General features: G+C 39.9%; 56 protein-coding genes and 1 pseudogene (2 of these 57 cut by a window edge). 44 read left to right on the top strand and 13 right to left on the bottom strand.

What is annotated here, in order from left to right; all coding sequences use genetic code 11:
- A protein-coding gene (gene corA / locus AAHB12_RS10075) for a magnesium/cobalt transporter CorA (protein WP_342045209.1) crosses the window boundary here: on the bottom strand, positions 1-923 show its 5' portion. It extends 31 nt beyond the left edge of the window; the window shows 923 of its 954 coding nt (coding positions 1-923); its start codon is at positions 921-923; the stop codon falls past the left edge of the window.
- Between the two features lie 444 nt (positions 924-1,367).
- Between corA and AAHB12_RS10070 the strand changes: the two genes are divergently transcribed.
- The 5 genes from AAHB12_RS10070 (at position 1,368) to AAHB12_RS10050 (ending at position 8,263) form a co-directional block, all read left to right on the top strand.
- Complete coding sequence (locus AAHB12_RS10070) at positions 1,368-1,991, top strand: hypothetical protein (RefSeq protein WP_342045208.1); 624 nt, start codon at positions 1,368-1,370, stop codon at positions 1,989-1,991.
- Between the two features lie 151 nt (positions 1,992-2,142).
- Positions 2,143-3,972, top strand: a complete 1,830-nt coding sequence (locus tag AAHB12_RS10065) for a carboxypeptidase-like regulatory domain-containing protein (protein WP_342045207.1) — start codon at positions 2,143-2,145, stop codon at positions 3,970-3,972.
- 385 nt (positions 3,973-4,357) lie between these two features.
- Entirely contained in the window at positions 4,358-5,386 is a 1,029-nt protein-coding gene (locus tag AAHB12_RS10060; RefSeq protein ID WP_342045206.1) for an IS200/IS605 family accessory protein TnpB-related protein, read from the top strand.
- Positions 5,387-6,163: 777 nt separating this feature from the next.
- Complete coding sequence (gene pdxR / locus AAHB12_RS10055; protein ID WP_342045205.1) at positions 6,164-7,597, top strand: MocR-like pyridoxine biosynthesis transcription factor PdxR; 1,434 nt, start codon at positions 6,164-6,166, stop codon at positions 7,595-7,597.
- Between the two features lie 216 nt (positions 7,598-7,813).
- Entirely contained in the window at positions 7,814-8,263 is a 450-nt protein-coding gene (locus tag AAHB12_RS10050; protein ID WP_129726540.1) for a YfmQ family protein, read from the top strand.
- A gap of 113 nt (positions 8,264-8,376) precedes the next feature.
- Here AAHB12_RS10050 and AAHB12_RS10045 read toward each other — a convergent pair whose 3' ends face one another.
- Together AAHB12_RS10045 and AAHB12_RS10040 are read right to left on the bottom strand one after the other, a co-directional pair.
- Entirely contained in the window at positions 8,377-9,567 is a 1,191-nt protein-coding gene (locus AAHB12_RS10045) for an SLC45 family MFS transporter (RefSeq protein WP_342045204.1), read from the bottom strand.
- Between the two features lie 497 nt (positions 9,568-10,064).
- On the bottom strand, positions 10,065-11,936 hold the full coding sequence (locus tag AAHB12_RS10040; protein WP_342045203.1) for a glycoside hydrolase family 15 protein: 1,872 nt from the start codon (positions 11,934-11,936) through the stop codon (positions 10,065-10,067).
- Between the two features lie 237 nt (positions 11,937-12,173).
- Between AAHB12_RS10040 and AAHB12_RS10035 the strand changes: the two genes are divergently transcribed.
- Positions 12,174-13,232 (top strand): LLM class flavin-dependent oxidoreductase, encoded by a 1,059-nt coding sequence (locus AAHB12_RS10035; RefSeq protein WP_342045202.1) that lies wholly within the window; start codon positions 12,174-12,176, stop codon positions 13,230-13,232.
- A 200-nt stretch (positions 13,233-13,432) separates the two neighbouring features.
- Here the strand turns inward: AAHB12_RS10035 and AAHB12_RS10030 are convergent, their stop codons facing one another.
- Entirely contained in the window at positions 13,433-13,642 is a 210-nt protein-coding gene (locus AAHB12_RS10030) for a hypothetical protein (RefSeq protein ID WP_129726536.1), read from the bottom strand.
- A 683-nt stretch (positions 13,643-14,325) separates the two neighbouring features.
- Here AAHB12_RS10030 and AAHB12_RS10025 point away from each other — a divergent pair.
- From AAHB12_RS10025 to AAHB12_RS10010, 4 genes are all read left to right on the top strand, one after another.
- Entirely contained in the window at positions 14,326-14,625 is a 300-nt protein-coding gene (locus tag AAHB12_RS10025; RefSeq protein WP_342045201.1) for a DUF2325 domain-containing protein, read from the top strand.
- 198 nt (positions 14,626-14,823) lie between these two features.
- Positions 14,824-15,858: a fatty acid desaturase gene (locus AAHB12_RS10020; RefSeq protein ID WP_342045200.1), complete on the top strand. Its 1,035-nt coding sequence runs from the start codon at positions 14,824-14,826 to the stop codon at positions 15,856-15,858.
- 301 nt (positions 15,859-16,159) lie between these two features.
- Positions 16,160-17,296, top strand: coding sequence for a sensor histidine kinase (locus tag AAHB12_RS10015; RefSeq protein WP_342045199.1), 1,137 nt, complete (start codon positions 16,160-16,162; stop codon positions 17,294-17,296).
- A complete protein-coding gene (locus AAHB12_RS10010; protein WP_129726532.1) occupies positions 17,293-17,892 on the top strand; it encodes a response regulator transcription factor in 600 nt (199 codons plus the stop codon). Before AAHB12_RS10015 ends, AAHB12_RS10010 begins: the two co-directional genes overlap by 4 nt.
- A gap of 273 nt (positions 17,893-18,165) precedes the next feature.
- Here AAHB12_RS10010 and AAHB12_RS10005 read toward each other — a convergent pair whose 3' ends face one another.
- From AAHB12_RS10005 to AAHB12_RS09995, 3 genes are all read right to left on the bottom strand, one after another.
- Positions 18,166-19,671 carry an MFS transporter gene (locus tag AAHB12_RS10005; protein WP_342045198.1) on the bottom strand — a complete coding sequence of 502 codons (1,506 nt, stop codon included), beginning with the start codon at positions 19,669-19,671 and terminating at the stop codon, positions 18,166-18,168.
- Positions 19,668-20,291, bottom strand: coding sequence for a YqjF family protein (locus AAHB12_RS10000; protein WP_129726531.1), 624 nt, complete (start codon positions 20,289-20,291; stop codon positions 19,668-19,670). Before AAHB12_RS10000 ends, AAHB12_RS10005 begins: the two co-directional genes overlap by 4 nt.
- A 368-nt stretch (positions 20,292-20,659) precedes the next feature.
- Positions 20,660-21,679 carry a LacI family DNA-binding transcriptional regulator gene (locus AAHB12_RS09995; RefSeq protein WP_342045197.1) on the bottom strand — a complete coding sequence of 340 codons (1,020 nt, stop codon included), beginning with the start codon at positions 21,677-21,679 and terminating at the stop codon, positions 20,660-20,662.
- A gap of 554 nt (positions 21,680-22,233) precedes the next feature.
- Between AAHB12_RS09995 and AAHB12_RS09990 the strand changes: the two genes are divergently transcribed.
- From AAHB12_RS09990 to AAHB12_RS09965, 7 genes and pseudogenes are all read left to right on the top strand, one after another.
- Positions 22,234-23,577, top strand: coding sequence for a sugar ABC transporter substrate-binding protein (locus AAHB12_RS09990; RefSeq protein WP_342045196.1), 1,344 nt, complete (start codon positions 22,234-22,236; stop codon positions 23,575-23,577).
- A gap of 146 nt (positions 23,578-23,723) precedes the next feature.
- Positions 23,724-25,028 (top strand): carbohydrate ABC transporter permease, encoded by a 1,305-nt coding sequence (locus AAHB12_RS09985; protein WP_129726701.1) that lies wholly within the window; start codon positions 23,724-23,726, stop codon positions 25,026-25,028.
- Positions 25,028-25,864, top strand: a complete 837-nt coding sequence (locus AAHB12_RS09980; RefSeq protein ID WP_342045195.1) for a sugar ABC transporter permease — start codon at positions 25,028-25,030, stop codon at positions 25,862-25,864. Before AAHB12_RS09985 ends, AAHB12_RS09980 begins: the two co-directional genes overlap by 1 nt.
- Before the next feature lie 223 nt (positions 25,865-26,087).
- Positions 26,088-27,848: an alpha-glycosidase gene (locus tag AAHB12_RS09975; protein WP_342045248.1), complete on the top strand. Its 1,761-nt coding sequence runs from the start codon at positions 26,088-26,090 to the stop codon at positions 27,846-27,848.
- Between the two features lie 76 nt (positions 27,849-27,924).
- Positions 27,925-28,917 (top strand): ROK family glucokinase, encoded by a 993-nt coding sequence (locus tag AAHB12_RS09970; RefSeq protein ID WP_342045247.1) that lies wholly within the window; start codon positions 27,925-27,927, stop codon positions 28,915-28,917.
- A 56-nt stretch (positions 28,918-28,973) separates the two neighbouring features.
- Positions 28,974-29,048: pseudogene (locus AAHB12_RS31730) on the top strand (hypothetical protein); the annotation flags it as partial.
- An 11-nt stretch (positions 29,049-29,059) separates the two neighbouring features.
- Positions 29,060-30,430, top strand: coding sequence for an MATE family efflux transporter (locus AAHB12_RS09965; protein WP_342045194.1), 1,371 nt, complete (start codon positions 29,060-29,062; stop codon positions 30,428-30,430).
- Positions 30,431-30,674: 244 nt separating this feature from the next.
- On the opposite strand, the gene AAHB12_RS09960 is transcribed toward AAHB12_RS09965, so the two are convergent.
- Positions 30,675-31,169: a dihydrofolate reductase gene (locus AAHB12_RS09960; protein WP_342045193.1), complete on the bottom strand. Its 495-nt coding sequence runs from the start codon at positions 31,167-31,169 to the stop codon at positions 30,675-30,677.
- 396 nt (positions 31,170-31,565) lie between these two features.
- On the opposite strand from AAHB12_RS09960, the gene AAHB12_RS09955 reads away from it, so the two are divergent.
- Both AAHB12_RS09955 and AAHB12_RS09950 read left to right on the top strand, forming a co-directional pair.
- Positions 31,566-32,048: a dihydrofolate reductase gene (locus AAHB12_RS09955; RefSeq protein ID WP_129726523.1), complete on the top strand. Its 483-nt coding sequence runs from the start codon at positions 31,566-31,568 to the stop codon at positions 32,046-32,048.
- Positions 32,049-32,412: 364 nt separating this feature from the next.
- Positions 32,413-33,129, top strand: coding sequence for a lysophospholipid acyltransferase family protein (locus AAHB12_RS09950; RefSeq protein WP_342045192.1), 717 nt, complete (start codon positions 32,413-32,415; stop codon positions 33,127-33,129).
- Between the two features lie 122 nt (positions 33,130-33,251).
- Here AAHB12_RS09950 and AAHB12_RS09945 read toward each other — a convergent pair whose 3' ends face one another.
- From AAHB12_RS09945 to trhA, 4 genes are all read right to left on the bottom strand, one after another.
- Entirely contained in the window at positions 33,252-33,737 is a 486-nt protein-coding gene (locus tag AAHB12_RS09945; protein WP_342045191.1) for a heme-degrading domain-containing protein, read from the bottom strand.
- 9 nt (positions 33,738-33,746) lie between these two features.
- A complete protein-coding gene (locus AAHB12_RS09940; RefSeq protein WP_342045190.1) occupies positions 33,747-34,793 on the bottom strand; it encodes an oxidoreductase in 1,047 nt (348 codons plus the stop codon).
- Positions 34,790-35,566 carry a DeoR/GlpR family DNA-binding transcription regulator gene (locus AAHB12_RS09935; RefSeq protein ID WP_342045189.1) on the bottom strand — a complete coding sequence of 259 codons (777 nt, stop codon included), beginning with the start codon at positions 35,564-35,566 and terminating at the stop codon, positions 34,790-34,792. Before AAHB12_RS09935 ends, AAHB12_RS09940 begins: the two co-directional genes overlap by 4 nt.
- A gap of 230 nt (positions 35,567-35,796) precedes the next feature.
- Positions 35,797-36,435 (bottom strand): PAQR family membrane homeostasis protein TrhA, encoded by a 639-nt coding sequence (trhA, locus tag AAHB12_RS09930; protein WP_342045188.1) that lies wholly within the window; start codon positions 36,433-36,435, stop codon positions 35,797-35,799.
- A 184-nt stretch (positions 36,436-36,619) separates the two neighbouring features.
- Between trhA and iadA the strand changes: the two genes are divergently transcribed.
- From iadA to AAHB12_RS09835, 19 genes are all read left to right on the top strand, one after another.
- Positions 36,620-37,795 carry a beta-aspartyl-peptidase gene (gene iadA / locus AAHB12_RS09925; RefSeq protein ID WP_342045187.1) on the top strand — a complete coding sequence of 392 codons (1,176 nt, stop codon included), beginning with the start codon at positions 36,620-36,622 and terminating at the stop codon, positions 37,793-37,795.
- 110 nt (positions 37,796-37,905) lie between these two features.
- On the top strand, positions 37,906-38,085 hold the full coding sequence (locus AAHB12_RS09920) for a twin-arginine translocase TatA/TatE family subunit (protein WP_129726516.1): 180 nt from the start codon (positions 37,906-37,908) through the stop codon (positions 38,083-38,085).
- Between the two features lie 214 nt (positions 38,086-38,299).
- The gene (gene tatC, locus AAHB12_RS09915; RefSeq protein WP_342045186.1) at positions 38,300-39,046 is read left to right on the top strand and encodes a twin-arginine translocase subunit TatC; all 747 of its coding nucleotides are present in this window, start codon (positions 38,300-38,302) and stop codon (positions 39,044-39,046) included.
- A 168-nt stretch (positions 39,047-39,214) separates the two neighbouring features.
- On the top strand, positions 39,215-39,466 hold the full coding sequence (locus tag AAHB12_RS09910; RefSeq protein WP_129726514.1) for a DUF2535 family protein: 252 nt from the start codon (positions 39,215-39,217) through the stop codon (positions 39,464-39,466).
- Between the two features lie 364 nt (positions 39,467-39,830).
- Positions 39,831-40,403 carry an SCO family protein gene (locus tag AAHB12_RS09905; protein WP_342045246.1) on the top strand — a complete coding sequence of 191 codons (573 nt, stop codon included), beginning with the start codon at positions 39,831-39,833 and terminating at the stop codon, positions 40,401-40,403.
- A 411-nt stretch (positions 40,404-40,814) separates the two neighbouring features.
- Positions 40,815-42,068 carry an urea ABC transporter substrate-binding protein gene (gene urtA / locus AAHB12_RS09900; protein ID WP_342045185.1) on the top strand — a complete coding sequence of 418 codons (1,254 nt, stop codon included), beginning with the start codon at positions 40,815-40,817 and terminating at the stop codon, positions 42,066-42,068.
- Between the two features lie 77 nt (positions 42,069-42,145).
- Entirely contained in the window at positions 42,146-43,048 is a 903-nt protein-coding gene (gene urtB / locus AAHB12_RS09895; RefSeq protein WP_129726512.1) for an urea ABC transporter permease subunit UrtB, read from the top strand.
- A 12-nt stretch (positions 43,049-43,060) separates the two neighbouring features.
- Positions 43,061-44,122 (top strand): urea ABC transporter permease subunit UrtC, encoded by a 1,062-nt coding sequence (gene urtC, locus AAHB12_RS09890; protein WP_129726511.1) that lies wholly within the window; start codon positions 43,061-43,063, stop codon positions 44,120-44,122.
- On the top strand, positions 44,097-44,849 hold the full coding sequence (urtD, locus tag AAHB12_RS09885) for an urea ABC transporter ATP-binding protein UrtD (protein WP_129726510.1): 753 nt from the start codon (positions 44,097-44,099) through the stop codon (positions 44,847-44,849). The genes urtC and urtD overlap by 26 nt, the downstream gene beginning before the upstream one ends.
- Positions 44,843-45,541 (top strand): urea ABC transporter ATP-binding subunit UrtE, encoded by a 699-nt coding sequence (gene urtE, locus AAHB12_RS09880; protein WP_129726509.1) that lies wholly within the window; start codon positions 44,843-44,845, stop codon positions 45,539-45,541. Before urtD ends, urtE begins: the two co-directional genes overlap by 7 nt.
- A 24-nt stretch (positions 45,542-45,565) precedes the next feature.
- Positions 45,566-45,868 carry an urease subunit gamma gene (locus AAHB12_RS09875; protein WP_342045184.1) on the top strand — a complete coding sequence of 101 codons (303 nt, stop codon included), beginning with the start codon at positions 45,566-45,568 and terminating at the stop codon, positions 45,866-45,868.
- A gap of 11 nt (positions 45,869-45,879) precedes the next feature.
- Positions 45,880-46,203, top strand: a complete 324-nt coding sequence (locus AAHB12_RS09870) for an urease subunit beta (RefSeq protein WP_342045183.1) — start codon at positions 45,880-45,882, stop codon at positions 46,201-46,203.
- Positions 46,200-47,909 carry an urease subunit alpha gene (gene ureC, locus AAHB12_RS09865; protein WP_342045182.1) on the top strand — a complete coding sequence of 570 codons (1,710 nt, stop codon included), beginning with the start codon at positions 46,200-46,202 and terminating at the stop codon, positions 47,907-47,909. The genes AAHB12_RS09870 and ureC overlap by 4 nt, the downstream gene beginning before the upstream one ends.
- Positions 47,910-47,919: 10 nt before the next feature.
- Positions 47,920-48,366: an urease accessory protein UreE gene (ureE, locus tag AAHB12_RS09860; RefSeq protein WP_342045181.1), complete on the top strand. Its 447-nt coding sequence runs from the start codon at positions 47,920-47,922 to the stop codon at positions 48,364-48,366.
- On the top strand, positions 48,359-49,048 hold the full coding sequence (locus AAHB12_RS09855) for an urease accessory protein UreF (protein WP_342045180.1): 690 nt from the start codon (positions 48,359-48,361) through the stop codon (positions 49,046-49,048). Before ureE ends, AAHB12_RS09855 begins: the two co-directional genes overlap by 8 nt.
- 27 nt (positions 49,049-49,075) lie before the next feature.
- A complete protein-coding gene (ureG, locus tag AAHB12_RS09850) occupies positions 49,076-49,684 on the top strand; it encodes an urease accessory protein UreG (RefSeq protein WP_129726504.1) in 609 nt (202 codons plus the stop codon).
- 2 nt (positions 49,685-49,686) lie between these two features.
- Positions 49,687-50,502 carry an urease accessory protein UreD gene (locus tag AAHB12_RS09845; RefSeq protein WP_342045179.1) on the top strand — a complete coding sequence of 272 codons (816 nt, stop codon included), beginning with the start codon at positions 49,687-49,689 and terminating at the stop codon, positions 50,500-50,502.
- 22 nt (positions 50,503-50,524) lie between these two features.
- Entirely contained in the window at positions 50,525-51,142 is a 618-nt protein-coding gene (locus tag AAHB12_RS09840; protein WP_129726503.1) for a HoxN/HupN/NixA family nickel/cobalt transporter, read from the top strand.
- A gap of 329 nt (positions 51,143-51,471) precedes the next feature.
- Positions 51,472-52,134: a cupin domain-containing protein gene (locus AAHB12_RS09835; RefSeq protein ID WP_342045178.1), complete on the top strand. Its 663-nt coding sequence runs from the start codon at positions 51,472-51,474 to the stop codon at positions 52,132-52,134.
- Between the two features lie 353 nt (positions 52,135-52,487).
- Here AAHB12_RS09835 and AAHB12_RS09830 read toward each other — a convergent pair whose 3' ends face one another.
- Positions 52,488-52,952, bottom strand: a complete 465-nt coding sequence (locus AAHB12_RS09830; RefSeq protein WP_129726502.1) for an Hsp20/alpha crystallin family protein — start codon at positions 52,950-52,952, stop codon at positions 52,488-52,490.
- 196 nt (positions 52,953-53,148) lie between these two features.
- On the opposite strand from AAHB12_RS09830, the gene asnB reads away from it, so the two are divergent.
- The 6 genes from asnB to AAHB12_RS09800 all read left to right on the top strand — a co-directional run.
- Positions 53,149-55,050: an asparagine synthase (glutamine-hydrolyzing) gene (asnB, locus tag AAHB12_RS09825; RefSeq protein WP_129726501.1), complete on the top strand. Its 1,902-nt coding sequence runs from the start codon at positions 53,149-53,151 to the stop codon at positions 55,048-55,050.
- 215 nt (positions 55,051-55,265) lie between these two features.
- Positions 55,266-55,736: a GNAT family N-acetyltransferase gene (locus AAHB12_RS09820; protein WP_129726500.1), complete on the top strand. Its 471-nt coding sequence runs from the start codon at positions 55,266-55,268 to the stop codon at positions 55,734-55,736.
- Between the two features lie 13 nt (positions 55,737-55,749).
- Positions 55,750-56,241: a GNAT family N-acetyltransferase gene (locus AAHB12_RS09815; protein ID WP_342045177.1), complete on the top strand. Its 492-nt coding sequence runs from the start codon at positions 55,750-55,752 to the stop codon at positions 56,239-56,241.
- Between the two features lie 15 nt (positions 56,242-56,256).
- Positions 56,257-56,574 carry a hypothetical protein gene (locus tag AAHB12_RS09810; RefSeq protein ID WP_129726499.1) on the top strand — a complete coding sequence of 106 codons (318 nt, stop codon included), beginning with the start codon at positions 56,257-56,259 and terminating at the stop codon, positions 56,572-56,574.
- A 433-nt stretch (positions 56,575-57,007) separates the two neighbouring features.
- Complete coding sequence (locus AAHB12_RS09805) at positions 57,008-57,271, top strand: LemA domain protein (protein ID WP_129726498.1); 264 nt, start codon at positions 57,008-57,010, stop codon at positions 57,269-57,271.
- A gap of 146 nt (positions 57,272-57,417) precedes the next feature.
- Positions 57,418-57,671, top strand: partial view of an AAA family ATPase gene (locus tag AAHB12_RS09800; protein WP_342045176.1) — the beginning only. It continues 1,552 nt past the right edge of the window; 254 of the gene's 1,806 nt are visible here — the first part of the coding sequence; the start codon lies at positions 57,418-57,420; its stop codon lies off the right edge, out of view.

The raw sequence follows: 57,671 nt of genomic DNA, 5'->3' as shown, positions 1-57,671 counted from the left end.
CATAACACCATTCCAATCCCCATTATGCCCATAATACCTAATACAACAAAATAGCCGTACTTCCAAGTTAACTCTGGTATATTCTCAAAATTCATGCCATAGATTCCTGCAATGAACGTCAGCGGCATAAAAATTGTTGTGATTACTGTTAATGTCTTCATAATGCTGTTCATGTAATAAGAATTCAAAGAAAGGTAATTATCTCGAATTTCTGAGGTGATGGCTCTGTTCGTCTCAATCAATTGCCCCAACTTTATTAGGTGATCGTGAATATCTCGGAAATACGCTCTTCTATTTTGCTCAATCGGAATACGATCTGACTCAAGTATACGATATAACAGCTCACGCATCGGAGTAATTGTATGATGAAGATGCAATAAGTCTCCCCTTATAATAAAAGTTTCATTAATCAAGGAAGACATAGCACCCCTTCGTCCATGTCTTTCCAGCCCTTGAATCTGCTCTTCAATTCTATAAACAACAGGAAAATACATATCTACCAGTTTGTCCATAATTTTATGTGCTGCGTCTAATGGTCCTTTTTTCTTTATATCTTTTAAGTGTCGAAAGTATTCCCAGGCAGATTCGATTTCGTTTAATTCATGAAAATGGAAAGAAACAACAAAATTCTTTCCTATAAATAAATCTACTTCGCTTGCTTCCAAAGTACTATGATTAATTGCGTGAACTACTAAAAAACTGTAATCATCATAATACTCCAGCTTTGCTCGCTGTAAATGATGAAGACAATCCTCAATAGCTAATGGGTGGAATTGAAAATATGAATCTAATAATTGCGCTTCTTCCTCCGTTGGCATGTTAAAATCTACCCAGTACCATTTGATATCATTTCTTTTAAGAATATCTAACCCTAAATCGTTTAAAATTTGATGAGTATGCGTAATAGCTAATACACGAATCAAGTGCTTGTACCTCCAAATCTCTGTTTCAAAATTCTCTGAGGCAAATATAGCAACCAATCTGACAAAAAGCAAATTGAGAAATGGAACACTTATCACGGCATGGGGGCTAGAATTCTACTGCTTCAGCTGTGGGAGTGTCAAACAAATAGAATGGGGAAGATATTTTTTCACTTTAAGAAAGTATAAATCTCTAGCTGGAAGATAATTCGACGTAGTGAGGAATTCTAAGAGCAAAGTATAAGTGCAACTACGTCTCTGTTTTCGCCTAACGGATCGCCAATCAGCAAGTTTTCTTTAGTTTCAAAAAATCTAGGTCATAGTATGTTTAAATCTTAAATTATAAATTTTTCATAAAAAAATGTCGAAAATTTACTGAGTACATCTTGTCCCAATTAAAGTACAATTAATACAGGTTTAGGTTTCCATAATTTGGAGGTGTGTTAGGTGAGAAGATTTAGAGTGTTACTATTAACAATTTTATTCATACTAACTATGGCTCTGCCAGCGATGGCACAAGGTACTCAAAGTAATTCTCCTGTAGAAAAGACTTCTATAGATGTTGCAACGTTTTACGGTGGAAAAGGGTCTACCAGTACATATGCTAATCTTACTACTGACTATGAAAATCAAGACCAATATATTTTGTATGTAGAAAAAAACAATAATTTAACGGATGAGTATTATTATGGCCGAGTTATAATTCCAAAATCTGATGTAGTTTTTAACACAACAAAAGGAACGGTAATGGTCAGTAAAACAGTAGCTGTAAATACAGTTGAATGGGTATATGATGAAGAAAGTGATTCTTATAAACCTATTGAAAAATATGTAGGTGATGAAGCTATCAATCTTACTTGGTCATTTAATCCTAAAGATTATTTGGATTATAAATATATTGATAAAAAGATAGAGATAGGGCCCAATGAATATCTTCAAATTGGCAGAACTACTACTAAGGAGTACAATCATGTTACAGCTTCAGGTAAAATAGGTGATACGGAAATTAAAGATTTTGATGGCACCGGTGCTAATGTTTCAACAGGAACTTCCTTTGCAGTAATTAAATAACTATATAATTTGTTTTTGTTATTTTAATCAATAAACCTAAACCCCAATTGTATAAGTAACTAAAAGGTTGGTTGTTTTTTACACCGACCTTTTAGTTATTATCTTGCCATTTCAATACAATCTTTTTATTTGAAAGGAAATGAGGATTTAGATGAGGAGATTGAGAGGTTTTGTGTTATTAGTTATTGTGATGATTTTGTTTGGAAGTTCGATTGGAACTACTGCTGCTCAATTTGATCCAGCTAAGAGCAATAAGGCTAATTTACAGACAGAAAAAGAAAGTTTCCAAAAGGAAATGGTGGCAGGTGCTATAAAAGAAGGAGATATTCCTTTGAAAAATGCAATTCTCCTTATTCAAGCCAAGAACAAAGACTCAAACGTATATGAGGTTGTAACGAATTCGAGCGGGAAGTTTAAAGCCGAATTATCAGATGGCAGCTACACAATCAAAGCGTTTAAACAGAATCAGGATGACCCGTGGTACGTTACGAATCAATCTTTTTTGGTGGAAAATGGAACTGTAAAGGGCCAGAGAGAAAACCAGATTAATATAGCAAACAAAACAAAGCTGAAAGAGCACTTGAAGACATCAGAAATCAATGTTCAAGGTGTTTTGCAAGAGGGGAAAAAGGGAATCAAAGGTGAATTACTTCTTGTAAAAAGCAGCGAGAATGGGAACGAACTATTTGCTATTACTTCAAAAAACAACGGGACATTCTCTGCATCCCTCCCTGATGGGAACTACAACCTTTGGAGCATCACAATCGAAGGTGGAGTTTATCCATATAATTTAGCATTTTCAGTTGAAGGCAATGATGTTTATATAAACGGGGAAAAACAATCCTCTATTACTATTTCCCTGCCTGAAAACCAATATACCGGAATGGTTCATGACAGCGCGGCACCGGTCGCAGATGCCTTAGTGTTATTGGAAAAAATGGTCGGCAACGATGAATATGAGTTCGTTCAATCTGTGGTTTCAAACAAAAAAGGAGAAATACAGCTCAGGGAATTACCGGATGGAAAATACTCATTAAGTGTCTCCTACAATGATTTTGACCCTTCACGGCTAATTGAATTTGAAATAGTATCAGGAAAAGTACTTATAGCGGGAAAGAGTGTTTCCATATTTGATATTAAAGTTCCTGATATTACTTTAACTGGCATACTCATGGATGATGGGAAACCTGTCGGCAACGGTGGTCTTCTCATTAAAGAGTATAGTAATGAAGGATATCCGATACAGGAATTCTATGTATCTATTGATAAAAAAGGAAAGTTTGAATACCGACTAAAGGATGGGTCCTACAAAGTGGTTTCGATTGATGAGCCAGGACGAGGCACGGTAACAGATACATCGTTTCTAATTCGTAATGGGAGATTAGTTCAGGATGGTGAAGAAAAGGATTCATTGTTTATGAGTCTTCCGGCAATAACCTTTAGTGGAAAGTTAATAGAAAATGGCAATGTACTTCAAGGTATGGTAAAAGTAGAAAGTGTTATCCAAGGAGAAGAAGCGAGCTCGTATTACGCCCAGACAAATGATCAGGGAATTTATTCTCTTCGCTTGCCTGATGGGCAATACAGGGTTTCTTATGTATATTTATCCTCTGAAGGTTTTTCTATCTCGCTTGCATTTGAAATGAGGGAAGGAAAGCTTTATGTTGACGGTGAACAAAAGAATCTTTTTGAGCTGCTAGTGACTCCAGTCACCTTACATGGTATTGTCCTTGATGGTGAGACTCCCGTAACAGGTGGGGATATTATCATTAGCTTTGAAAATGGCGAAGGTCATTTTGGCGGTTGGATACGCCCCGATGGGACCTTTTATACCCGTTTACAGGACGGAAATTATGTCGTGAATGGAATCTATCTTGAAGATGGAACATACGCGTCCATCAATAAAGGCTTCACCATCAGTGGTGGCAAGCTTTACGTAGATGGTAGTCTAATCGAAAGGCTCGAAATTTCTCTTCCTTAATTACATGAAAAGGCGGTTTATTCGAAAATGGTACTCTGATTCACGGAGGATTATAGATCATAGAAATTGTTCATTAGCATTTTAATTATTACTGCTGGCTAAGTTAGGCATAAAGTTGAACGGGAAAAATAATATGATAAGAGGGAGGGGGCGTAGCATCATTGCTATGGCCCCATTTTTTTATTATATTGGATGATTAGTTGGTTATTTTATCATTTTCCGACAGAAGACCCCCACTTCAAGCACGCGATGGGCGTAGCCCAGTGGTAAGTGGGGGATGAATGTCGGCTAGGCGATTCGCCTAGCATATTTGAATAGGAAAATCCCACTAGACAAACGTATGTTCCTTTGATAATATATAATTACCAAAATGAACCAGAAGGGAATGAAGAAGTGTTATTTTTCCAATCGAATCTATAAACACACGATCCCTCACGATTTGAATCAGGAACTCTTTCATTCTCTCCGTCTCTATAATAGAGCCATGCGCACGGCTTATAGAAGTATTACGGGACAAGCGCTTATACTTCCCTATGTGTATTTTCCTTATGGACAAGCTCAGGTGCAAGAATCTATCGCCACGCAGCTTTCCTGTCAGAACAAAAAGAAGTATGGCAAGCCAATCAGTTGGTCCATCGAAGACCATGGTACGTACTACATCATCAAATGTATCGTAGAAGAGCCAGAACATCCTCCTATCAATTATTCAAAAGCAGACGGTGTCATTGGTGTAGATTTCAACTACAATCATATTGCTTTCTCCCATGTGAATGGACAAGGACAATTACTTTCCTCCTCTTGTCTCTATTTCTCCTTAGAAGGAAAACGAAGCGGACAAATTACAAAAATCCTAGAAGCAGAAGCGATTCGTTTGGTGAATATCGCGGTTCAAAGAAATAAACCGATTGTGTTAGAAGTATTAGATACAACTCTATCAAAGTCTGCCGGCCGTTACCGCAACCGGAAGCAAAACCGAAGGATGAGCCTATTTGCCTATAAAAAGATGCAGGATAGCATTCACAGCCGAGCTGCTAAAATGGGAGTCGCTGTGTTTGAAGTGAATCCTGCCTTCACCAGCCAGATTGGGAAGATGAAGTATATGAAACAGATGCATATTTCCATTCATCAAGCAGCTTCTTATGTCATTGGCAGACGCGGCATGAACCTGAAGGAACAGGTGCCAAAGGTGCTGCAAGCTTATACAGAATATAAGGATGGGAAGCATCACTGGAAACAGTGGAGTGTGTTGACAAAAGCATTCAAAGTGCTTCGTCCGTACGTATTCTATCATGTATCGGGCCAATCTTATCCATTATTCAACAAAGAGATTTGTAACTATGGGCTGACACAAGCAGAACGTGATGTTTTGCAGAAGTATGTACCAAAAGTTTGGTTAGAAGAAAGGGAAGCCTGACTTCGTTTGGAATGGCATCATCTGTTCTTGCATCACCATCATTTTGCCGCAAAAGCCAGAAGGATTGAGCTCCAGAATGGTGGGTGCATTGGTGCAAGAACAGCGCAACACGTATAGGGTGAAAAAAGAGAAGCAGCTATCACTACTTGTGTGAGACAAGGTCACCTCGTTGGCTTTGTCACGTACAAGGAAGTGTGAGCTCTCCCTATTTGTCCTATGAGAAGCCTGTTGAACGGCTCTGTATTTCGCTTCCTAGGAAGAAAATACAGAATCCCCCACCTCAAGGAGCATTAGCGAGTAGGTGGGGGTAGTTCAATGTGTAGATTTATAACTTAGGTGTAATGTCCCACCCGAATATAGAAGCCAGTTACGCGTTTTAATTTTGAATTGGATGGTCAAAATACATCTGTATTGGCTGGTTTGTTTTTTTCTTCATTCTTTATTATAGAAAGAGAGGTGATACTAAATTATTCGATAGCGATCATATTTATCACCAAAAGTTGAACAAGTATAGACCTCTGGTATTCGCCGTTTTTTTATTAAGTGGATGGTTTAAAAAGTTTAGAATTGGATGGTTACTTTTCTGGAATGATTGTTAACATAGGAAGGAAAGAGCGTTTTAGTGAGAATTTTCTCTATATGTATCTTTAAGCTGCAAAAGTTAATCGGATTCAATAATCATAGTGCTATGTATAAGATGTGACAAGGTTTTACCTGTACCATCCACTTTTACTATAATAGGGTCAGCAAAGAAACGATAGCAAGGATGAAAAGGATATGGAATGGAAACCGAATCGTGAAGATAAGAAGCCTATCTATAAACAAATTGCAGACTATATTGAACACGGGATTTCTTTAGGTGAATTCCCGCCAGACAGCGTTTTACCCTCTGAACGTACTTTAGCGAAGGAGCTACAAGTAAACCGAAGCACCGTAGTAGCTGCATACGAAGAGCTGCAGGCGCTTGGGGTCATAGAGCGCAAGAAAGGAAGCGGAACACGCGTAAGTACAGATATATGGGGGATCGCACATAAACGTATCCCGAACTGGGGGCGATATATGGAGGACGGCTCTTTTCTTCCTAATTTACCTTTGGTGCAGCGAATACGTACAGAAACGCAAAAGAACGATTTAATCAATTTAGCCAGCGGTGAATTATCACCGAGTTTGTTTCCAACTAGTCAGTTTCGTACTATTTTATCTGAAGTCCCCTTTGAGGGACAATTAGGATATGATCACCCACAAGGGAATGAGCTGTTGCGAAAAACTATTTCCGCACATGTTAAAGAGTATAAAAATATAGAGATTGATCCTGCTTCTATTTTGATTACGTCAGGTGCCCAGCAAGCTTTGCACTTGATTGTTCAATGCTTGCTTAAGCCAGGAGATGCTGTTGCCATCGAGGATCCATCCTATTGTTTTTCCTTGCCAATATTCCAGTCCGCGGGGTTACGAACCTTTCTTTTACCTGTAGATCAGCATGGTATCAATCCAGATGATCTTGTATCCTTGCACAAAAAGCATCGCATTCGAATGCTTTTCCTAAATCCAGATTACCAAAATCCTACAGGAACGGTCCTTTCATTGGAACGCCGGAGGAGAGTGCTAGAACTATCATCAGAATTTGGCATTCCAATTATTGAAGATGATCCGTACAGTCTAACTTCCTTTAAAGAGGAGGTAAATCCTACTTTAAAGTCGATGGACACGAATGGCAATGTTCTCTATATTAGCTCTTTATCCAAAATTGTAGCATCCGGCCTGCGAATTGGCTGGGTGATTGGGCCCCCGCAAGTGATTCAGCGTTTAGCAGATGCAAAACAGCAGGTTGATTTTGGCCATAGTGTGTTCCCGCAATGGGTAGCACATGAGTTTTTAGGTTCGGAATATTTCAGCACACATATTAGTATGCTCCGAAAACAGCTGAAACAACGAAGAGACGAGATAACTTCAAGTATTAAAGATCTTTTAGATAGTCAAGTTGAATACTTCGCTCCAGAAGGAGGAATTCATCTATGGTGTAAATTGAAGAGTTCTGTGAATGAATACTCTTTATTAGAAGAGTCCATGAAAAATGGGGTAGCTTTTGTGCCGGGAAGTGTATTTGGTTCAAGGAAAGGATATGTGCGTTTTACTTTTGGAAGAGGAGAAACAACCTTGATTCATGAGGGGATTTTGCGATTTGCGGCTGCTTTAAAAAGTATTCAGTAAGTATTTCTGCAGTGTGTTGATGAAATGAGCTTAAGTGAAGCAAGCCTTGTCTGTAAAGGTTCCTGTTTCAACCAACGCATCTGTTAATTAAAGTGCAAATTTTCACAAAAAGTGAGGCGGCGATAAAACAATCTCGTTTTCAAAAAAACTATCCGCCCGATAACGTTATAAGTTATATAATAATGTTGATTTAGAACATAACGGAGATGATGAAATATGACATGGGCTGTTTTGGTTCCGATCATTCTGATGGGGATCCTTAAAATAGTAGTGAGTTCTCTTCCAAACAATACTGTGGGATGGCTGATCGGCAAATTTGAACTGCATTCAAAATTGAACGAGGAGAATGTCTGTGTAACGGTTGCTGGAAAAACCTTAGAAGGTGAAGACAAAGCTCAAGTGATTCATGATTTTAACGAAGCTACATTTGTAGAACGATACCCCGTATTTCCAGGATACGAGCAAGCGTATTTACATCCAGAAAACGGGGGGAATCCTTTAGTTATCGATACGAAAGGACGTAAAAAGACTGTTAGGTTATTTGTGTACATTTACGACGGTCATGTTAATGTGGTCAAACAGTACAAGAAGAAGGTAGTCGCGTATAAGCTGCTTTCTGATAGTCTTCAAAAAACGTCCTCTGTTAGTAATAGGGATCTAGCCTAAAAGGAAAAAGGATTCCTCTGCTTAGCAACACGATAGAAGCAAAGCAGTCCATGTGGCGAGTTTTTAGCCGCATGGACTTTTAATATGGAGAAAACCCAGATGTGCTAGGGCACTTAATCATCCAATTTTTGATTCGAAACAGAACTAGTCTCAGTATCCTTAACCTTAATCATACAAGCTAATGCAAGGAGCATGCTTCCTGCGGCAGCAAAGAATAACATTTTAAAACCCCAGAAATCAATTAAAAGCCCTAAGGTCGGCGGGGAAATAATAGCAGCTATTGAAGAAACTAAATAATATAAACCAGTTCGTGTTCCATAGCTGTGCTCACCTCCGGTAGCAATAATGAAAGGATATGCATTGATATTGATACATGCCCAAAATATCCCGCCAATTAATAAAAGGGTTCTTAAAACAAGGACCGATTCTGCCCAATTTAATAGAATGAAAATGAAAATTAAGCCGACGATTCCGATTAGTATTATATTTTTTTTACCATATTTTGCGCCTAGTAGACCACTGGGTATCGAGGATAGGACAAAGCTTAACGAAAAGAAAGCTAATGAAAATGCGGAAGCACTTTTTGAAAAGCCAAGTGCATTGACTGCATATAAAGTAAATAAAGCCTCCATTCCCTGGACAGCAATAAACCAAAAAAAGATAGCAGATAATAGCAAAACAGTTGGTGGATTTAATTCCATCTTATAGTCTATTTTCGCTGTAGGCGTCACTGTATAAGGAATTGCATCGCGATTTTCGTTAATATTGTTAAAGATAATCCATAAAGCTATTAAGAAAATGACGGAGACTGCTAAAAATGGTAGAAATGCTTTAATATCATATAAGAGAGAGCCTATACTAAGCGCGATTATTGCACCACAGCCTCCCATGAAATTAATGATGCCATTCGCTTTTGTACGTTTTGAGTGAGGAGTAATATCTGGCATCAAAGCAATGGTTGGGGAACGGAAAATGGCCATGGACAAGTTCATGCATACCATAAAAATGACCAACGTCACTAAACTTGTGTGAAAGGGGATCAGAGCAAAAAATAAAGCAGCGCTCGGAATACCGATCAGTAAATAAGGCATCCTTCGACCGTAGCGTGTATTTGTACGGTCACTGCGATTTCCGATATAAGGCTGTAAAAACAAGGCAATATAATTATCAATCGTCATTAGAAATCCAATTAAAGCTGTGCTTGCAAGATAATCATTAAGAAAGAATGGAACAAATCCGTTATACAATGCCCATCCTAAACTGATGCTAAAAAAGCCAAATCCTAATAGCCATGTCTTTTTCATTGCCGTTCTCCTTTAGATTAACTAATATTCAAGAAATCGCTTAGGACATTCTATGAAAATACCGAACGTATCAGTGAGAATTAGCATTTTCATGTTGATGCATTTTCTTTACACTTTAAGACAGGATAAATTTTCAGCTAGAAGCGAATTCGACGTAGTCGGAAATTTTAGGAACAGGGTGTAAATACAACTACGGCTCTGTCTTCGCCTACTAGCTTGCCAATCAAAGAATTTTCTTTAAAATGAGAAGCACAAGATAGTACAATTTATTATTATATTATGCGGTTTAGCACTTCCTTTTGTTTCTTTTTTCTTGATTTATAAATCTTAAAAATTTTATATTTTTATATTTTGAAGTAGCTTAAATATAAAGAGATTGTTCCTTCGATACAGGAAATGTTCAACTTAGACAAGAGGAATAGTGAATAATGCAGACTAAATGAAATGGAAAGAACAGATACCATCTTAGAAGAGGGTCTCTGTTCTTTATCTCACTCCTAAATGTTTCTATGAAAGAAACCTTGTGAGAAAAGCAAAGAACGTATCACGCCTGATTGAGAATAGCTTGGCATTCCAATCCCTCTTGCACGGCCTCTGCTATATAATAATTCTGGTAAAAGACCACAAAATGCACTATTCTGGTAGTTATGGTTAAAATATTTCCATGCCTGAGTGACATCCCCTTTCACTAAAAGAGCCTCAGCTAACCAAAAAGTCGGTCCTGTCCATGGCTTTAAATCGCCTTCTTCTGTTATTAAACTCTCGTGTCGCCAAATCCCTCCAATAAAGGGATCTTCCAGTCTTTTTTGAATCGCTTTTACGGTTTGTTCTAACCATTCTTGCGGAAATATTGGGAATTCTGAGAAGAACAAGGAAACCGATGCATCCAATAAAGTACTTTCCATGGAACGGCTTACAATTCCATTATCGACATTGTGTTTAGCGATAGCCTGGAGCAGTTCGTATGATCCTTCTCTGAATCGCCGCGCTCTCTCGGTTTTCTGGATAGCTTCAGCCATTTCTGCAGCCTTAATTAGTCCGAATGCCGAAATAGCAGATGTCCAGGTCATGTGCTCAAAGGATTCTCCTAAATGAGGTCCGAAGGTTTCCCAAATTCCTGCGTCTGGAAGGATGAGCCCAGTGAAGTCACGATTTCTTAAGATCCAATCGGCAGAATGACTAATAATTGGCCACAGATCGTGTAAAATGGCGTTATTTTTTGCTAAAGACCATACCTGCCAAATTCCGTATAAAATGAGTCCAGTTGTATCATTTTCAAATGCATGCTCGTTCGGTAGGCGTGTTACAACATTGTATGCAAAATAGTAGTTGCCGTCAGGACGTTCCATTAGATAGCTAAGTGTTGCATACAAAGCCTTCACGGCATCCTTTATATGGCCAGCTAGCGCTAGTGTAGACACGATCCATAAGCTATCACGAATCCATACATTTCCTTGATATGGTTTAAAGCCAATAAGAATCGGAGTACCATCTTTTTGTAGACTCATCTTTAATAAGGTATTGCTAACTCTCCAGTAATACTCAAGTTCAGGCGGGAGTGAGCCGATATTTATAGTTCTGCGATGCCAAATTTCCCATTCCTGTAGTGTATGTTGTTCACTCTGTTCGATCGTTACTAATGTGTCGTGCAGAGCCTTAAGTGCCTCATCTTTGGTAGCGCCAGCCACAAACACTTGGTAAACGGGTTTGCTATAGTGTTCATTAGGAATGGTTTGGGGAATGGAGAAAATTAGCGGCGTAGGAAGCAAACTATGTTCGAAAGTAGAGATTTGGCCTCCTGTCACAGCTTTGGCAACATCTCCTGTTATCCCTATAGAACTAGGAGAGACGGATACTGCTAACCATTGATTCTCAGAAATGCGTGAAATAAAAATATTGTCTATTCTTTGTACGATGTTTTGGAGGTGCACTACTGGGAAAATAGATACTATTGTAGGGTTGTTGCGGAGTGTTTTTACTTGAATAGAACGGATGAGAGCATTTCTATGAGGAGGAGTCCAGGTTTTTGTTTTGACAACGGTGTTGCCTTTATGAGAAACAACTTCATAGACGCCGGAACCATTAATATACTGAGTGGTATTTATTGATACAATTTCACCCACTTGCCCAAATTTCTCTTGTACAATGCCGTATGGATCATACCAGACTTTTTCATTTTGATCTTTTGCTAGTACATAGGATCCATGTGTATCTAACAAAGCACTTGAAAGATCGAAGTTCGGGAAAAACAGCTGGCTTATTTTATCGACAGGACGGCAATCTGCACTATATTGCTGAAGCCAAGCTAATACATTGCCGTTAGAGATAGGGGCATGGTTATCTTGATTTTTGCCAATAAAGTAATGCATGAATTCACTCTCCCTCTAGTTAGTATGGTTACAACTTTTACAATCGTTATAAAGATAATTATGATAATTAAAAACAAAAATATATATTGTCCATAATAAGTGAGCTAGCGAGATTATTGGCATGTTCTAGCGAATGGGATACACTTGGTGTAGTAAAAGTTTTGTCTATAGCTAATCAAGGAATGGAGTTTTTTGATAACTATGAAATAAATCAAAGGTAAGAAAGAGGGTTTTTTAGTGGAAATAGGTGTAAGTACATTTGTAGAGACAACACCGGATGTGAAAACTGGTGAGGTAATTAGCCATGCGCAACGGATACGTGAGGTCGTTGAGGAAATTGTACTAGCAGATCAAGTAGGATTGGATGTTTTCGGCGTGGGCGAACATCATCGCGAAGATTTTGCGGCGTCTTCTCCCGCCGTTCTCCTGGCCGCAGCTGCATCACAGACAACACGGATACGATTGACAAGTGCTGTTACTGTACTTTCTTCGGCTGATCCAGTGCGAGTGTTCCAGGATTTTGCCACACTTGATGCAATCTCAAACGGTCGTGCAGAGATTATGGCGGGGCGAGGTTCCTTTATTGAATCCTTCCCGCTGTTTGGATATGAATTAAAGGACTATGATGAACTGTTTGAGGAAAAGCTGGAGTTATTGCTAAAAATACGGGAGTCCGAGAAAGTCACTTGGAAAGGCGGACATCGTCCGGCAATTCAAAACTTAGGTGTGTATCCGCGCCCGGTTCAGAAGCCTTTGCCTGTATGGATTGGCAGTGGCGGCAATTCTGAATCTGTAATCCGTGCAGGACTTCTTGGATTGCCTTTGGTGTTAGCGATTATTGGCGGCAGTCCGCTACAATTTGAACCGTTGGTGCAGTTATATAAAAAGGCTGCCAGCCACGCTGGCCATGATGTATCAAAGCTGTCGGTTGCATCGCATTCGCACGGTTTTATAGCTGAAGAAACTCAGGCAGCTGCTGATAAATTTTTCCCTTCTACCCAGCAAGTCATGAACAAATTAGGTCGAGAACGAGGGTGGGGGCATTATGATCGATCAGCTTTCGATGCCGCTCGCAGCTTTGGGGGAGCATTATACGTAGGCGATCCCAAAACGGTTGCTGAGAAAATCATCCATCTTCGAAAATATGTCGGTATTACACGTTTTATGCTGCACGTACCGGTTGGCACGATGCCTCATGAGGACGTGATGAAAGCTATTGAACTGTTAGGAACAAAGGTGGCGCCAATAGTGCGAGAAGAAATAGCTAAATGGGAAGCGGATGGCGAAGAGAAATAAATAAGCCTGTGTCCTTTTAACAACAACGTAAAAACTTCTTACATAAATAAGGGTTAGGCTTTCGGAGATGTAATAGCATGAATGCTATAATTCCTCGAAGTATTGATTAAATCACGCTTGAGTAAAAAGCTTGGTAAAAAGATAGAGGTTATCCCAAGAGAGTGACGCAGTACACTGCCCATTGGGACAACCTCTTTTGATTATAATGTTTTCATATGTGAACGTATTCCTGTCCCTTCTCTTTTCGAAATACTTAGGAAAGCTTGTACTACATTAGGGTCAAATTGATTGAGTGTCTCGCTTTCTCCCGCAGACGTTTTTGGCCTGCTGCATAATTCAGCATGGATTCCTCTTTCTCTCAACCGATTCACTATACGTTTTAATGAGCTTACATTTTCTATCATCTTCATCGGCCACTCCTTTTCAAGGAAGTTCTCCATTTTATATTTTTTGTTTTTCTCTTCCAGCTACATGCCCACATTGTGTTTACAAATGTTATTAACTATAGATTACCTTTCTTAAATGAAAGTTTGGTGAAAGAAACACCGGTGTTACTCGTAATGAACAAGAAGAAGCTGGTTATGATGAAAGGTATACAAAGGTTTGTTAGTTTAGAAGTAATCTATCTAGAGAGACGATTGCTGGTGAGGCATGGATGACTCCTCATGGTATTTGGGAACCAAGCTCGAAAGTCAGCAGAGTTCTGTAACTTCTCCTAACAGGATAGTAACGAATAGTCTAATCTCGAAAAAAAAAAATCAAAATGTATTGACGGTGAGAATTATTATCAGTTATAGTTTATTACAACAGTTACTGATAATCATTTTCATCTGTAAAATGGTTGATACAGTTATTTGTTGTTTGCTGCTGTTCTATACGTAACAATAAAAGTGATCCTATATAAACGAATAAATAAGGAAAAGATAAAGAAGGTATATATTGTTTGCGAATAGGCATGTTTGCTTGTAAGGGAATAGATATAATGTAGTCATCGGAAATTGATGTTTATGGGTTATGTTCTTGCAGTAGCATAGGGGATTAGAGTGTGAACTTCCCTAGAATTTAAAATGCGAAATAGAAAAGAGGAAAAAAGATGTCCAGTTCATTGCTCATCGTAGGTGCAGACGATTTAGGAATCATCCTAAAAAAACTATCGTCTGTTGGCTTTCATGAAGTCTTTCATATTAATGGCCGTAAAGAAAAAACAGTAAAAGCAGGGATACCGAAAAATATTGATATGATTTTAGTCTTAACAGATTTTGTTAATCATAATTTATCAACAGTTATAAAACAAAAAGCAAAAAGTCAATCTATTCCTATTTTCTTTGCAAAGAGATCGTGGCCTTCAATTTATCAGACCTTAATTAAAGGAAGAATAACAATAAATAATTAAAATTTTTTATTTATAAATGATAATGATAATCATTTATAAAATAGGAGGTGAACTGACTGTTGAATAAAGATCATACATAGTTCTTTTTTTATGCTTATACATGACATTTATCATGTTTTGTCCATGACACGTATGTCTACAAGACCGGATTTCCTTCCTCTATAATTTAAGATAATAAAAAGAGAAGGGACATAAAAGATGACGATACAAAAACAGAAACATTTAAGGAAACAAGTAGCTCCTTATGAAAAATCTGATACATGGCATAGTGTAAGACAACTTGTTAACACTTTAGTGCCTTTTTTTATATTATGGTTTTTGGCTTATCAAAGCTTATCGATTTCATATATACTTACGCTAGCTTTGTCAGTGGTTGCGGCTGGCTTTCTCGTACGAGTGTTCATTATTTTTCATGACTGCTGTCATCACTCTTTCTTTAAAAATCGGACTGCTAATGAAGTCATTGGAAACATAACAGGTGTTTTAACTTTATTTCCATATAAGCAATGGCAGCACAATCATTCTATTCATCACGCAACGAGCGGTAATTTGGATAAACGAGGAGTAGGGGATATATGGACGTTAACAGTTGAGGAGTATGTGTCAGCACCATTTCGGACTCGGGTGGCTTATCGGCTGTACCGCAATCCGTTGGTCATGTTTGGATTAGGACCGATTTATGAGTTTCTGATTTCGAATCGTTTTAATCGAAAAGGTGCTAGATGGAAGGAACGGATGAACACCTATGCTATAAACGTAGCAATTGTTGTTTTAGTAGCTGTGCTTTGCCTTGCATTGGGGTGGAAGTCTTTCCTTTTAGTACAAGGGCCAATTTTTTGGATGTCAGGCTCCATGGGAATTTGGCTGTTTTATGTACAGCATACATTTGAGGATTCGTACTTTGAAGAGGATACGGAATGGGAATACGTAAAAGCAGCGGTGGAAGGAAGTTCTTTCTATAAGCTTCCGAAGCTCCTGCAATGGCTTACAGGAAATATTGGCTTTCACCATGTTCATCATCTAAGTCCGAGAGTCCCGAACTATAAGCTTGAGAATGCGCACAATAATACGCAGCCGTTACAAAATGTGCCGACGATAACTTTAGCTACAAGCTTACAGTCATTACAATTCCGCTTATGGGACGAACAGAGCAAAAAGTTTGTAGGCTTTAGAGACATCAAGGTTCCGTCAAGATCAAAGAGTGTTTTGGTTCAGCCTAAACCTAAGGTATAGAAAAATATATAGCATCCACTAAACACACTACCTAGAGAAGAGGCCATAACCGGGCCTCTTGTTTTATACTTTAAGAAAGTATAAATTTCTAGCTGGATGCCAATTCGACGTAGCGAGAAATTTTAGGAATAAAGTATAAGGGTAACTAGGCCTCTGTCTTTGACCAAGAGCAGGGCTCGCCAATCGGCGAGCTTTCTTTATTGGGGAAGTGGCAGAGGACATATATGGATAAAAAGTGGTAAAATAAATTAGGAAGGCAGATTTACGTAAAATATGTAAAATCAAAAAAGAGGTTTCAGTCATGATTAAAAAGTATTTAACATTCCAGAAGAATAACGGAATTTCTCCTTATATTTGGACGATTCTTTGTATTTTACCGTTTTACTTTATTTTTCAAGCCTCCTCCATGTTCAAAATAATTGTAGGGATTTTCCTTACAATTTTATTTTTTATCTTTTACCGAATTGCCTTTGTTTCTAGAGGGTGGCCCGTTTACTTGTGGACGCTCATTCTGATTGGGATCTCGATTACATCAACGAACCTTTTCAGTTATGTGTATTTTGCCTTTTTCCTAGCCTACTTCATAGGCAATATAGCAGATCGGGTCGCATTTCTTACATTGTACTTTATTCATCTAATTAGTACCTCTGTTTCAATAAATTACAGCATTGTAAAGCAGGATGAGCTTTTCTTAACGCAATTGCCATTCGTAATTATCATTTGGATCAGTGTCATCCTTCTTCCATTCAACATTTACAACAAGAAAGAGAGAGGGCAGCTGGAAGAAAAGCTAGAGGATGCAAACAAGAAGATAGCTGAGCTTGTCAAATTGGAGGAGCGGCAGCGGATTGCCCGCGACCTGCATGATATACTAGGGCAAAAGCTTTCTCTCATCGGTCTGAAGAGTGATTTGGCGAGCAAGTTAATTTCTACAGATCCTCATCAAGCGCATCATGAATTAAAAGATGTTCAACAGACGGCAAGAACTGCGTTAAGTGAAGTAAGAAAGCTCGTATCTTCCATGCGGGGTATTAGATTGAAGGAGGAGATTTTTCGTGTGCGACAAATTATGGAGGCGGCACAAATCGATTTTGTATTTGATCAGAAAACCCCTCTAACCAATGTTTCCCTGCTAACGGAGAATATTCTAAGCATGTGTTTGAAAGAGGCTGTAACGAATGTGGTAAAGCATAGCGAGGCCACTTCCTGTTGCATTTCCATTGAACAATCGTGGAAGGAAATTGTGATTACTGTACAGGATGACGGAACCTTTAAGGATGTGGAAGATTCCCCAACTAAGGGGCACGGATTGCTAGGAATGAAGGAGCGTTTAGAATTCATAAACGGCGATTTGAAAATGAGAACAGAGGAAGGGACAACTTTAATCATAAGAGTTCCGAATGACGTCAAGCAGACAGATAAGGAGAAGCTTAAATGATTACAATTGTGATTGCAGAAGACCAGAAGATGTTGTTAGGGGCCTTTGGTTCGCTACTAAATTTAGAGATGGATATGACAGTAGTGGGACAAGCCTCTAATGGAGAGGAAGCCGTAGCTTTGGTACGGGAATTTCGGCCAGATGTTTGTATTATGGATATAGAAATGCCTGGAAAGAGCGGGCTTGATGCTGCTGAAGAGATTAAGGGGCTAGGTTGTAAGGTTATTATTTTAACAACCTTCGCCCGTTCTGGTTATTTTCAACGTGCGTTAAAGGCTGGGGTAAGCGGCTATTTATTGAAGGATAGCCCCAGTGAAGAGCTGGCAAGCTCGATACGTGATGTAATGGCAGGAAAAAGAATTTATGCGCCTGAACTTATGGACAGTGTTTATGGTGAGGAAAACCCTCTTACCGATCGGGAAAGGGAAGTATTAGGGCTCGTAGCTGATGGGAAAAACACAAAAGAGATTGCTGATGAGCTTAGTATAAAAACAGGAACGGTTCGAAATTATATTTCTCAAATATTGGATAAATTAGAAGTCAAAAATCGTATAGAAGCAATTGTCCAATCAAGGGAAAAGGGTTGGTTTAAGTAGTGGGTAACGGAGATGTTATTTTAGATGGCAAAAGAGCCAGTATCATTCTAGATACTGGCTCTTTGCTTGTTTTACAGTAGAAAGTATAACTTTCTAGCTGAGAGACCGGTCGATGTAGCGAGAAATTTTAGGAATAAAGCGCAATTACCCCTCTGTCTTCGCCTGCCGGCTTGTCAATCGGCGAGTTTTCTTTACGCTGTAAGAAGGTATAAATTTCCAGAAGAAAGGTCATTCGACGTAGTCGGAAATTTTAGGAATACAGTATAAGTGCAACTACCCCTCTGTCTTCGCCTGCCGGCTTGCCAATCGGCGAGTTTTCTTTATAACGTGGTATGGTTTGTTGAACATAAAAACTATACCAACACAGCTCGTTAGTAGAATTCCCGTAATCAAAAATTGTACCGGTATTGCTACTGTTAGCAAACCTAAGCCTGAAGAACCTACAATAACACCGATGGAGAAAAAGGCGTAAAAGTAACCATATGCTTTTCCTCTTGTTTTAGGAGTAGTTGCTTGTATAAGCAACAAATTAATTGCGGGGAATAAAAAGGCAAACCCAACACCATATAAGGCTAAACAGGCATATAGAAGGGCTGCCGTATTGGCCTGCCCGATTAATATTTGACTTACTCCCATGCTGCCTAAACCAATCGAAAAACTAATAAAGGGCGATATACGATCAAATAATTTATTAGTCGGTAAAAGAAATAAAGCCACTGCCACAATTCCAAACATACTCAGCAAGGTCCCGCTCAACCGTGAACTGTAGCCCAACGCTTCTACATGCAAAGGCAAAAGATACGCTAATGATCCCTGGGAAAACATTAAAAGGAAGGCACCTGCAAAGGATTGAATAACTCCCCGATTAAAAATAAACTTATCACTCTGTAATTCTTTTGTTGAAGCCTGTGCCTGTTGTTTCTTGAAGAGAAGAATGGTTATCAAAAATAATAAAAATCCGAAGATAGCAACAGTCATAAATACAAAAGGTACTGATGTTTTACTTGCCATAATGCCACTATAGGCAGGACCTACGATTGCGGCAATGCCGACAAAGGAACCTGTGAAGGCGTTTTGGCTTCCATGTCGATCGTTCTTTGTTTGGTTGGCTAAATAGGTAAAAGCCGCTGGTACAATTAATCCCCCAAAAAAACCGTGAATACATCGAACGATGAATAACCCTTCGACACTTGTAATAGCATTGTATAAATTTAGAGAAATGCTAGTTGTAAGCAAACTGATACATAAGACAATAAAAGCTCCGTATCTATCTGTTAATACACCGGATAAAATATTTCCAAATATATTTGTAAAGGAATACACCCCAACAATAAAGCCTGCAAGCATTGTAGTTGCACCTATAGAAGTAGCAAATGTACTCATCACAGGTAACTGTGTGAATAAATCAATAAATGTAAAAAAGATAATGATATAAATCAACCATATCTTAGGGATCGGTTTAATAGTAAATGTATTTTGCTGTTTTTTTAAGAATACATCATAAATAAAATTACCAAATGGGATAAATGCGACAAGCACGGCAAAGAAAGACCATTTTACATGCCACTGAATCCGGACTTGAGTATAGATAATTGCCAGCGCATACAAAATAAAAATACACCCATGAACGGAGCCTGCCACAGTTACCGCATAAGGATAATTCGCTATGTACTTTAACGGCATGGCTATTCCTAATAACACCAATAATGATACTCCATCAGCTATTCCGGTCCACCTTAACCAGTGAATAGGCGATGTTAGTAGACGTATCGCTTTCAATATACAAACACTCCTTTGGATAATATCCTTACCTCTGTTTGATTACCATAGAGAAGATGGTCCGCTTCAAGAGGAAAGGAAAATCCTTTTGATGAACCCAATGTATTAGATTGAATTGAGGCATTAACATGTTGTAGTTTCCATGATTCATGCATAATATCACAATATGATTGATCGGTAAATAAACTATAGCGTTCTGTCAAAAAATATTCTAAGCTTCCGCTCTTTGCATGGAACCATTCTCCAAATGGGGTATATTCAACCTGATATTTATGATCTTTTCGCATGCTGTGAAAAGAAACAGTTGCATCAAATTGAGCTTGAATATTTGAATAGGTATAGGGGAGAGAATAAAATCTTTTGGCAAAAAACACAGCCAAATGATTTGCAGCGTCACAGCTTAAAAAGTACACGCCAGACTTTCCTTTGTGAGACACGTATGTACGCACATTGACCTGAGGGTAGCGAATAATGCCGAAGCTCATATCAAATGAAACAATGCCAATCCAGGCACTTCCTTCACATGTTTCAATCTCCAGCGGGGCCGGAACCCAAGGACGTAAGGATTCCACCGGTACTCGGTAATGACAAAATAAAAGATTGCTCCATCGTTGTTTCATGTAGTTTCCTTCTTTCCTTTAATGTCGAAGAGATAGACGATTTACGATCGTATTAAGCTTTTGTAAGCTGGAGTTTACCCTGCCTGATTCGCTTTATCCTTATAAATATGAGAAGGATAGCCTTTTACACTTTAAAAAAGTATATATTTCTGGCTGGAAGTTAATTCGATGTAGAAGGAAATTTTAGGAGCAAAGGGTAAGTGCAACTACGCCTCTGTCCCGCCAATCGGCGAGTTTTCTGTATTTACAGCAAATTTGAATAGTCAATAGATAAAACCAAGAGCAGTTCCTGTCACTTACAAAAGTGTTAGGAACTGCTCTTAGTTTTCACAATTAACTCACTTTTATCATCTTAGGCTGCATAAAACCTATGGAGTTGCATGCGGTTTTGTTATAGCTGAGGTGCTGTTACGTATCACTAAATGGTGAGTCACATTAGAATGATGGGGAATTACCGTTTCCCCTTTAATCATTTTAATTAGGTTACGCGTTGCTGTCATTGCAATCTCTGTCGCAGAGTACGAAACCGTCGAGAGTGTAGGCCGTACTATGGCTGACATGAAACTCCCATCAAAGCCGAAAACGGAAACATCTTCAGGAACGCGTAGTCCTTGGTCCATTAAATAATTCATCGCTCCAATTGCGATCCAGTCCGTTGCGCAGAATACAGCAGTGGGCATTAGACCGCTTTCAGCAATTGTACGCATGGCCTCCATACCGTCTTCTGTGGAAATTCCGCTCTCAACGACCCAATCCTCATGAATCGGAATACCCGCATCATTCAATGCCTGCTGATAGCCCTGAAAGCGGTATTTCCCGATATCCGGACCAGGACCGTGAATGATTGCAATTTCACGGTGTCCATTTTGAATGAGATATTTTACCGCTTCATAAGAAGCAGTTACATTATCTATATGAACGGAAGGGACAGAGGAAATAGATGAAATCTGCCCAACTAAGACGCAGGGAATGTTATATTGCTCAATCATCTCAACATGTTTTTCCTCAAAGGCAGAACCGATAAAGATAATGCCATGCACCGCCACTTTACCGAATAAATTCAAATAATGCAGTTCGTTTTCGGCACCCCCATCAGTTGAGCCGATCATAATATCATACCCATATAGCTTAGCTACATTATTGATACCTTCTAGGAAATCATTGAGAACAGTATGGGTGGATTGAGGTGTAATAACGCCAATAAGGCGAGATTCATGCCTTTTTGGCTCAGGACCAAATGTGTTAGGACGATAATTGGTTTGTTTGATAACTTCTAAAACCCGTTTCTTGACATCTTCTTTGACTGGTTTGCTGTTATTGAGGACTCTGGAGACAGTGGCAATGGAAACGCCTGCCATTTCGGCAATGTCTTTAATTGTTATTTTCAAGTGAATCACCACAATCTTTTATAATATATGCGAATCGGGAAAATATTTTCCTTCAGTGTTTATATAGTAAGACTCTAAAATCAGCTGCCTTCTCCTGATATGTACGCAACAAGAGGGGGACTAATTAAGTTTTTAGTAATAAAGAAACGTTTATAGTTTTATTTGTAGATACAGAGTAGAGCTAGTGTAGCGAATTGCAACATTTTTTAGGAAAACTCATCTTATAAATCATAACACAAATAGAAAGAATAGTTCAAATATACATTGACTAAGGAAAAACAATCCTATATAATCGGCTTCATAGGAAACGTTTTCCTAAAGAGGGCGAATTTTTAAGTTTTTTAGTTAATTTTTGATATTTTTTCATGGGATTTATGTCTATTTTTCCTATCTGGGAAAATATTTTCCTTAATGATGTTTTTGAAAGCGTTGTTATAAAGTGTCGATTATTTTCTTGTAGGATTTTGCTAGAGTGGTAGGGGGTATCTTCGGCTTGCTGTCATTTGATAGTGTCCGATGACTATAAAACTAATTTTAATAAAGGGGAATGGAAAATGGTATTTAAGCAACAAGAAAAGTATCATTCAATCGCTGGGGAAAAGTATGACATGATGAAGCAAGTAAAACGAAAATTAGGGTTGGCTGCACTGACTTCCATCCTTACGTTTTCGTTGGCTGCTTGTGGCGGAAAATCCGCTTCTAACGAAACGAAAGCATCTGAACAACCATCAGGAACAGCGGCAACGGATGAATTAAAAGCAGAGCCGGGTGCAGAGCTTCTTCTTTGGGATTCTAAAGATCCTTTTGTAGAATATGCGTCGAAGGAGTTTGAAAAGAAATACAATGTGAAGGTAAAGTTTGAGAAGGTGGAATCAACTGATACTGTAAAACGTCTCTCAACAGACGGTCCAGCGGGTACTGGCGCTGATGTGGTTGTGTTCCCACATGATCATCTGGGAACTGCGGTAAAATCCGGAGTTATTCTACCAAATGACTATTTTGAAGAAGAAACAAAGAAAACAATTGTTGAACCTGCGGTACAAGCCTCGACTTATGAAGGTGTTCTGTATGGTTATCCACGTAACATTGAAACGTATGCATTGTATGTAAATAAGGATTTGGTGAAAGACGCGAAACTTGATACTTGGGAAGATATCATTGCATTTTCGAAGAAATTTAATGATGTCCCTAATAACAAATTTGGCTTTTTGTACGAAGCAAACAATCCGTACTTTAACTATGCGTTTATGGCAGGATACGGCGGCTATGTGTTTGGGAAAAATGGTACCGACAAAAACGACATTGGTATCAATAATGAAGGCGCTGTCAAAGGGATGGAGTTTTACCGTTCGCTAAAAGAGATTATACCAGTTAACCCAAAGGATATTACAGCTGATGTGAAAACTGGCTTATGGCAAGAAGGCAAGGTAGCAATCAATCTTGATGGAATTTGGAATGCTGGAAACTTTGCGAAATTGCCATTTGAAGTTGAAGTAATTCCACTTCCGAAAATGCCTGGTGGAGCAGAACCCGTTGCATTCTCAGGTGTGAAATCTTACTATGTGAGCTCCTACTCGAAATATCCAAATGCTGCTAGATTATTCGCTCACTTCTTGACAACGAAGGAAATGATGTTGAAAAACTACGAGTTGAACGGTGTTCTTCCTGCCGCGAAAGATCTTGAAAATGAGGAAGCGATCAAAAACGATAAGATTATCGCAGGATTCATGCAGCAAGTAGCAAAGACGCAACCAATGCCAAGTATTCCAGAGACACAGTTCTTCTGGCAAAGTGTAACACCAGCGATTGAGCAAATTTGGAACGGTGCTGATGTGAAGGCGACATTGGACAAGGCTGCTGGAGAGATGAAAACAAATATTGCCACTGGTAACAAATAGACGGGATAGTAGCGTGTATTGAAGGATATAAAATTCGCTCACCCGATGCGGCGTACTAGGTGAGCGAATCTATTAAGAAGGAGTTGATTAGAATGCAGCAGCAATACAAGGCAGTAATAGATAAGCAACAATATAGTTTGGACGGAATGAGGCAGCATCGTAAGACAGCAACGCTCTTATCTATCCTCGCTATGGGAATGGGCCAACTGTATAACAAACAGTATGTAAAAGGAATTTTAATGTTGATGCTTCATCTTTCAGGTATTTATTTCATTGCTACTAAATTACCGCATGCGATTTGGGGTGTATACACACTTGGAGAGACAAAAACTGAACTGAAAAAGGTAGGAAAGTTGTACCAGCAAGTAATGGGTGACCATTCTATTTTCTTGCTCGTTGAAGGTTTAATTGTTCTTTTTATCGTGATCGTATTGGCCTGCATTTACGTAGCAAATGTGAAAGACGCGTATCGGATTGGACAACTGCGCGAAGAAGGGCAAGTGCCAAACACGTTTAAGCAGACCGTGAAATATATCGCAGATTATCGTTTTCCACATTTTGTGATATCGCTTCCAATGCTAGGTATTTTATTCTTCACAGTATTACCTATTATATTTATGATTTTGCTTGCATTCACAAACTTTACTCGAGAAAATATGCCGCCAGCTAACCTGGTTGATTGGCACGGTTTTCAAACGTTTAAGGATATGTTTCAGATTAAAGCTTGGAGCGGTACATTTTACGGGGTAGCATTATGGACATTTGTGTGGGCGGTCTTTGCAACGTTTACCTGTTTCTTTGGCGGATTCGCTGTTGCGCTTATCGTACAACAGAAGGATATCCGATTTAAAGCATTCTGGCGCACACTTTTCATTCTTCCCTATGCAATCCCGGCGTTTGTATCAACTTTGATTCTGCGCAATATGTTTAATGGACAATTTGGCCCAATTAACCAGTATTTAGCAATGATGGGGATTTCCAAAATCCCTTGGCTGACAGATCCAATGTGGGCCAAATTCACAATTATTCTAGTTAACTTCTGGTTAGGCTTCCCAGTTTCTATGTTGATGATTATCGGTATTTTGTCTACGATACCGAAGGATATGTATGAGGCAGCCGATATTGATGGAGCGACTGCTTTCCAAAAGATGCGATGGATTACCTTCCCCGCTGTAATGCAGTCCATGGCACCGCTCTTAATTATGCAGTTTGTTGGAAATATCAATAATTTCAATATTATCTACCTATTAACTAACGGAGAACCGTCTAATGCAGAGTATAAGTTTGCAGGGCATACAGATATTTTAATTACTTGGTTATACAAGTTGTCCCTAGACCAAGGGCAATATAACTTTGCTTCGGTAATCGGAATCTTCATCTTTATTATTCTCGCAGTATTTGCAATTTGGAACTTACGCCGTACGAAAGCATTTAAAGAGGAGGAAGCATAATGAGTCGGAAAAAAACAAAGAACTCTATCCGTTTGGTACTCAGTTATACCGTGCTTGTAGTAATTGCTATTCTTTGTTGTTATCCAGCGTTATGGGTGGTGATGTCTTCCCTTCGCCCGGGAGGTGCTCTTTATAGTGAAACATTGATTCCGAAGACTTTGACATTTGTTCATTATGCAGAATTATTTTCAAAATATCCGTTCGGTCAGTGGTATATGAATACATTAAAGATTGCAGTGATCAGTACAATCATTGGTACGACTCTTGTCATGCTGACGGGCTATGTGTTCTCGAAGTTCCGATTCTCGGGACGTAAAAACTTGATGAGCGGTTTGCTTGTGCTTGGCTTATTCCCTGGCTTTATGAGTATGATTGCCGTGTATATTTTGTTAAATCAAATGAACCTGTTAAATACACATTTTGCCATCATTTTAGTATCGGCAGCAGGAGCTCCGCTTGGCTTCCTATACGTAAAAAGCTACTTTGATACAGTTCCGACTAGCTTGGTTGAAGCGGCAAGAATTGACGGTGCATCCAATTTGAGTATTTTGTTTCGAATCATTTTGCCAATGTCAACACCGCTAATTGTATTTACGTCGTTAACGATTTTTACCGGAGTATTTACAGATTTTATTTTCGCAAAGCTAGTACTGCGATCTCCTGAGAAGCTCACTCTTGCGGTCGGTTTGTTCGACATGATTAACAACAAGTTTGCGACTGAGTTTACTGTGTTTGCAGCAGGTTGTGTCATGATTGCTCTCCCGATTACAATTTTGTTTATGATCATGCAGCGTTACTTAGTAGAAGGTTTAACAGCTGGTGCTGAAAAGGGATAAGAAGGTTAATTGACAGATTCATAGATAACCAAAGCAAAGAAGAAGGAAATCAAGCCGTCCCGCACCCTGTTGCGGGGCGGTTTGATGTGAGGTATGTGAAAAAAACAGAAGAAGGAGTCGGGTATATTGAAAAAAACATGGAAAGATTGACTGAAGAATATCTGAATGTGAGAAGAAAATCGGATAGTAAGTCATTTCACTTATCAAAGGAGGAGTAATTTTGATTACTCGTGAAGCGATATATCACCGTCCAAAAAACAACTTTGCATATGCTTATGATACAAAAACATTGCACGTTCGTCTGCGTACAAAGAAAAATGATATAGAGAACGTAACTCTCATTCATGGTGATCCGTATATCTGGAAGGAAGGTGTTTGGCAATACGAAACAAGCACGATGAATAAAATAGCAACTACAGAGTTGTTCGATTATTGGTTTGTTGCGATTCAACCGGATTTTCGCCGTTTGCGTTACGGCTTTGAAGTAAAAAGCAACGAAGAAATAATTGTTTATACAGAAAAAGGATTCTTTGATGAAATTATTACTAAGGATAATGCTCCTTATTTTTGCTTCCCGTATTTAAATGCAGAAGATGTATTCAATCCACCTGCTTGGGTGCGCGACACAGTGTGGTATCAAATTTTCCCAGAGCGCTTCGGCAGCGGTGACCCTTCCATCAATCCTAAAAGTGCATTGCCATGGGGTAGCGAGGAGCCGACACCGACAAACTTCTTCGGCGGTGACTTTGAAGGCGTCATTCAAAACATTGATTATCTTGTGCAATTAGGCATCACAGGCATCTACTTCACACCGATTTTCAAAGCAACGACAAACCATAAGTACGACACGGTGGACTATATGGAAATCGACCCGCAATTCGGCGACAAGGAAACATTTAAACGTCTTGTACAAGTTTGTCATGAAAATGGAATAAAGGTGATGCTGGACGCCGTATTCAACCATAGCGGTTTCTATTTTGCACAATTTCAGGACGTATTAGAAAGAGGTGAATCATCTAAATACAAAGACTGGTTCTACATTTGGGACTTTCCAGTACAAACAGAACCTGTACCTAACTACGATACATTCGCATTTACTCATATGATGCCTAAACTAAATACCTCTCATCCAGAAGTGCGGGAATATTTATTAGAGGTAGGCCGCTACTGGGTACGAGAGTTTGACATTGACGGCTGGCGCTTAGACGTAGCAAACGAAGTAGGGCATGATTTCTGGCGTGCATTCCGTAAAGAAGTGAAGGCTATTAAGTCAGATGTGTATATTCTCGGTGAAATTTGGCACGATTCCATGCCGTGGCTGCAAGGTGATCAATTCGATGCAGTGATGAACTACCCGTATTCAAACGCAGCTATTCAATTCTTTGCTCAAGATACAATTCAAGCAGAAGAATTCGCAAACAAGACAACGGAGGCACTTCTTATGTATCCAGAAAACGCAACAGAAGTAGCCTTCAATTTATTAGGGAGTCATGATACACCACGTATTTTAACGGTGTGCAAGGATAATAAGGAAAAGGTAAAGCAACTATTTACTTTCCTGTTTTCGTCTCCGGGCACACCTTGTATTTACTATGGAGATGAAATTAGTATGTCAGGGGAAATGGACCCCGGCTGCCGTAAGTGTATGATTTGGGATGAGGAAGAGCAAGACAAAGATATGTTTCATTTTGTTGCTCAATTAATTCGTTTACGCAAAGAAAACTCCGCATTCAGCAACTACGGTACATTTCAATTTGTTACGGCAAGCAATGAAACGAACCATGTCATGTATACAAAAACATTTGAAGAGCAGACAGTGCTATTTGTATTCAATAACTCTGATAAAGAAATTACAGTGGATGTACCGTTTAACTTAAAAGGCAAAAAGATTACGAACTTACTGACAGGTGAAGAGGTTTCATATGGAGTGGAACATGTGGATTTAGTCCTTGCAGCTCATGGATTTGTCGTATTGGAATTTTAATGCCGATAGAGTAGGAATGTAAATTAGCAAGTATTGAAGATACTTGCAAATTTATGGTGGGAGAAGGAGGATGATGATGGGCGACAGATGGTTAGTAGGTGTTGATGTAGGCGGTACCTCGATTAAAATGGCGTTTATCAACTTGATGGGTGATATTATCTACAGTTGGGAAATAGGCACGGATAAAAGAAAAAGAGGTCGCTATATTCCCGTAGATATTGCAAGATCAATTGATAAAAAGTTGAATGAATTAAATCAAACAAAAAGCAAGTTGATTGGTATTGGTATCGGAGCGCCGGGCCCTGTTAACGAACAAGATGGTTCTATTGAGATTGCAATTAACTTGGGGTGGGAGAACTTCCCGTTACAAAACATCCTTGAGCGGGAAACGTCTTTACCTGTTGTGGTAGACAATGATGCAAATATTGCAGCAATCGGGGAAATGTGGAAAGGTGCCGGCAAAGGCGCAAAAAACTTAATATGTGTAACACTAGGAACTGGTGTTGGTGGCGGGATTATCGTCAACGGTGAGATTGTGCGCGGTGCAAATGGAGCAGGTGGTGAAATCGGCCATATTACATCTGTTCCTAAAGACGGCTCACCTTGTAATTGCGGAAAAACGGGATGCTTAGAAACAGTAGCATCAGCAACCGGAATTACCCGTCTAGCATTAGAGGAACTAGCTTCTGCTAATAGGATTAGTAAATTAAGAGATCACTATGATACACATCAAACAGTAACATCTAAATTAGTTTTTGATGCAGTAAAAGAAGGAGATGAAATAGCGAAACAAGTCATTGATCAAGTTACGTTTTATTTAGGAGTAGCTATAGCAAATTTAGCGAATGGCTTGAATCCTGAAAAAATTGTAATTGGCGGTGGTGTTTCGAAAGCTGGTCACGCGTTACTGACACCTTTGAAAGAACAGTTTTCTCAATTCGCTTTTCCAAGGGTAGCCCAGGGAGCGGAGTTAGTTATCGCAACATTAGGCAATGATGCGGGTGTAGTTGGTGGTGCCTGGCTAGCGAAGGAAAAACTAATGAACGAGTTACAAGTATTGAACTTATAAGCAAAGAACATTGTCATATCAGCGGGAACGTTCCTAGAAATAAGTGGAGGTATGTTATGCGTAAAACAAAAATTGTATGTACGATTGGTCCAGCAAGTGAAAGTATTGAGAAATTAATCCAATTAAGGGAAAGGTTTAAATCATGGGACAATCGAAAGATGAAAAAAAATTGACTTTATTCGCTCTTACTTGGCCAATTTTCATCGAACTCCTTTTGCACATGGTAATGGGGAATGCAGATACACTCATGCTAAGCCAATATAATGATAACGCCGTAGCGGCTGTTGGTGTGTCAAATCAGATTCTCCAGCTTGTCATTGTTATGTTTGGCTTTGTTGCGACGGGAACAGCTATTATCGTCGCGCAACATTTAGGGGGAAAGCAAAATAAAACAGCAGCTGAAATTGTTGTGGTCTCAATTGGGGTTAATTTTATCTTTAGTGTGATCCTAAGTGGAGCTTTATTGCTATTTGGCGAATTGTTCTTAAAAGCAATGAAGCTTCCAGCTGAATTGATGGATAATGCTTTAGTATACTTGCAGATTGTTGGCGGTTTTTCTTTTATGCAGGCTTTGTCGATGACGATTGGAGCAAGCCTAAAAAGCTATAGTTTTACCAAGGATGCCATGTATGTAACAATTGGTATTAACGTATTGCATATAATCGGAAACTATCTATTGATATTCGGCATCATGGGATTTCCTGAATTGGGTGTGAAAGGTGCTGCAATTTCTACCGTTGTGAGTCGTTTAGTAGGTCTCATCATCATTTTTATATTATTAATAAAGCGAATTCCTCAAGGGCTTCCATTCAAACAAATACGTACATTGACTAAGGAACATACATCAAAACTACTTAAAATTGGTGTTCCTACGGCCGGAGAGCATATTGCTTACAACACATCACAAATGATGCTTACTGTTTTTGTTACAACTTTAGGTACAACAGCAATTACAATAAAAGTGTATACTCAAAATTTAATGATGTTTCTGCTTTTGTTTGGAGTTGCAATCGGACAAGGTACGCAAATTTTAATCAGTTATCTTGTCGGTGCAGGTAAACAGGAGAAAGCATATGCTCGCTGTTTAAAAAGCTTACGAAGTGCCATGGTTGTCTCGACCGTCATGGCCATCATATTTTCTGTGTTTTCAAGAGAATTGCTTGGCATTTTTACTGAAAATCCAGAAATCATTAGTTTAGGGAGCACTCTAATTTTATTAACCATTATTTTAGAACCGGGACGCTCATTCAATCTCGTTGTGATTAATGCGCTGCGTGCTGCAGGAGATGTTAAATTCCCTGTTTATATGGGAATTCTTTCGATGTGGGGGGTGGCAGTACCAACCGCTTATCTATTAACAATTCATTTCAATATGGGGCTTATCGGAATTTGGATTGCTTTCATTGTAGACGAGTGGTTACGAGGGATCCTCATGCTGTGGAGATGGCGTTCAAGGGTATGGGTAAATATGAGGTTTATAGGTTCTAGTTCTAGTGCGAAGGTAACTCATTGAGTTACCTATTTAACAACAGGAAACGATGGAAGACACTTTAGTGAACACTACATCGTTTTTCTTTTTGTAATTTAACAATTCAAATGCCCGGTTGAGTAAAGTTAGAAGCTAATAAGAGGAAATATGTAAACTGTTTTTGTAGAAAAGAGAGATATATACCTATTTGTTAATTTTTATATATGTACGGTTGAGCGATTGTTTAGTGCTGAGATATAAAAAACAGCTAAAGAATCGTCTTTAGCTGTTAACTCAATGAATTTCTATGAAGTACATAAAAGGTATGTTGGTAGATATTTCTTTCATCTACCTGTCCTTCCTTTTCAGAAACGGTCGTCCACTCTGCTTTGTTGAAAGAGGGGAAATACGTATCTCCGTCAAATGTATGGTGAATTTGTGTTATGTACATTTTATGAACGTAAGGAAGAAACAGTTGATAAATTTCTGTTCCACCAAATATAAAAATCTCCCTAGGATCATCTTTGAATTCTGAAATTACTTCTTCCAAAGAGTGGTTTACTTGGCAACCATCTATCTGTAAATTCTTATCTCTCGTTAATACTACGTTTAAACGGTTAGGTAAAGGCTTTCCGATAGATTCAAAGTTTTTTCTGCCTAGAATAATAACATTATTAGTTGTTAATTCCTTAACTCGTTTTAAATCGTTAGGCAAATGCCAAGGTAAATTATTGTCTTTTCCTATAACTCCATTTTGATCCATTGCAACAATTAATGAAAACATATGTCATGGCCCCTTTCTAGATTATAAGCTGTACTTGTTGTAGTGGGATTTGTTGATTGTATTTTTATCCAATGATTCTTAGAAAATCTATTGAATATACGTTGAAGATGCTCCCTGTATCTTATCACATGCTACTAAAATGGTATACGTATTAATAAGGGAATGTTAATCGTTCGGAGGCTTGGATTTGGGGGAATAGGGCCAGTAAATAGAATGACTTAATTTAATTAAATTGTACTGTCTGGAGAATAATATTAGATGGTGTTAATATGTGTAACAAGAAACATGAGTTGATTTTATTGGAAAGAGTAAAAGTGCTCTTTATGGTTAGAAATGTTAATTCTTTGATTCTGCTTTACATACTTTAAAACTTATATTTAAGGGAGGAAATTTAGTATGCTTTCCGGTCTTGTCGCAATGGACAAAAATAGATTAATCGGTAAAGATAATGATTTACCTTGGCGGCTTCCTGCAGATTTGGCGTATTTTAAAAAGGTAACAATGGGGCATCCAATTATCATGGGGCGAAAGACATTTGAAGCGATAGGAAAGCCGCTTCCAGGAAGAAGAAACATCATCGTGACAAGAAATGAGCAATATAAGCAGCCAGGCTGTGAGGTGTTGTCTTCTATTGAGGACATCTATAAAGTGGGCGATGGTATTGAAGAAGTATTTGTCATTGGGGGGGCAGAAATTTTCAAAGAGGTGCTGCCGATGATGGACCGGCTATATGTTACATATATTGATGAGGAATTTGAAGGAGACACCTATTTTCCAAATATAAATGATAATGAGTGGAGAATTATTTCGGAGGAACCAGGAATAACAGATGAAAAAAATCCTTATCACTACCGCTTTGTTGTGTATGAAAGGCAATAATGGCTGGGAGCAATGTGATTTGGTGGAGGTCTGCTCATAAGGTGGACCTCTATCTATGCAGAAGTGCTCTAGTTTCCGTGAAAAAGACTAAGCAAAAACCTGCAGGAAAGACATTTTTTTCTTTACACTTTAAGAAAGTATAAATTTCTAGCTGGAAGACAATTCGACGTAGTGAGAAATTTTAGGAATACAGTATAAGTAGGGCTACGCCTCTGTCCTCGCCCAAAGGCAGGGCTCGCCAATCGGCGAGTTTTCTTTAAACCGTTTTTACCTTCTCTCTTCTCTCATTTTCTGTTTCTCTTCTTCTTTTTCTTCTGCTCGTCCTGTATAATGGATACGAATGTATTTTAGATGGGGGTCTTTTATGATTCGTACTATTTTTTCTGCTGTATATATTTTCATTCTTGTTCTTCGGACCGCGCCAAGATTACTTCCCATGCAAAAGCTGGCAGAAACGATTCCGCCTGAAGAAAAGGATCGGCTTGTACATAAAACGCCTGACTGGTTTGGTAAGCGGATGGTGCGTGTCACTGGTTCTAAAGTGGAAGTAAAAGGCTTAGAGCATATACCGCAAGACCGAGCTGTTCTTGTGGTTGCCAATCATCAAAGCAACTTTGATATCCCTGTATTAATGGGATATTTAACCAAGCCAATCGGCTTTATTTCGAAGGTAGAAATGAAGAAGATTCCGATTGCAGCACACTGGATGGAACTCATGAATAGTGTATTTATGGATCGAAGCGATCGACGTCAATCACTGCAGGCAATTAAAGATGGTATCGAGACTTTAAAAGCAGGTCATTCACTTGTTGTGTTTCCAGAGGGTACTCGCAGCAAAAGTGGTGAAATGGGAGAGTTTAAAACAGGCAGTTTTCATCTTGCAACAAAGTCTGGTGTTCCGATTTTACCAGTTACGATTGAGGGAACGCATAATATTTTAGAGGGAAATGGGAATAGAATTCGTCCTTCTCGTGTTACACTTACGATTTCTGAGCCGATTTATGAGGAAGAGTACCGCGATATGGATTTAAAAGAACTTGCTCGTTATACACAAAATATTATTCAATCTAAATTATCGTAAAAAAAGCGGGCCTTGAGAGCTACACATCATCCTGAAAAGTTATGCTTTCTTACAGTGTAAAAAACGAAGCTGTCTCCAAAAGATTACGTGTAGCAATCTTTTGGAGACAGCTTTCTCTTTTTTTACTTATTTTCTTGCTCAAGTAACATTCGGATTCCAGTCACAATCAATTGGTGATCTTCCTCCTGAGATAGCCCAGACACTGTGATTGTACCAATCACCCCGACATGTTTAATCGTCAGTGGAAAGGATCCGCCATGAACAGCATATTCCTCTGGATTAACAGAATACGTTTCAAAGTATGAGCGATTTTTAGACTCATTATAAAGCCTCATGAAATAGGAGCTATGATAATGCCTTTCGACAACTCTAGATTTTCGTTTGATCCAATGCTCTTGATCAGGGCTTGTTCCGTTCATCGCATGATAAAAAAGCTGTTGTCCTCCTCTTGTAATAGCAACTGCGATACTCTTTCCTTCTTTTTTAGCTAATTCGATAATGAATAACCCTAACTGTAAAGCTGTATCATTAGTAAATGTCGTGAACTGCAATTCTTTTTCTTGAGCTTGGATCAGTGCTAATTTGTTTTCGATTGAATGAATCTCCATTTTTTCTCCTTACTTGTCAATGAAGACAGCTTGTTTTTCGGCGCTGCTCTTAAGTGCGGCATGAATCATTTGAATGGTTTGTAAACCTTCCTCTGCACGAACTGGGCAAGGCTGTCCGTAACGAATATGTTCAAATACTTGTTTATAATAGGATGTGTAGGAACCAGGCAGCGTTTTCACTTTGGTTACGACCTCTTGCTCATCCTCGTGGAGTATTAATGTACCATAACATTCAGGATTGTCCTCGCCCCAATCATCAGCTGTTGGAATTTTCCCCGCTTTTAATGCATCTTCTTGTCCGTCAATTCCGTATTTAATAAAGCTGCCTTTGCTGCCATGTAATGTAAACTTTGGTCCTTGGCCTGCGACAATTGAACCGCAGTGTAAAATAACCCGTAGTTTGCCATAACCCATAATGATGTGGAAGTAATCATCTGTTTTTGCGCCGTCCCTTTGTGCAACTACGTCAGCTAGTACAAATTGCGGTTTGCCAAATAGGTGCAGCGCTTGATCAATTAAGTGGGAACCTAAGTCATACAGTATCCCAGCCCCTTTGACTGCTTGCTCTCTCCAGCGATCTTGTACGTGAGGGCGGAAGCGATCAAAGTGAGCCTCGTACGTATTAACCTTTCCGAGCGTATCCTCTGCAATTAAACGTTTAATGGTTAAGAAGTCATTATCCCATCGTCGGTTCTGATATACACTTAACATAAGCTGCTGTTCGTTTGCTAATTGAATCAGCTCTTCCGCTTCTTCGGGATCTATGACCATTGGTTTTTCAATGACAACATGTTTCCCAGCTAGTAAGCTTTGTTTCGCCATTTCATAATGAAGCGTATTTGGTGTTGTAATGATAACTAGTTCGATAGTCTCGTCTTTTAGCACATCTTCTATCGTTTCAACGACCTGTACGGCTCCTAAAGTTTGCGCAACCTTTTGAGGATTCCGGGACATAACTTTGACGATCTCATATTCCGTTAATGCTTGCAGAAGAGGGGCATGAAAGGTCTCTCCAGAGAAGCCGTATCCGATTAAGCCGACTCTCATTGTATTCATTGGTAATCACTCCTCATGTTTTTGTTTGTTACAATTAATTCGATATTATAATTGTGCAGCTGCTGCTCTATTTCTGGAGGAGGAACTCGATCCGTTATGATAATATCAATCTCTTCTAGTCCGCATACCTTATGCAGAAACGTTTTTTGAAATTTTGTAGATTCAGTAAGCACTATTACCCGTTGGGACGCCCGGATCATGCCTTTTTTTACATAGGCTTCGCTTTCGTCAGGGGCGGTGAGACCGCCTGTTCCGAGGCCGCATGCTCCAATAAATAATGTATGAGCTTGATATTTTGCCAGCTCTTCAACGGTGTGCAAACCAATAAAATTCCGATGATAGGGATTGAATTTTCCTCCGACCATATAAACGGTAATGTCGGGACGATCGCTTAAGCTTGTAACAATATCGATTGAATTAGTAATAGCTGTTATATCCTTGCCTCTCATATAACGGGCAGCAAGCTCTACAGTGGTGGAGGTATCGAAGAGGATAGTATCTCCATCATGAATCAATGAACAAGCTGTTTGGGCAATATGTTCTTTTTCTTGAGAGATATTTCTCTCCTGATAACGAGGTACGTGAGAATGTTTTGAGGAGAGAATAGCACCTCTTTTTACTCTTACAATATCCCCATCCTCCTCAAGTTTCACTAAGTCCCTTCTTGCGGTATCACGCGAGACCTGAAATTTCTCCATAATGTCCTCAAGGCTAATTTCATTATGGGTATGAAGCAATTCTTTAATCTGTTCGATGCGTTTTTTCTGGGACATGTATTCACCTCTATTTTCCAATAGATAACATTGTATTAAAGGTAAGCTTTTTTTAAGTAATAATCAAGTAAAAAACTTATATTTTATAATATTTTAAGTTTTTTGCTTGGTTTTGAATTGGAAGAGACTTGAGGAAGAAGACGAAGTCAACATGAAAAACCCACAGAGAATATCTTCGTTGCTCTGTGGGTTCACTTTATAATAAAAGAGTTTTTAGACAGAAGTATTTTTTATAACAAGTACAACAAAACAGAAAAAAAGTGCATCGTCGTGCCAGCAATAACAAATACGTGCCAAATGGCATGATGAAATTTAAAGCCGCGCCAAACATAAAATATGGCGCCTACCGTATATAAAATGCCTCCAATCACAAGCAGAACCACTCCGTTATGCGGAACACCCTGCACGAGGGGCTTCCAGGCAAAGACAATAAGCCATCCCATTATTACATATAGTAAAGTGGAAATGTGAAGGAATTTCTTTACAAAAAAAGATTTGAAAACCGTTCCAGCAACAGCAAGTCCCCAGACAATCCCGAATAATGTCCAGCCGAGCCATCCCTTTACTGCGATGAATAAAAATGGTGTGTATGTGCCAGCAATGAAAAAATAAATGGAGGAGTGGTCAAGTATTTCGAATACATCCTTCGCTTTTCCATGTGGAAGAGCATGGACGAGTGTAGACGATAAGTATAAAATAACCATGGTGCTTCCGAATAAGGTGAAGCTTACAACATGCCAGGCTGTACCGTGCAAGGCGGAGAATACAATGAGCAAGACGAGGGCTGCGATGCTTAGCAGCGCCCCAATTCCATGGGTAATTGAATTTGCAATTTCCTCTCCTTTAGAAAATGTGTGTGTAGTTGCCATCTGTATCCTTCCTTTCGAACGCGAGGCTGGGAATGAGTAGATGTAGTGTTTTTTTGCCTCGTTCTTGAAAAAACATTAATTCTACCATATCATATATCAAGCAAATGGAAAACTGCCATACGTCCGATTTCAAAATCATTTGTTTTCCGTGAGACATATTGCTGCAGAAGGAAGAGTGGTCATTGTGTTAACATTGCTTCAAAACGGCGAAGTATACGCTCCACATTATATAGGAAGAAAAGATATTTTGCTTGTCGGTAGCAAAATTGGGTATATACAGGATAGGATTGAAGTTCCCGCTAACTTTGTGGATGTGCGGGTAATAGATGCTTCAGATACATATATTGTTCCTGGATTTATTGATCCGCATGTTCATATTATCGGCGGCGGAGGTGAAGGCGGTTTTAAGACGCGCACACCGGAGCTGCAGTTAACGGATGCAACGACTTCGGGTGTTACAACGATAGTTGGGTTGCTCGGTACAGACGGAACAACAAGACGGATGGAAAGCTTGCTGGCAAAGGCACGTGCACTTGAGGAGGAAGGCATTACTTGCTATATTCATACCGGCTCGTATCACCTGCCCGTGCAAACGCTAACGAATCGTATTCAGGATGATATTATTTTAATTGATAAAATTATTGGGATTGGGGAGATTGCAATTTCAGATCATCGTTCTTCACAACCTACATTTGAAGAGCTGGCAAAGGTAGCGGCAGCAGCGAGAAATGGCGGCATTTTATCAGGTAAGGCCGGCGTAGTGGAGGTTCATGTTGGGGATGGCATGGCGCAGCTGCGGTTGCTCGAAGAGATTGTCGATCAAACAGATATTCCAATCCGGCAGTTTCATCCAACTCATATAAATCGTAATGCTGAGTTATTTGAAGCGGGAATTCACTATGCAAAGAAAGGCGGTTATGTGGATTTTACAACGAGTACCATTCCGCGGTTTTTGGAGGAAGGGGAAGTGAAATGCTCGCGTGGTCTGCGAATGATGTTAGAGAGAGGTGTGCCGATTGGCTGCATTACATTTTCTTCGGACGGACAAGCAAGCTTGCCTGCGTTTAGTAGTGATGGAGAATTTCTTGGGCTGCAGGTGGGAAGTGTCTCTTCCCTTTTCCAAGAAGTGCGTGATGCAGTGTTACAGGAAGGGGTTTCCCTTGAAACAGCATTGCAGGTTATTACTTCTAACACATCCCATGTGTTAAGGCTACCGGATAAAGGGTATGTAAAGGAAGGAAAGGATGCTGACATTGTGCTGCTCGACAAACACACGCTGCAAATTGACTCCGTCTTTGCGAGGGGGAGATTGATGGTAGAGGGAGGTACTCCTGTTGTGAAAGGAACGTTTGAACGCTAATGGTAAATTTAGCACATATTTGTGTCAAAGCAATGCTTGTCATTGACGGTTCTCCCTTTTTTTGTCACAATATAAGTAGCAGTAGCATGCCATGCTAAGGGGGATAAAATATGCCGAATATTGGATTTCCAGGATTGATTTTAATTTTACTTATTGCTCTTGTTGTATTTGGTCCGAAAAAGCTTCCGGAGATTGGGCGCGCATTCGGTGAAACGTTAAAGGAGTTTAAGAAATCGACAAAGGATTTGCGTGATGATGTGCTAGATGGGGACAGCAAAGACAAAAAATAAAAGCTATATAAAAGATGTAAGGTGACAATTCTCTTGCATCTTTTTTACACGGTAGGAAAGTATAAATTTCCAGCTAGAAGTGAATTCGGCGTAGTCGGAAATTTTAGGAATACAGTATAAGCAGGGCTACGCCTCTGTTTTCGCCCAAAAGCAGGGCTCGCCAGTCGGCGAGTTTTCTTTATATGAGCCAGGGAATGGGAAATGTGGTGAAAGAATGAACGATCAAGAGATGAGCGTGGTAGACCATTTAAGTGAACTGCGCAAGCGTATTATCATTACAATGATATTCTTTTTTATCTTTTTAACGGTCGGCTTTATGTATACAAAGGAGATTTATACGTTCATTGTCAAGGATTTGCCGATGAAGCTTACCGTGCTCGGACCTAGTGATATTTTATGGATTTATTTTATCATTGCCAGCGTTTTCTCTATTGTATGTACAATTCCTTTTGCAGCTTTGCAACTTTGGCTGTTCGTGAAGCCTGCATTATCTCCGAATGAGCGGCGGGCGACGCTTTTATATGTGCCCGCATTATTTTTATTATTTGCAGGTGGACTTTGCTTTGGGTATTTTGTTATTTTACCGTTTGTGCTGCAGTTCTTGGTGAATCTTGGAAAAGAAATGTTTCAATCAATGTTTACAACAGAAAAGTATTTTGAATTTGTTTTAAATATGACACTGCCGTTTGCGGTTCTGTTCGAATTGCCGGTTATTGCCATGTTTTTAACAAGCATTGGTTTATTAAATCCGATTGCCCTTCAAAAGGTGAGGAAGTATGCTTATTTTGTTTTAATAGTGATTGCGGTTAGTATTACACCGCCGGATTTTGTTTCAGATTTCTCTGTAGCGATCCCGTTGTTATTTATTTATGAAATCAGTATCTCTGTCTCTAAGTTTGTATACAAACGCAGGTTAAAGCGAGAGATGGAACACCCGGGAGAAAGTGTCTCATATGAGTAGGCACTTTTTTCCTTTTTTGGTTATAATATTTATGAAAGCGTATACAATAAAAAGAAAGAAGTTGCATAAAAATTTAAAGAAAATTCATGATTTTCCTGAAATTTAGACAAACTTTTTAGATCTATTCATTTATACTAAAAATAAATTCCAAAAGAAGGATTGATATTTGTGATAACAAAAAGCTTTTATTTCACTCATTCGTCTGGAAATTGCATCAAGATTGTTGATATCCCCGTGCTAGAAGTCCAACATCCTTTAACATTCCAAATGCAGTCACGTCTTCAATTATTGGTCTCCAAAATTCAAAAGCATAGTAGTCCGAGATTTTCTTACTCATTCCGGGAATATTTACGTAATTGTCTCCCTTGGACTGATTACTCCAAAGTATATGAGATTAATTCGCTCGAAAAAAATGCATAGCAGCAAGTGTAAAAAGAGCGGGGGCAGCATCCGCTTTTTTTCGCACCATTGCAGAGATAGAAAATTGGGCTACTGAAGGAAATAAGATATAGTAAGTGTTAGTAAAGCAGCGCAGCTGATGCAAAGGCGTGTTTGTACATAATTCATGATAAAACCTCCTAAACGTCTTTATATATAGAATGTTCAGGAGGTTTTATCTGTTATACATAATAGTAGCTTTTTTCTTATATTTTACTTGAGGCAATTACATAAGTTTGTCTGTTTCGTGAATAAAATGGGTGATACCGTTTTTCTTTTCACGTCCTTTTGTTACAATAAAAAGGATGGTATGGAAAGGGGCTTATGTATGATAAAAATAACTCACATGAGATTTGCAGCCATAATATTTCTTTGTTTGATGATACTGGCTGGCTGTAGTACAGGATCGAAAATCCCTAAGGCGTTAAATTGGGATATTGCAGATTTTCAATACATAAATCAAAATGGGGAGTCCTATGGTTTAAAAGATTTAAAAGGGAAGGTATGGGTTGCTGATTTTATGTTTACGAATTGTACGACGGTCTGTCCACCGATGACTGCCAATATGGCGCGTCTGCAAAAAATGGCGAAGGAAGAAAAGTTGGACGTGCAATTTGTTTCTTTTAGCGTTGATCCGACTGTAGACAAACCTGATGTTTTGAAGACATACATACAAAAATATACAACAGATACAAACAATTGGGCACTTTTGACAGGTTATTCACAAGAAGAGATCGAACAGTTTGCAAAGGAAAGTTTTCAAACGCTTGTCGATAAGCCAGATTCAACAGATCAAGTTGTACATGGCACGTCTTTTTATTTGGTTGATCAAAATGGAAAGGTTATGAAGAAATATAGCGGTGTATCGAATACCCCGTATGAGGATATCATTCGGGATATAAAAAGATTGTTACGATAAGTTATCGTATGCGTTAAGTAGAAATTTATAATGTATGTAAGAAAATATAACAAAAAGATTGACTGAAGAGGCCTTTTTTATAGAAGGGCCTCTCTTTTTTTAGCGAAGAAGCGAAAAAAGACGAATGTTTAGCAAAGTGAAACTTATAATGTTATCGCTTTCAATCAGAAATAGCAGAAAATTTACCAAAATATAGTTGTACTTACCAAAAAAATATGTATAATGAAAATATCGAAAATGTTACATAATCTAACATTTTATGTTAGATTTTATTACAGGAGGTGTTTGTGAAAAAAGAAAGACTTTCTCATTGCCGTGAGAAAGTCTTTCCAGAACCAGCATAAATTGTCGAGTTCTATGCTTGGTTCTGATTATATCATATGTAATTAGAATCTGATAAGGGGTGTTTGTATGGGATTTGGGAAGTTGTTTCAAAAAGGATGGTCAAAGAAAATAGTTGTTGCAGCAGCAACAGCAGCAACTTTCGCGCTGAGCGGATGTGCTGCATCTACAGCAGTTGATCAAGAAGAGAAAAAAGAAACGAGTACAGGAGATACAGTAAAAGTTGGTGTGCTTCATTCATTGAGTGGAACAATGGCGCTTAGTGAGGTATCCTTGCGCGATGCAGAGCTTATGGCTATTAAAGAAATTAATGACGCAGGCGGTGTACTTGGTAAAAAGATTGAGCCTGTTGTTGAAGATGGAGCTTCTGACTGGCCGACATTTGCTGAAAAGGCGAAGAAGTTGTTGCAAAAGGATCAAGTAGCCACCATTTTTGGGGGATGGACATCTGCGAGCCGTAAGGCGATGCTGCCGGTAGTAGAACAAAACAAAGGTTTGCTTTGGTATCCCGTGCAATATGAAGGTATGGAATCTTCCCCGAATATTTTCTATACAGGTGCAACAACAAATCAACAAATTGTACCAGCTGTATCGTGGCTTTTGCAGAATAAAGGAAAGAAGTTTTTCTTAATTGGCTCTGATTACGTATTTCCGCGCACTGCCAATAAAATTATTAAAGCGCAGTTAAAGGCAGAGGGAGGAACGTTATTAGGGGAAGAATATACGCCGCTAGGTCATACAGATTACGGCACACTAATTAGTAAAATTAAAGAAGCAAAGCCGGATGTTATTTTTAATACATTAAATGGTGATAGCAACGTTGCTTTCTTTAAACAATTAAAGGATGCAGGACTTACATCTAAAGATGTAACGGTAATGTCGGTAAGTATTGCGGAAGAAGAAATCCGTGGAATTGGTCCGGAGGTTTTGGAAGGTCATTTAGCTGTGTGGAACTATTTTCAAGCAACAGACACACCGGAAAACCAAAAGTTTGTAGACTCATATAAGAAGGCATACGGTCAAGAGCGTGTGACGGATGATCCGATTGAAGCTGCTTACTTTGCTGTATATTTATGGGCAGAAGCAGTGAAAAAAGCAGGGTCATTTGATGTGGAAAAGGTAAAGGCTGCTGCTGATGGTATTGAATTCAAAGCACCAGGCGGAACGGTTAAAATTGATGGCGCAACGCAGCATACTTGGAAAACTGTTCGTATCGGGGAAATTCAAAAAGATGGCCAATTTAAGGAGATTTGGAATTCTGGAAAGGCAATCCAGCCTGATCCATATTTAAAAGGCTATACGTGGGGCAAGAATTTGAACTAACCGAACAAGAGAATAAGGGAAAGGTAGTTTACGATTCCCTTATTCTTCTTTTTATGAACAGAAAAGGAGTGAATTATATGTCTGTTGTTATTACACAGCTTTTTAACGGGGTCAGTCTAGGTTCCATCATGTTGCTTATCGCTCTTGGTTTAGCGATTACCTTTGGATTGATGAATGTCATTAATATGGCACACGGTGAGCTTATTATGGTTGGCGCCTATATGACGTATGTCGTACAGCAAGTATTCACGAAGTACTTACCAATGGATTTATTTGATTACTATTACATAGTAGCTGTTCCTCTCGCTTTTTGTGTCTCGGCGCTTCTTGGAGTGATAATAGAGAAAACGCTGATTCGATATTTGTATAATCGCCCTCTAGACAGTCTACTAGCAACATGGGGTGTCAGTTTAATTTTACAGCAAGCGGCACGTTCTATTTTCGGGGCGCCTAACGTAGCTGTTACAGCCCCTTCGTGGTTAGATGGAGGTTTAGTGATTGCGGGGCTTGTTTTTCCATACAAGCGTTTATTTATCTTGTTTTTAGTGCTTGTTTGTATGACTGTCTTATACTTCTATTTGGATAAAACCGCTGCAGGAAGAAGAATGAAAGCTGTTACAATGAACCGGAGCATGGCATCTTGTCTTGGGGTTTCAACGAAAAAGGTAGATGCCTATGCATTCGCTCTCGGTTCTGGACTTGCGGGGATTGCGGGTTGTGCCCTCACCGTTCTAGGACCAATTGGATCTACAATTGGAACCTACTACATTGTGGACGCTTTTATGGTTGTAATTTTAGGCGGCATTGGCAAACTTGTTGGGACAATACTTGGGGCATTTGGAGTTGGAATGGTCGAAACGATTGTAGAGTATTCGACTGATGCATCTATGGCAAAAGTAATTGTTTTTGTACTTATCATTGCATTCTTACAATTTAGGCCGTCCGGACTCGTTAGTGTCCGTACCCGCTCACTGGATTAAGGAGGGAAACAAATGAAACATAAGTGGGGATATAGCTTGTTTTTTCTTATCTTATTATTGGGCCCCTTCTATTTAACAGAATTCAGGCTTGCGTTATTAGGGAAGTTCCTTTGCTTTGCAATGATTGCGCTTAGTATATGTCTGATTTGGGGGTATACAGGTATTCTCAGTCTTGGACATGGTGTGTATTTTGGACTGGGTGCTTACTGTATGGCTATGTATTTAAAATTAGAGGCTGTGAACGGGAAGCTCCCAGATTTTATGGAATGGAGCGGCTTGTCTGAACTGCCGTTATTTTGGAAGCCTTTTTCTAATCCGGTATTTGCAATTACAGCCGCTGTATTCATTCCAGCTTTGTTAGCTGCTTTTTTAGGATATCTAACATTTAAAAATAGAATCAAAGGTGTATATTTTTCTCTTATCAGTCAGGCGGTTGTGGTTGTAGCGGTAACTTTGTTTATTGCAAAACAGGACTTGACTGGTGGAACGAATGGTCTAACAAACTTCTCCACTGCATTTGGTTTTTCACTTTCCTCACCACTTGTACAAATTGCCTTGTACATCCTTACCGTCTTCGTACTAGCGTTAGCATTTTGGGTGTATTCGTTTATGACAAACAGCCGTTTTGGCCGTGTATTAATGGCAATCCGTGATGGGGAGAACCGAGTTCGTTTTCTTGGCTTTAATCCAACTGCTTACAAGGTATTTGTCTATAGCGCTTCAGCAGCGTTGGCTGGATTGGCTGGTGTTTTGTTTGTTCTGCAGGTTGGTCTTATCTCACCCGCGATGATGGGTATCATTCCTTCTATTGAAATGGTTCTCTGGGTAGCAGTCGGTGGCAGACATTCATTAATTGGAGCAATCATCGGAGCGATTATAACCAATAGCGCTAAAAGCTTTTTCAGTGAGACCTATCCAGATATTTGGCTAATTTTTCTCGGTCTTTTGTTTATCATCGTTGTTGTGTTTTTGCCAGAAGGAGTTGTGGGAGCATTTCAGTCGCTTAAGCAGCGTTTTATGAAGACAAAAGCAAAAGGAGGACAAAAGGATGCAGCCGATTCTATCGTGTCGTAATATTCTCGTGGATTTTTCTGGGTTCAAGGCCATTCAAGGAGTCGATTTAGAGGTTCAACCACAGGAGGTTCGTTTTTTAATTGGTCCGAATGGAGCAGGAAAAACAACAATGCTTGATGTGATTTGCGGAAAAACGAAGGTGAGATCTGGTGAGGTTTTGTTTCAGCAGACAAAGAAAATCACAAAATTACAGGAGCATGAAATTGTAAATCTCGGCATTACAAGGAAATTTCAGGCACCGTCTATTTTTTCAAAGCTTACAGTGTTTGAAAATTTAGAACTGTCTGTTAAACAGAGAAGAAATTTATGGTCAGTGCTTCGGGCGAAGTTGTCTGGTGAGGAGAAGGACAAGATTGTTTCCTTGCTTGAAAAAATTGGCCTGAAGGAACAGATGAGTGAAGCAGCCGGATCACTTGCGCACGGTCAAAAGCAATGGTTAGAGATTGGTATGCAACTTATGCAAGAGCCTCAGATTTTGCTTCTCGATGAACCGATTGCTGGTATGAGTGAGTCAGAGCGTTATAAAACAGGTGAGCTTATTCATGAAATTGCTGATACATGTTCTGTTCTTATCGTGGAGCATGATATGGAATTTGTGAAAAATTTTTCTAAAAAGGTAACGGTTATGCACGAAGGAAAGGTACTATGTGAAGGATCGATGGAGGAAATTCAACAAAATGAGCAAGTGGCTGAAGTGTATTTAGGAAGGAGGGGAAAAGCTTGCTGAAAGTAGCTTCGTTACAATCCGGATACGATGAGAGTATGGTGTTAGAGAATATTGATATGGAAGTACTCCCAGGATCTGTTGTTGCTGTTCTAGGCAGAAACGGTGTTGGAAAATCAACACTTATGAAAAGTATCATAGGATTGCTCCCGTTAGCTGCAGGTTCTATTATTTGGGAGAACAATCCTATTGAAAAGCTGCCTCCTGAGGAGCGGACGAAGAGAGGTATGGCTTATGTTCCACAGGGAAGAGAGATTTTTCCGACGCTTACAGTGGAAGAAAATCTGCTACTTGGACTTGAATCTCTTCCGAAACAGGAACGAAAAGGGATACCAGAGCACTTGTTTGAGATGTTTCCTGTTTTAAAGGAAATGCTCCACCGAAAAGGAGGGGATTTGAGTGGGGGCCAGCAGCAACAGCTTGCAATTGCCCGTGCATTGGCGGGCCAGCCAAGATTACTGCTTTTGGATGAACCGATGGAAGGTATTCAGCCCTCCATTGTCCAATTAATTCAACAGGTCATATCACAAATTGCCGCTTCGAAAACAGTAGGAATTGTGCTAGTAGAGCATAGTCTGGATGTAGCGTTCGAATGTGCGGATTATTACTATGTTGTTGACCATGGTAAGATTGTTGCGCATGGGGATATCGCTTCCGCACAGATGGATGAAGTGAAAAAGTATTTAGTCGTATAACGGGGAAGGGAAAGGGTGATTCACATGAAGCTGACAGCTCGTGAACAAGAGAAATTGTTAATTGTTGTAGCAGCAGATTTGGCAAGGCGTCGCCAGGCAAGAGGATTAAAACTCAATTACCCGGAAGCTGTCGCGATACTTACATACGAAATTTTAGAGGGAGCACGTGACGGGCAGTCGGTCACCGATCTTATGCGTTATGGCACAACCATTTTAACGAGAGATGATGTAATGGAAGGAATTCCTGAAATGATTTCAGATATTCAGGTAGAGGCGACATTTCCAGACGGGACGAAGCTTGTTACTGTTCATAGTCCAATTCGCTAGGAGGGGTTATTGTGATACCAGGAGAATACAGATTACAAGCAGAGCCGATAGTTTGTAATGCTGGCAAGAAGGGACAAACGGTGTCTGTGCTCAACCGGGGAGACCGTCCGGTGCAGGTCGGTTCACATTTTCACTTTTATGAGGTCAATGCAGCACTTTCCTTTGAGCGGGAAAAGGCGTATGGCATGCACTTAAACATTCCGGCAGGGACAGCTGTTCGCTTTGAGCCGGGGGATGCGAAGGAAGTAGAACTCGTTCCGTTTTCGGGCTCCCGCCATGTATATGGTTTAAATAACGGTGTGAACGGAGCGTTAGATAAGGGGGGAGAAGGATGAGCTTTCGTATGTCACGACAGCAATATGCGGATATGTTTGGTCCGACTACTGGGGACTGTATTCGTCTTGCGGATACGGAGTTGTTTATTGAGATTGAAAAGGATTATACCGTATATGGGGATGAAGTGAAGTTCGGAGGCGGAAAGGTGATCCGTGATGGAATGGGTCAGCATCCGCTTGCGGGGCGTGAAGCTGCCATGGATCTTGTACTTACAAATGCTGTTATTCTCGACTATACGGGCATTTATAAGGCGGATATTGGGATAAAGGATGGGAAAATCGCTTCTATCGGAAAGGCGGGCAATCCGTTATTGATGGATCATGTAGATATGATGATTGGGGCTTCCACTGAAATTATTGCTGCTGAAGGAATGATTGTAACTGCAGGTGGCATTGATGCTCATATTCATTTTATCTGTCCACAGCAAATTGATACTGCGCTTTCCTCTGGGATTACAACAATGATTGGCGGTGGAACGGGACCGGCCACGGGTACAAAAGCAACAACATGTACTCCAGGTGCATGGAATATATTTCGGATGCTTGAGGCGGCAGACGCATTTCCGATGAACATCGGCTTTTTAGGGAAAGGAAACGCCTCAGCTGAGGAGCCGCTTATTGAGCAAATCGAAGCGGGTGCGATCGGCTTAAAGCTCCATGAGGACTGGGGTACAACAGCGGCGGCAATTGATACCAGCTTGCGCGTGGCGGACAAGTATGATATTCAAGTGGCAATTCATACCGATACGCTCAATGAAGGCGGCTTTTTAGAAGACACTATTGCTGCAATTAATGGGCGTGTTATTCATACATACCATACGGAAGGAGCAGGAGGAGGCCATGCGCCTGATATTATGAAAGCTGCGAGCTTCCCGAATGTGCTGCCTTCCTCCACAAACCCGACTCGCCCGTATACCAAAAATACACTAGATGAACACTTAGACATGCTTATGGTCTGTCACCATCTGGATCCTGCTATCCCCGAGGATATTGCTTTTGCTGATTCACGCATTCGTAAGGAAACGATTGCTGCCGAAGATATTATGCACGATTTAGGCGTGTTTAGTATGATTAGCTCTGATTCGCAGGCAATGGGCCGCGTTGGGGAAGTAGTATCCCGTACGTGGCAAACAGCGGATAAAATGAAAAAGCAACGCGGGAAGTTAGCAGGGGATACCGGAAATGGAGATAATTTTCGGGCAAAGCGCTATGTTGCCAAATATACGATTAACCCAGCGTTAGTGCATGGAATTTCAGAGTATGTTGGCTCGGTGGAGGTTGGAAAGCTTGCTGATTTAGTGCTATGGGAGCCTGCTTTTTTTGGAGTGAAGCCTGAGCTAGTAGTAAAGGGAGGAATGATTGCCAGCAGCTTAATGGGAGATCCAAATGCTTCTATCCCAACGCCGCAGCCTGTTTTGTATCGGCCGATGTTTGCAGCCTTTGGCCAAGCACTGCATAAAACAGCAATTACATTCGTGTCGCAGGCAGCAATGCAAAGCGGCATCCCGGAAAAGCTTGGCTTGAAAAAAATGGTGCAACCTGTGCGCGGTGTGCGGACGCTGCAGAAGAAGGATATGATTCACAACGGTGAAATGCCTCATATTGAGGTAGATCCGCAAACATATGAAGTGAAGGTAGATGGAGAGTTAATTACATGCGAGCCTGCGGAGGTTGTGCCGATGGCTCAGCGATATTTCTTATTTTGAGGTGAGATGTATGATTATTGAACGCATTGTTGGAAACATCGAGACGGCGGAGAAGCTTGCTCCGCATAAGGAAAGGGTATACATGGAGAGCAGTGATCTTGTGAAACGGATTCAGCGTGTTACAACGGATCATGGAAAAGAGATTGGGATTCGCTTGAAGGATGCGAAGGATTTACAGGATGGCGACATTTTATATCAAGATGAAAAGAATATGATTGTTATTAGCGTACTCGCAGATGACTTGCTGGTCATCTCACCAACCTCGCTGCAGCAAATGGGAGAAATTGCGCACCAGCTGGGCAATCGTCATCTTCCGGCGCAGTTCGAGGGAGGAGAAATGCTGGTGCAGTATGATTATCTTGTAGAGGACTTACTACAGCAGCTTTCGATTCCACATCGCCGGGAAGAGCGAAAGGTGAGACAGGCGTTCCGTCACATTGGGCATAAGCATGATTAATAAACTGTTGTCCCTGCTGCAGCTGTGCGACTCGAATTTTCCGTCAGGTGCCTTTTCACACTCCTTTGGATTAGAGACGTACATATATGAACAAGGGATTCACAATACCATAACGTTTCAGGCTGCTCTTCATACATATATGGACATACAGGTGACGTATACAGATGGATTGGCATGTCATCTTGCTTATGAGTATGTAAAAGAGGGGAATATAGAAAAGCTATGGGAACTTGATGCCATGCTGTCCGCACTCGCGCTTGCGAGGGAGACGAGAGAAGGCAACCGTAGGATTGGAGAGCGGCTAGTAAAGCTTTGTAGTGTACTATATTCCGAGTTTGTTCTTCTTGCTGAATATGGGCAGCGTATAAGAAAGAAGGAAGCATACGGTCACCCTGCAATTGCATTTGCACTTGTTGCATACGGTTTGGAAATTAACCAGAGAGAGACAATAGCGGCATACATATACTCAGTTGTGCAATCGCTGATTCAAAATGCCGTTCGAGCTGTTCCCCTTGGTCAAACGGATGGACAAAAGCTGCTATTGTTTGTGCAGCCCCTTATCCAGCAGGCTGTGCAGAAAATTGAAAAAGCCGATGCAGAAGAACTAGGCATGACGTCACCAGGACTTGAGATTGCCCAAATGAGGCATGAGCATTTACCTGTCAGATTGTTCATGTCATAACGATAGATAAGAAGGGATGAATGAGAGATGGAACCAGTACGAATTGGTGTAGGCGGACCTGTGGGTGCCGGTAAGACAATGCTTGTGGAAAAGCTGACAAGAGCGATGCATAAGGAACACAGTATGGCCGTTGTTACAAACGACATTTATACGAAGGAGGATGCGCTGTTTTTAATGAAAAATGGCATTCTGCCAGAGGACCGCATTATCGGCGTTGAAACGGGAGGCTGCCCGCATACCGCGATTCGCGAGGATGCATCTATGAATTTTGCGGCAATTGATGAATTAAAGGAACAGCACGCTGATTTAGAGATTATTTTTGTAGAAAGCGGCGGCGATAATTTAGCTGCAACATTTAGCCCAGAGCTTGTTGATTTTTCTATTTATATTATTGATGTTGCGCAAGGGGAGAAAATTCCTCGAAAAGGTGGACAAGGAATGATTAAATCCGATTTATTTATTATTAATAAAATCGACCTTGCTCCTTATGTCGGCGCTAGCTTAGAGGTAATGGAACGCGACACGAAAGCGGCACGTGGAAATAAGCCATTTTTCTTTACGAATCTAAAGGACGAAACAGGATTGAATGAGGTGGTCGAGTGGATTAAAAAACAAGCGTTGCTTATAGGGCTGTAGGTATGGAACACACTGGTTCTCTCTGCATAGAGGCGATGCAAAAGGATGGACAAACTATCATTTCTGATTGTTGGTTTGAAGGGGCATTTAAAGTGACGCGACCTGTATACCTTGAATCCTCTCATCCTACGATTTACTGCATTCATGTAGGGGGAGGGTATGTAAATGGTGATTCCTATGAAACCAGCATTTCCTTAAAGAAGGATGCAAGGCTGACGGTCACAACGCAAGCCTCGACCAAGGTATATCGAACACCAGATAAACCAGTCCGTCAGTATACTTCTATCTTATTGAAGCAAGGAAGTATACTCGAATTTTTGCCTGACCCTCTTATTGCGTATGAGAAATCCCGCTTTGTCCAGGAAACGACAGTGCATATGGAAAGAGGGGCAACTTTTTTATATAGCGACATTATCACGCCAGGCTGGTCCAAAACAGGGGAACACTTTCAATATGATTGGGTTCGTTCTAAGCTGAAAATCTATGAGGATGAAAAGCTTCAAGTATATGATCATCTTTTTTTACAGCCTAAAGGTCACGATATGTCTTCCTTTATGCAAATGGAGGGGTATACGCATTTTGGAGCATGGCTTCTCGTTTCCCCGTTTGTTACCGAACAATGGATAAAAGAGCTAAGTAATATATTAGAAACTTGCAGTAGTGAAGCAAGAATTGGCTGGTCTGCTTTAAAAACAAATGGCATTGTTGTTCGTGTGCTTGCTTATCATACACAAACAATTGAACGTATATTTCAAGCGTGTACGGATTTAGTGAGAAGGCAATGGCAGCAAGTACCGCTCGATTTAAGAAAGTATTAGGGAAACACAGGGGGATTTGTGTATGAGTGGCAGTTTTTTATCTATATTGGCACTAGGATTTATATTAGGAATCAAGCATGCAACTGAGCCAGACCATATTATTGCTGTTTCAACCATCGCAAGCCGGACAAAGAAACTATCACGTTCCTCTATGACAGGAATATTTTGGGGTCTTGGTCATAGTGCAACTCTTTTAGTAGTCGGTATGATTGTGATAGGTTTAAAGCAGCAAATTTCTGAGCAAACGGCGGCTTTTCTAGAGTTTTTCGTTGGTATTATGCTTGTATACCTTGGTGTGAATGGGGTTCGTCTAAGTAGAAAACAAAAGGTGCATGAACACGGAGGCACAAAACATTTTCATGCGAAGTCGTTTGCAATCGGTTCAATTCACGGCTTAGCTGGAAGTGCAGCGATGGTGTTGCTTACTTTAACAAGAGTAAATACAACAATGGAGGCGTTCCAGTTTATTTTAATCTTTGGAGTCGGAACAATCGCCGGCATGCTTTTATTTACGACAGCGCTTGGCCTACCATTTATATGGGCAGCTTCCCGTCATTCTTTGCAGTCCTCCGTTGCGGTGATGGCATCCGCGCTTAGCTTGCTGTATGGCTTATATTACATGTATAGTATTGCATTTTAGAGGAGGAAGCCTTGATATATCGAGATTTTTAAGGTGTATTCCGCATTTTTAATGCCGTGAATTTTAAATTAGCTATTTTCTGAGAGGTTTCTCATGAGTTCACTGAACTTTTGGGAAGCCTCTTTTTGCACTTTAAGAATGCATAAATTTCTAGCCGGAAATCAACTTGACGTAGTGAGAAATTTTAGAAATAAAGTTTAACAACTGTCCCTACACAACTGCCCATATATCTACATATAATGAATGTGTTCAATAACATATCATGTAGTACAGTATCTAAAGTCGGAAAATATTTCTAGAATGATAGTGTGAAAGGGGGAAAGTAAAGAATGGTTAACTCTGGATATATTTCTAATAACACCAACATAAAAAAAAGTACGGGAACCCCAAATCTTTTTTTTGACTCCAGAAATAGTGTACTTTTCAAGAGAAATGATGAAAATATTGCTTATGAAGTAACCTCAACACAGTTGCCCGCTATGGTAGGTGGAGCTTTTGTTGACATCTTTCTAACCAAGGGATTTATAAGAGAGCCACACTGGCATCCAAACGCATGGGAGCTAGATGTCGTCGTTTCAGGAGAAGCGATCACTTCCATCCTTGACCCGGATACTAAGCAGCTGCATCATTATCGAGCAAAGGCAGGTCAAGTGGTCTTCATACCAATGGGCTGGTGGCATTGGATTACACCTGTCTCAGATGAAGCGCACCTCCATCTCTTCTTTAATAATGATCAACCAGAAAATGCAGATGGTTCTGATATGTTGCGTTTCACACCTCCAGAAGTGTTCGAAAATGCCTATAATATAAATGCGAAACAATTAGCAGAGGTACTGGCTCCGATAAATGATTCTGTAGTAATAGGGCCTCCAAACTCAACTGTAGGTCGACAATTAAACACAAAATACAGCGATCAATACAATGGACATAGTTCGATAACCGTAAAAATTGGAGAAAACATACTTACCTTAGACAATGGCATAGAAAGCTGATACGGAAAGCTAAATCTTTTTTAATGAAAGGATACGTTTAGGGAGAGATACACAAGGACTCGAGAGTTGGGTCCTTTTCCTTTTATGAGCGCCCAGCTAAGCTGTAGTCTGCATTCCCTGGAACTCCGTGCTATACTCATTCCGTATGAACATGGTATATATAGAGAAATAGAAACTACGTAGGAGAAATCTCATGATACTGCCAAGAAATTAATCAACTTTCTAGAGCGGAGTTTCTGGTAACAAAAGTAAGAGCAGCCTCACAATGCGGGGCTGCCTTTGCTTTGTTGATGACCTGGATACACCATCATAGTCCTACATATTCGGTTCTTTCCTAAATGTTTAGTACTCATTTAGTCAATGGACAAAATGTCGTTTGTGTATGCTGCTCGCGGTGCACGGATTTCTAAAACACCATTTTGATAAGACACTTTTGTATTTTTCTTGTTGATAGGGTAAGGCAGCTTGATGAGACGAGTAGCTTCTGTGAGGGAGCGTTCGCGGCGGTAATAGCTATCGGTATCGTTTTGCTCCTCTTCTAGCACATCGTCCTTTACGGAAATACGTAAATAATCACCTTGTACTTCTATAACAATTTGATTTTTGTTTATGCCTGGCAGTTCGGCTTGAATGACAAGGGAATCACCTGATTCATACAAATCAACAGGAAATGTCACTAGCCGATTTCCTTTTTGAAGCAAATGATTCATTTCTGCGATGATATTGCGTAAAGGTGTCTGCTCAAAAAAGTTATCAATTTGTTTTAAGTAATTTTTGATTTGAGAACGGTTGAGCTCATTTTTATTATTTTCGCTCATTATCATTACCTCCTTAAAATGACTCTGCGATATCATATGATGCATTTGCCTAAAGGTGATGGATCTCTTGGTAATGAAAGCGATTTTATTATACTTTTTCTCGCAGTCTTGTCATTCTTATGCTAGTATTAATAAGGTCAATATGGCAGTACAGAAAAAAAAACAATGGAAATTGAAAGAAAGAAGGGTAAGAGCTATGTGCGGTTTTGTAGGGTGTTTGTACGAAAAACCTAAAGCACTTTCCAACGAAGAAATTACGCAGTTTGAAAATATGAATACGATAATTTATCACCGCGGTCCGGATGATGAAGGATATTTTCGCGATGAATATGTGCAATTTGGCTTTCGGCGTTTAAGCATTATTGATTTAGAAGCGAGTCATCAGCCGCTAACATATGAGAATGAGCGATATGTCATTATTTTTAATGGAGAAATCTACAATTATTTAGAGCTGCGAGAGATGCTTCTTGAAAAAGGTGCGACATTTGCTACACACGGTGATACAGAGGTTATCATTGCGCTGTATGCAACGATGAAGGAGAAGTGTGTTGAGTATCTGCGAGGGATGTATGCATTCATGATTTGGGATCGTGAAGAGCAGGTACTCTTCGGTGCGCGTGACCATTTTGGTATCAAGCCTCTTCATTTTGCTGAGGATGGGGATGCAGTATATTTTGCTTCGGAGAAAAAGAGCATTTTACACGCGCTTCGTGATAAGGGTGTAAATCCAACGTCACTGCAGCATTATTTCACGTATCAATATGGTCCTGAGCCAGAAACGCTCACTGTGGATATTCGTAAAGTTGAGCCGGGTCATTATTTTGTAAAAAAACCGGGACAACCGATTTCCTTCCATCAGTATTGGAAGCCGCACTTTAAGGCGTCCCATGCGACAAAAGATGAGCATATCCAAAAAATCCGTGATGTCTTGTACAATTCAGTTCAAGTACATATGCGCAGTGATGTACCAGTTGGATCCTTTTTGTCAGGGGGAATTGATTCATCTATTATCGCATCCATTGCGAAGGAATTTAATCCGAACTTGCTAACGTTTTCGGTTGGCTTTGAACGAGAGGGCTTTAGTGAAGTAGATGTAGCAAAGGAAACAGCAGAAAAGCTGCAGGTGAAAAACTATAGTGTCAATGTAACACCAGAAGAGTACATGAAGGAATTTCCAAAAATCATTTGGCATATGGATGATCCTCTTGCGGATCCAGCGGCTGTTCCTTTGTATTTTGTTGCTAGGGAAGCTCGTAAGCATGTAACAGTTGTGCTTTCGGGGGAAGGATCCGATGAATTGTTTGGCGGTTATAATATTTACCGCGAACCAAATTCTTTAAAGATGTTTTCTTACATTCCAGAGCCAGGAAAACGTGTGCTTAAGGCATTAAGTGGAGCTCTTCAGGAAGGTTTTAAAGGGAAGAGTTTCCTAGAACGCGGCTGTACGCCAATTGAACAACGCTATTACGGAAATGCCAAAATTTTCACAGAAGCTGAGAAGCAGCAACTGATGAAGAGTTACAATAACGGAGTTAGTTATTTAGACATTACTAAGCCGCTTTATGATGAAATTCATATGTATGATGATGTAAGTAAAATGCAATATATTGATATGTATACATGGCTGCGTGGTGACATTTTATTAAAGGCAGACAGAATGACGATGGCACATTCTCTTGAGCTTCGCGTTCCGTTTCTCGATAAAGAAGTGTTCGCTGTTGCTGCGGAGATTCCAACTGAACTCAAAATTGCTGATGGCACAACGAAGGCGATTCTACGTGAGGCGGTAAATGGGATTGTACCGGATCATGTGTTGGGACGTAAAAAGCTTGGTTTCCCTGTTCCGATTCGTCATTGGTTGAAAAACGAGATGCATGATTGGGTGGTTTCTATCATAAAAGATAGCGCTACAGAGCATCTAATTGATAAACAATATGTATTGGGATTGCTAGAAGCACATTGTGCTGGTAAAGGTGACTATAGCCGTAAAATTTGGACGGTTCTTACTTTTATGGTATGGCATCAAATCTTTATTGAGCGTAAATATAATACGGAAGCATTTCATGAAGCGACTGTACAGGCTTACGCAAGAGTATAAGGAAGAGGTCGCCGATTGGTGAAGACTGAGGTGAGGTGTAGTCACACTTACACTTTATTCCTAAAGCTTTCTACTGTGTCAAATTCGCTTTTAAATGGAAACTCATACTTTCTTAAAGTGAGAAAAAAACCTTAAAGCGGTTTGCTTTAAGGTTTTTTTCATAAATACTTGTCCGCGTAATACATTTATATTATGAGAACGTTTGGAGAGATGATATGTTCACACTGGAACGCGTTACGGAAGATAATCTAGATGTAATTAAGGAGATCTTTCATTCTAATCCTGCCTATAATGAATGGGAAAATAAGGGATCCTTGTGTACGGATGAAGAACTGAGAAACCGTTTTTTTCATCCTATTCCTGAGCGGGATCTATATTTTATTAAAGCAGATGACACTTATGTTGGTTTGCTCGATTATATGGAAGGTTCTAAAAGGGATGGGGATGTCCGGCTTAATTTGCTGATGATCCATGGTGATTATCAGGGATATGGATATGGAACAAATGCGTACTTTTTAATTGAAAATATGTTCAAAGAAAAGGGGATAACAGGTCTAGAGATTGCTATCCCGAAGCAAAATAAAAAAGCGAAACGCTTTTGGGAAGGGCTTGGCTTCGTGTGGTTGGAGGAACAGCAAACCTCTAATGGGGAAGCTATAGACTACTTTGAAAAACAACTGTTGTAACGGAGGAAACATCATGAATATTCGTCACGCTGTACTAGAGGATGTACCAGGCATCTTAGACATTTATAATGACGCTGTTCGGAATACAACAGCTACTTTTGACTTGCGAGAGCAAACACTAGAGGAAAGACACGAATGGTTTCAAAAATATGGAGATACGTATCCGCTTCTTGTAGCAGAGGAGAATGGACATGTGCTTGGCTATTGCTCACTTTCTGCGTTTCGTGAAAAGGAAGCATACAAATCCACGGCTGAAATTTCCGTTTATGTACATAAAGATGCGCGTGGCAAGGGAGTGGCTCGTACGCTTATGCAAATCATTCTTGAATTGGCACCTGACAAAGGCTTTCATATGATTGTTGCAGGTATTACAAAAGGAAATGATATAAGCGTTAAGCTTCACGAGGATTTTGGCTTTAGCTTCGCCGGATGTCTCCTCGAAGCTGGCTATAAGTTCAATGAATGGCAGGATGTGCTCTTTTATCAGCTTATTTTAAAATCTTAAAGCGAAGGCAGGGGTATGATGTCAGCTACGTGGGGGATTGTAAGTGCTGTTAGTTGTTTAGTTTTATGCGAAACGATAGGGTTTATACTCATGAAGCGGCTTGGCGCAAAAGGAGTACCTTATGAAATGCCCCATCTTCCAGTACTTGTTCTAACCTTCTCAGCACTGTATGGCATCGAGAAAGTAGCTTTATTTTCTCCAAGTCTACGGGTTATTGTCCAATTTGGAATGCTTTACTGTATGATTGCGGCTGGTGTGCTGCTCCTGCTGGCTTTCATCCGGCATGTCCATTATCAATCTTATATTTTTATTTTAAATTGGTTAAAAAAATAGATAAGCCGCCTGTTTTTCAGAACAGACGGCTTTTTTACACTGTAAGAAAGTATAAATTTCCAGTTAGAGGTGAATTCGACGTAGTTAGAAATGTTAGGAATACAGTAAAAGTAGGGCTATGCCTCCATCTTCGCCAAGGGCAGGGCTTATCAATCAGCGAATGTTCGTGCCAGAAAGTATAACCTTTCGGGGTGATGTCTAGCTCCCAAGGACCAAAATGGCAGACTCCGGGCTGAACCTTCGCAAAAGGCAAAAAGCACCGCCACCCCTACGCTGCCATAAAAGGCGGGCCTTGTCCGCTTTTCTTAATTTATCGTAAAAATTGCACTCAGTACGGCAGGAATATAAATAACATAGCAGAATAGTACTATATTAAGTAGAATAATTTTTGATTCGATTTAGTTTATCTACATTTGGTCGGGAGGTTGGAGATATGGAGGAGAAATTGCGTCGTATCCAAGATTTAGCGCAAGAGATTGTGGAAACATTGCTGCAGGAAGCGTTTTTTAATCAAAATACGCAAATGCGTCATTCGGTAGAGCATCTTGCTAATACGGTGGCGGCTCTCGCCAAAATCCAGTTGAACGAAGATGACAACATTGAGGATACTCTTCGTTATACCGTGACCAAAATGTGCATTGTGCGTAATGCAATGGAGAAAGAAAAGCAGCATAAGAACATAAAAGAGTTTGCCTAACACCTGATTACAAGTCAGGTGTTTTTATTTTAGTAATGGAAACTTTAAGGTTGAAAGGATGACATGCATGAGTATGCGGAGTTCCCTTCTAGTTTTTGAAAAGCCTTCATACAATGATAAAAGCATTGAAAAAGGAGGGCAAAAACGTGAAGCTCCAGCAAGCTCTTCATCCAAATCTGGTGAAGCGATTGCAGCATATGGTGTTCGTCGGTATCGTGATGCCGCGAGAAGCTGATAATCCTCGCTTTTTCGTAAAGTGTTTATCACCTATTCCCAAGGTTATTTCTGACGCATTGGTAGAGCCAGGTATATTGTTTGAAGGACTATCCACTATACGGCACAATGAGAAACTGTTATCTCTTCTCACAAAAGAAATGCAAAAGCAGCATGTGGCTATTTT

This window comes from Bacillus sp. OTU530, from assembly GCF_038440375.1.
This window is presented reverse-complemented; position numbering and strand designations above follow the sequence as displayed.

Coding starts and splice junctions, on each gene's coding strand:
- AAHB12_RS09810 (WP_129726499.1), top strand. CDS start 56,257: ATGATGTCAGCTACGTGGGGGATTGTAAGTGCTGTTAGTTGTTTAGTT.
- AAHB12_RS10045 (WP_342045204.1), bottom strand. CDS start 9,567: ATGAAAAAGACATGGCTATTAGGATTTGGCTTTTTTAGCATCAGTTTA.
- AAHB12_RS10015 (WP_342045199.1), top strand. CDS start 16,160: ATGATTAAAAAGTATTTAACATTCCAGAAGAATAACGGAATTTCTCCT.
- urtC (WP_129726511.1), top strand. CDS start 43,061: ATGAAACATAAGTGGGGATATAGCTTGTTTTTTCTTATCTTATTATTG.
- AAHB12_RS09815 (WP_342045177.1), top strand. CDS start 55,750: ATGAATATTCGTCACGCTGTACTAGAGGATGTACCAGGCATCTTAGAC.
- AAHB12_RS09950 (WP_342045192.1), top strand. CDS start 32,413: ATGATTCGTACTATTTTTTCTGCTGTATATATTTTCATTCTTGTTCTT.
- AAHB12_RS10050 (WP_129726540.1), top strand. CDS start 7,814: ATGACATGGGCTGTTTTGGTTCCGATCATTCTGATGGGGATCCTTAAA.
- AAHB12_RS09805 (WP_129726498.1), top strand. CDS start 57,008: ATGGAGGAGAAATTGCGTCGTATCCAAGATTTAGCGCAAGAGATTGTG.
- ureG (WP_129726504.1), top strand. CDS start 49,076: ATGGAACCAGTACGAATTGGTGTAGGCGGACCTGTGGGTGCCGGTAAG.
- AAHB12_RS09970 (WP_342045247.1), top strand. CDS start 27,925: ATGGGCGACAGATGGTTAGTAGGTGTTGATGTAGGCGGTACCTCGATT.
- AAHB12_RS10030 (WP_129726536.1), bottom strand. CDS start 13,642: ATGAAGATGATAGAAAATGTAAGCTCATTAAAACGTATAGTGAATCGG.
- ureE (WP_342045181.1), top strand. CDS start 47,920: ATGATTATTGAACGCATTGTTGGAAACATCGAGACGGCGGAGAAGCTT.
- AAHB12_RS09965 (WP_342045194.1), top strand. CDS start 29,060: ATGGGACAATCGAAAGATGAAAAAAAATTGACTTTATTCGCTCTTACT.
- AAHB12_RS09845 (WP_342045179.1), top strand. CDS start 49,687: ATGGAACACACTGGTTCTCTCTGCATAGAGGCGATGCAAAAGGATGGA.
- AAHB12_RS10025 (WP_342045201.1), top strand. CDS start 14,326: ATGTCCAGTTCATTGCTCATCGTAGGTGCAGACGATTTAGGAATCATC.
- AAHB12_RS09840 (WP_129726503.1), top strand. CDS start 50,525: ATGAGTGGCAGTTTTTTATCTATATTGGCACTAGGATTTATATTAGGA.
- AAHB12_RS10010 (WP_129726532.1), top strand. CDS start 17,293: ATGATTACAATTGTGATTGCAGAAGACCAGAAGATGTTGTTAGGGGCC.
- AAHB12_RS09820 (WP_129726500.1), top strand. CDS start 55,266: ATGTTCACACTGGAACGCGTTACGGAAGATAATCTAGATGTAATTAAG.
- AAHB12_RS10040 (WP_342045203.1), bottom strand. CDS start 11,936: ATGCATTACTTTATTGGCAAAAATCAAGATAACCATGCCCCTATCTCT.
- AAHB12_RS09835 (WP_342045178.1), top strand. CDS start 51,472: ATGGTTAACTCTGGATATATTTCTAATAACACCAACATAAAAAAAAGT.
- AAHB12_RS09935 (WP_342045189.1), bottom strand. CDS start 35,566: ATGTCCCAGAAAAAACGCATCGAACAGATTAAAGAATTGCTTCATACC.
- AAHB12_RS10020 (WP_342045200.1), top strand. CDS start 14,824: ATGACGATACAAAAACAGAAACATTTAAGGAAACAAGTAGCTCCTTAT.
- AAHB12_RS10000 (WP_129726531.1), bottom strand. CDS start 20,291: ATGAAACAACGATGGAGCAATCTTTTATTTTGTCATTACCGAGTACCG.
- AAHB12_RS09980 (WP_342045195.1), top strand. CDS start 25,028: ATGAGTCGGAAAAAAACAAAGAACTCTATCCGTTTGGTACTCAGTTAT.
- AAHB12_RS09990 (WP_342045196.1), top strand. CDS start 22,234: ATGGTATTTAAGCAACAAGAAAAGTATCATTCAATCGCTGGGGAAAAG.
- trhA (WP_342045188.1), bottom strand. CDS start 36,435: ATGGCAACTACACACACATTTTCTAAAGGAGAGGAAATTGCAAATTCA.
- AAHB12_RS09855 (WP_342045180.1), top strand. CDS start 48,359: ATGATTAATAAACTGTTGTCCCTGCTGCAGCTGTGCGACTCGAATTTT.
- AAHB12_RS10065 (WP_342045207.1), top strand. CDS start 2,143: ATGAGGAGATTGAGAGGTTTTGTGTTATTAGTTATTGTGATGATTTTG.
- AAHB12_RS09985 (WP_129726701.1), top strand. CDS start 23,724: ATGAGGCAGCATCGTAAGACAGCAACGCTCTTATCTATCCTCGCTATG.
- AAHB12_RS10060 (WP_342045206.1), top strand. CDS start 4,358: ATGAAGAAGTGTTATTTTTCCAATCGAATCTATAAACACACGATCCCT.
- AAHB12_RS09830 (WP_129726502.1), bottom strand. CDS start 52,952: ATGAGCGAAAATAATAAAAATGAGCTCAACCGTTCTCAAATCAAAAAT.
- AAHB12_RS09920 (WP_129726516.1), top strand. CDS start 37,906: ATGCCGAATATTGGATTTCCAGGATTGATTTTAATTTTACTTATTGCT.
- AAHB12_RS09960 (WP_342045193.1), bottom strand. CDS start 31,169: ATGTTTTCATTAATTGTTGCAATGGATCAAAATGGAGTTATAGGAAAA.
- urtB (WP_129726512.1), top strand. CDS start 42,146: ATGTCTGTTGTTATTACACAGCTTTTTAACGGGGTCAGTCTAGGTTCC.
- urtD (WP_129726510.1), top strand. CDS start 44,097: ATGCAGCCGATTCTATCGTGTCGTAATATTCTCGTGGATTTTTCTGGG.
- ureC (WP_342045182.1), top strand. CDS start 46,200: ATGAGCTTTCGTATGTCACGACAGCAATATGCGGATATGTTTGGTCCG.
- asnB (WP_129726501.1), top strand. CDS start 53,149: ATGTGCGGTTTTGTAGGGTGTTTGTACGAAAAACCTAAAGCACTTTCC.
- urtA (WP_342045185.1), top strand. CDS start 40,815: ATGGGATTTGGGAAGTTGTTTCAAAAAGGATGGTCAAAGAAAATAGTT.
- AAHB12_RS09905 (WP_342045246.1), top strand. CDS start 39,831: ATGAGATTTGCAGCCATAATATTTCTTTGTTTGATGATACTGGCTGGC.
- AAHB12_RS09955 (WP_129726523.1), top strand. CDS start 31,566: ATGCTTTCCGGTCTTGTCGCAATGGACAAAAATAGATTAATCGGTAAA.
- AAHB12_RS09940 (WP_342045190.1), bottom strand. CDS start 34,793: ATGAATACAATGAGAGTCGGCTTAATCGGATACGGCTTCTCTGGAGAG.
- AAHB12_RS09945 (WP_342045191.1), bottom strand. CDS start 33,737: ATGGAGATTCATTCAATCGAAAACAAATTAGCACTGATCCAAGCTCAA.
- tatC (WP_342045186.1), top strand. CDS start 38,300: ATGAACGATCAAGAGATGAGCGTGGTAGACCATTTAAGTGAACTGCGC.
- AAHB12_RS09875 (WP_342045184.1), top strand. CDS start 45,566: ATGAAGCTGACAGCTCGTGAACAAGAGAAATTGTTAATTGTTGTAGCA.
- pdxR (WP_342045205.1), top strand. CDS start 6,164: ATGGAATGGAAACCGAATCGTGAAGATAAGAAGCCTATCTATAAACAA.